This is a genomic window from Paeniglutamicibacter sp. ORCA_105 (assembly GCF_045798545.1).
GTDB lineage: Bacteria > Actinomycetota > Actinomycetes > Actinomycetales > Micrococcaceae > Paeniglutamicibacter > Paeniglutamicibacter sulfureus.
The window spans coordinates 1-57,671 of record NZ_JBIXLM010000018.1 but is presented as its reverse complement, the minus strand read 5'-3'; the positions used below and the strand labels follow the sequence as shown (position 1 = coordinate 57,671).

47 protein-coding genes, 1 tRNA gene, 1 pseudogene and 4 riboswitches (1 of these 53 running past the window's edge) are annotated in these 57,671 nt (G+C 65.5%); of the genes and pseudogenes, 28 read left to right on the top strand and 21 right to left on the bottom strand.

Annotation, left to right across the window (positions count from 1 at the left end; all coding sequences use genetic code 11):
- Nucleotides 1-55, bottom strand: partial view of a phosphoserine transaminase gene (gene serC, locus ACIPUB_RS10770; protein WP_407607372.1) — the 5' portion only. 1,067 nt of this gene lie to the left of the window's left edge; only the first 55 of its 1,122 coding nucleotides appear in the window; its start codon is at nt 53-55; its stop codon lies off the left edge, out of view.
- 197 nt (nt 56-252) lie between these two features.
- Here serC and ACIPUB_RS10765 point away from each other — a divergent pair, with 197 nt between their 5' ends.
- From ACIPUB_RS10765 to ACIPUB_RS10715, 11 genes are all read left to right on the top strand, one after another.
- A complete protein-coding gene (locus ACIPUB_RS10765) occupies nt 253-948 on the top strand; it encodes a metal-dependent transcriptional regulator (protein WP_407607371.1) in 696 nt (231 codons plus the stop codon).
- Between the two features lie 85 nt (nt 949-1,033).
- Nucleotides 1,034-1,214: riboswitch (cyclic di-AMP (ydaO/yuaA leader) on the top strand.
- A gap of 87 nt (nt 1,215-1,301) precedes the next feature.
- Nucleotides 1,302-2,225 (top strand): M23 family metallopeptidase, encoded by a 924-nt coding sequence (locus ACIPUB_RS10760; RefSeq protein WP_407607370.1) that lies wholly within the window; start codon nt 1,302-1,304, stop codon nt 2,223-2,225.
- A gap of 127 nt (nt 2,226-2,352) precedes the next feature.
- Nucleotides 2,353-2,506, top strand: a riboswitch (cyclic di-AMP (ydaO/yuaA leader).
- Between the two features lie 5 nt (nt 2,507-2,511).
- Nucleotides 2,512-3,345 (top strand): C40 family peptidase, encoded by an 834-nt coding sequence (locus ACIPUB_RS10755; protein WP_407607369.1) that lies wholly within the window; start codon nt 2,512-2,514, stop codon nt 3,343-3,345.
- Between the two features lie 119 nt (nt 3,346-3,464).
- A complete protein-coding gene (locus ACIPUB_RS10750; protein WP_407607368.1) occupies nt 3,465-3,620 on the top strand; it encodes a hypothetical protein in 156 nt (51 codons plus the stop codon).
- Between the two features lie 274 nt (nt 3,621-3,894).
- Nucleotides 3,895-4,392 (top strand): HNH endonuclease, encoded by a 498-nt coding sequence (locus ACIPUB_RS10745; protein ID WP_264268526.1) that lies wholly within the window; start codon nt 3,895-3,897, stop codon nt 4,390-4,392.
- Complete coding sequence (locus ACIPUB_RS10740) at nt 4,389-5,057, top strand: molybdenum cofactor guanylyltransferase (protein WP_407607367.1); 669 nt, start codon at nt 4,389-4,391, stop codon at nt 5,055-5,057. The genes ACIPUB_RS10745 and ACIPUB_RS10740 overlap by 4 nt, the downstream gene beginning before the upstream one ends.
- Nucleotides 5,058-5,072: 15 nt before the next feature.
- Nucleotides 5,073-5,351 carry a DUF6457 domain-containing protein gene (locus ACIPUB_RS10735; protein WP_407607366.1) on the top strand — a complete coding sequence of 93 codons (279 nt, stop codon included), beginning with the start codon at nt 5,073-5,075 and terminating at the stop codon, nt 5,349-5,351.
- Between the two features lie 10 nt (nt 5,352-5,361).
- Nucleotides 5,362-6,561, top strand: coding sequence for a molybdopterin molybdotransferase MoeA (locus tag ACIPUB_RS10730; protein ID WP_407607365.1), 1,200 nt, complete (start codon nt 5,362-5,364; stop codon nt 6,559-6,561).
- 63 nt (nt 6,562-6,624) lie between these two features.
- The gene (gene fdhD, locus ACIPUB_RS10725) at nt 6,625-7,458 is read left to right on the top strand and encodes a formate dehydrogenase accessory sulfurtransferase FdhD (RefSeq protein WP_407607364.1); all 834 of its coding nucleotides are present in this window, start codon (nt 6,625-6,627) and stop codon (nt 7,456-7,458) included.
- Nucleotides 7,459-7,530: 72 nt separating this feature from the next.
- Complete coding sequence (locus ACIPUB_RS10720) at nt 7,531-9,852, top strand: FdhF/YdeP family oxidoreductase (RefSeq protein WP_407607363.1); 2,322 nt, start codon at nt 7,531-7,533, stop codon at nt 9,850-9,852.
- Nucleotides 9,853-10,301: 449 nt separating this feature from the next.
- Entirely contained in the window at nt 10,302-12,158 is a 1,857-nt protein-coding gene (locus ACIPUB_RS10715) for an ABC transporter ATP-binding protein (RefSeq protein WP_407607362.1), read from the top strand.
- A 10-nt stretch (nt 12,159-12,168) separates the two neighbouring features.
- Here the strand turns inward: ACIPUB_RS10715 and ACIPUB_RS10710 are convergent, their stop codons facing one another.
- Entirely contained in the window at nt 12,169-12,570 is a 402-nt protein-coding gene (locus tag ACIPUB_RS10710; protein ID WP_407607361.1) for an NUDIX hydrolase, read from the bottom strand.
- 207 nt (nt 12,571-12,777) lie between these two features.
- On the opposite strand from ACIPUB_RS10710, the gene ACIPUB_RS10705 reads away from it, so the two are divergent.
- Nucleotides 12,778-14,007: an ROK family protein gene (locus tag ACIPUB_RS10705; RefSeq protein ID WP_407607360.1), complete on the top strand. Its 1,230-nt coding sequence runs from the start codon at nt 12,778-12,780 to the stop codon at nt 14,005-14,007.
- A gap of 617 nt (nt 14,008-14,624) precedes the next feature.
- On the opposite strand, the gene ACIPUB_RS10700 is transcribed toward ACIPUB_RS10705, so the two are convergent.
- Nucleotides 14,625-14,701, bottom strand: a tRNA-Arg gene (locus ACIPUB_RS10700).
- A 97-nt stretch (nt 14,702-14,798) separates the two neighbouring features.
- The gene (locus tag ACIPUB_RS10695; protein ID WP_407607359.1) at nt 14,799-15,434 is read right to left on the bottom strand and encodes a hypothetical protein; all 636 of its coding nucleotides are present in this window, start codon (nt 15,432-15,434) and stop codon (nt 14,799-14,801) included.
- 73 nt (nt 15,435-15,507) lie between these two features.
- On the opposite strand from ACIPUB_RS10695, the gene pcrA reads away from it, so the two are divergent.
- From pcrA to sucD, 3 genes are all read left to right on the top strand, one after another.
- Nucleotides 15,508-17,913: a DNA helicase PcrA gene (gene pcrA / locus ACIPUB_RS10690; RefSeq protein WP_407607358.1), complete on the top strand. Its 2,406-nt coding sequence runs from the start codon at nt 15,508-15,510 to the stop codon at nt 17,911-17,913.
- A gap of 239 nt (nt 17,914-18,152) precedes the next feature.
- Entirely contained in the window at nt 18,153-19,322 is a 1,170-nt protein-coding gene (sucC, locus tag ACIPUB_RS10685) for an ADP-forming succinate--CoA ligase subunit beta (protein ID WP_407607357.1), read from the top strand.
- A gap of 16 nt (nt 19,323-19,338) precedes the next feature.
- Nucleotides 19,339-20,241 carry a succinate--CoA ligase subunit alpha gene (gene sucD / locus ACIPUB_RS10680; protein ID WP_264268515.1) on the top strand — a complete coding sequence of 301 codons (903 nt, stop codon included), beginning with the start codon at nt 19,339-19,341 and terminating at the stop codon, nt 20,239-20,241.
- A gap of 94 nt (nt 20,242-20,335) precedes the next feature.
- Here the strand turns inward: sucD and ACIPUB_RS10675 are convergent, their stop codons facing one another.
- On the bottom strand, nt 20,336-20,620 hold the full coding sequence (locus ACIPUB_RS10675; RefSeq protein WP_407607356.1) for a hypothetical protein: 285 nt from the start codon (nt 20,618-20,620) through the stop codon (nt 20,336-20,338).
- A gap of 22 nt (nt 20,621-20,642) precedes the next feature.
- Nucleotides 20,643-20,773, bottom strand: a riboswitch (SAM riboswitch).
- A gap of 107 nt (nt 20,774-20,880) precedes the next feature.
- Entirely contained in the window at nt 20,881-21,909 is a 1,029-nt protein-coding gene (locus ACIPUB_RS10670) for an agmatine/peptidylarginine deiminase (protein ID WP_407607355.1), read from the bottom strand.
- 296 nt (nt 21,910-22,205) lie between these two features.
- Between ACIPUB_RS10670 and ACIPUB_RS10665 the strand changes: the two genes are divergently transcribed.
- The 5 genes from ACIPUB_RS10665 (at nt 22,206) to ACIPUB_RS10645 (ending at nt 28,843) form a co-directional block, all read left to right on the top strand.
- Nucleotides 22,206-23,261, top strand: coding sequence for a zinc-dependent alcohol dehydrogenase family protein (locus ACIPUB_RS10665; RefSeq protein WP_407607354.1), 1,056 nt, complete (start codon nt 22,206-22,208; stop codon nt 23,259-23,261).
- Nucleotides 23,262-23,436: 175 nt separating this feature from the next.
- Complete coding sequence (locus tag ACIPUB_RS10660; protein ID WP_407607353.1) at nt 23,437-24,843, top strand: Nramp family divalent metal transporter; 1,407 nt, start codon at nt 23,437-23,439, stop codon at nt 24,841-24,843.
- 37 nt (nt 24,844-24,880) lie between these two features.
- Nucleotides 24,881-25,924 carry an L-idonate 5-dehydrogenase gene (locus ACIPUB_RS10655; protein WP_407607352.1) on the top strand — a complete coding sequence of 348 codons (1,044 nt, stop codon included), beginning with the start codon at nt 24,881-24,883 and terminating at the stop codon, nt 25,922-25,924.
- Nucleotides 25,925-26,102: 178 nt separating this feature from the next.
- A complete protein-coding gene (locus ACIPUB_RS10650; protein ID WP_407607351.1) occupies nt 26,103-26,672 on the top strand; it encodes a hypothetical protein in 570 nt (189 codons plus the stop codon).
- Nucleotides 26,669-28,843, top strand: coding sequence for a bifunctional polysaccharide deacetylase/glycosyltransferase family 2 protein (locus ACIPUB_RS10645; RefSeq protein ID WP_407607350.1), 2,175 nt, complete (start codon nt 26,669-26,671; stop codon nt 28,841-28,843). Before ACIPUB_RS10650 ends, ACIPUB_RS10645 begins: the two co-directional genes overlap by 4 nt.
- Nucleotides 28,844-29,117: 274 nt before the next feature.
- Here ACIPUB_RS10645 and ACIPUB_RS10640 read toward each other — a convergent pair whose 3' ends face one another.
- Nucleotides 29,118-32,450: an SNF2-related protein gene (locus tag ACIPUB_RS10640; protein WP_407607349.1), complete on the bottom strand. Its 3,333-nt coding sequence runs from the start codon at nt 32,448-32,450 to the stop codon at nt 29,118-29,120.
- 104 nt (nt 32,451-32,554) lie between these two features.
- Here ACIPUB_RS10640 and ACIPUB_RS10635 point away from each other — a divergent pair, with 104 nt between their 5' ends.
- Nucleotides 32,555-33,760 (top strand): LOG family protein, encoded by a 1,206-nt coding sequence (locus ACIPUB_RS10635; protein WP_407607348.1) that lies wholly within the window; start codon nt 32,555-32,557, stop codon nt 33,758-33,760.
- Entirely contained in the window at nt 33,757-34,719 is a 963-nt protein-coding gene (locus tag ACIPUB_RS10630) for an ROK family protein (RefSeq protein WP_407607347.1), read from the top strand. Before ACIPUB_RS10635 ends, ACIPUB_RS10630 begins: the two co-directional genes overlap by 4 nt.
- Nucleotides 34,720-34,821: 102 nt before the next feature.
- Here the strand turns inward: ACIPUB_RS10630 and ACIPUB_RS10625 are convergent, their stop codons facing one another.
- The 5 genes from ACIPUB_RS10625 to ACIPUB_RS10605 form a co-directional block, all read right to left on the bottom strand.
- Nucleotides 34,822-36,228 carry a DUF222 domain-containing protein gene (locus ACIPUB_RS10625; protein ID WP_407607346.1) on the bottom strand — a complete coding sequence of 469 codons (1,407 nt, stop codon included), beginning with the start codon at nt 36,226-36,228 and terminating at the stop codon, nt 34,822-34,824.
- A 193-nt stretch (nt 36,229-36,421) separates the two neighbouring features.
- Nucleotides 36,422-37,525: a VIT1/CCC1 transporter family protein gene (locus ACIPUB_RS10620; RefSeq protein ID WP_407607345.1), complete on the bottom strand. Its 1,104-nt coding sequence runs from the start codon at nt 37,523-37,525 to the stop codon at nt 36,422-36,424.
- A 240-nt stretch (nt 37,526-37,765) separates the two neighbouring features.
- Complete coding sequence (locus ACIPUB_RS10615; protein ID WP_407607344.1) at nt 37,766-38,038, bottom strand: hypothetical protein; 273 nt, start codon at nt 38,036-38,038, stop codon at nt 37,766-37,768.
- Nucleotides 38,039-38,056: 18 nt separating this feature from the next.
- Nucleotides 38,057-38,167: riboswitch (SAM riboswitch) on the bottom strand.
- 11 nt (nt 38,168-38,178) lie between these two features.
- Nucleotides 38,179-38,757: a DinB family protein gene (locus ACIPUB_RS10610; protein WP_407607343.1), complete on the bottom strand. Its 579-nt coding sequence runs from the start codon at nt 38,755-38,757 to the stop codon at nt 38,179-38,181.
- A gap of 130 nt (nt 38,758-38,887) precedes the next feature.
- Complete coding sequence (locus tag ACIPUB_RS10605; protein WP_407607342.1) at nt 38,888-40,414, bottom strand: sodium:solute symporter; 1,527 nt, start codon at nt 40,412-40,414, stop codon at nt 38,888-38,890.
- Nucleotides 40,415-40,575: 161 nt separating this feature from the next.
- On the opposite strand from ACIPUB_RS10605, the gene ACIPUB_RS10600 reads away from it, so the two are divergent.
- Nucleotides 40,576-41,151, top strand: coding sequence for a cupin domain-containing protein (locus tag ACIPUB_RS10600; RefSeq protein WP_407607341.1), 576 nt, complete (start codon nt 40,576-40,578; stop codon nt 41,149-41,151).
- On the opposite strand, the gene ACIPUB_RS10595 is transcribed toward ACIPUB_RS10600, so the two are convergent.
- Nucleotides 41,148-42,959, bottom strand: a complete 1,812-nt coding sequence (locus ACIPUB_RS10595) for an amino acid permease (protein WP_407607340.1) — start codon at nt 42,957-42,959, stop codon at nt 41,148-41,150. The genes ACIPUB_RS10600 and ACIPUB_RS10595 overlap by 4 nt on opposite strands.
- Before the next feature lie 335 nt (nt 42,960-43,294).
- Between ACIPUB_RS10595 and ACIPUB_RS10590 the strand changes: the two genes are divergently transcribed.
- The 4 genes from ACIPUB_RS10590 (at nt 43,295) to ACIPUB_RS10575 (ending at nt 47,024) form a co-directional block, all read left to right on the top strand.
- Nucleotides 43,295-43,732: a hypothetical protein gene (locus tag ACIPUB_RS10590; protein ID WP_407607339.1), complete on the top strand. Its 438-nt coding sequence runs from the start codon at nt 43,295-43,297 to the stop codon at nt 43,730-43,732.
- 136 nt (nt 43,733-43,868) lie between these two features.
- On the top strand, nt 43,869-43,994 hold the full coding sequence (locus ACIPUB_RS10585; protein WP_407607338.1) for a hypothetical protein: 126 nt from the start codon (nt 43,869-43,871) through the stop codon (nt 43,992-43,994).
- A 358-nt stretch (nt 43,995-44,352) separates the two neighbouring features.
- The gene (speB, locus tag ACIPUB_RS10580) at nt 44,353-45,345 is read left to right on the top strand and encodes an agmatinase (RefSeq protein WP_407607337.1); all 993 of its coding nucleotides are present in this window, start codon (nt 44,353-44,355) and stop codon (nt 45,343-45,345) included.
- On the top strand, nt 45,342-47,024 hold the full coding sequence (locus ACIPUB_RS10575; protein ID WP_407607336.1) for a thiamine pyrophosphate-binding protein: 1,683 nt from the start codon (nt 45,342-45,344) through the stop codon (nt 47,022-47,024). Before speB ends, ACIPUB_RS10575 begins: the two co-directional genes overlap by 4 nt.
- Nucleotides 47,025-47,053: 29 nt before the next feature.
- On the opposite strand, the gene ACIPUB_RS10570 is transcribed toward ACIPUB_RS10575, so the two are convergent.
- Nucleotides 47,054-47,815: a MerR family transcriptional regulator gene (locus ACIPUB_RS10570; RefSeq protein WP_407607335.1), complete on the bottom strand. Its 762-nt coding sequence runs from the start codon at nt 47,813-47,815 to the stop codon at nt 47,054-47,056.
- 69 nt (nt 47,816-47,884) lie between these two features.
- Entirely contained in the window at nt 47,885-49,999 is a 2,115-nt protein-coding gene (locus ACIPUB_RS10565; protein ID WP_407607334.1) for a heavy metal translocating P-type ATPase, read from the bottom strand.
- A 219-nt stretch (nt 50,000-50,218) separates the two neighbouring features.
- Between ACIPUB_RS10565 and ACIPUB_RS10560 the strand changes: the two genes are divergently transcribed.
- Nucleotides 50,219-50,983, top strand: a complete 765-nt coding sequence (locus ACIPUB_RS10560; RefSeq protein WP_407607333.1) for an NADPH-dependent F420 reductase — start codon at nt 50,219-50,221, stop codon at nt 50,981-50,983.
- Between the two features lie 334 nt (nt 50,984-51,317).
- Here the strand turns inward: ACIPUB_RS10560 and purU are convergent, their stop codons facing one another.
- The 6 genes and pseudogenes from purU to ACIPUB_RS10530 all read right to left on the bottom strand — a co-directional run.
- Nucleotides 51,318-52,184: a formyltetrahydrofolate deformylase gene (purU, locus tag ACIPUB_RS10555; protein ID WP_407607332.1), complete on the bottom strand. Its 867-nt coding sequence runs from the start codon at nt 52,182-52,184 to the stop codon at nt 51,318-51,320.
- 215 nt (nt 52,185-52,399) lie between these two features.
- Nucleotides 52,400-53,017, bottom strand: a complete 618-nt coding sequence (locus ACIPUB_RS10550) for a sarcosine oxidase subunit gamma (protein ID WP_407607331.1) — start codon at nt 53,015-53,017, stop codon at nt 52,400-52,402.
- Nucleotides 53,010-55,922: a sarcosine oxidase subunit alpha family protein gene (locus tag ACIPUB_RS10545; protein WP_407607330.1), complete on the bottom strand. Its 2,913-nt coding sequence runs from the start codon at nt 55,920-55,922 to the stop codon at nt 53,010-53,012. The genes ACIPUB_RS10550 and ACIPUB_RS10545 overlap by 8 nt, the downstream gene beginning before the upstream one ends.
- Nucleotides 55,919-56,227: a sarcosine oxidase subunit delta gene (locus ACIPUB_RS10540; protein WP_149619474.1), complete on the bottom strand. Its 309-nt coding sequence runs from the start codon at nt 56,225-56,227 to the stop codon at nt 55,919-55,921. Before ACIPUB_RS10540 ends, ACIPUB_RS10545 begins: the two co-directional genes overlap by 4 nt.
- Before the next feature lie 17 nt (nt 56,228-56,244).
- A complete protein-coding gene (locus ACIPUB_RS10535) occupies nt 56,245-57,462 on the bottom strand; it encodes a sarcosine oxidase subunit beta family protein (RefSeq protein ID WP_149619475.1) in 1,218 nt (405 codons plus the stop codon).
- 4 nt (nt 57,463-57,466) lie between these two features.
- A pseudogene (locus tag ACIPUB_RS10530) lies at nt 57,467-57,671 on the bottom strand (serine hydroxymethyltransferase); the annotation flags it as partial.

Here is a 57,671-nt window from a genome sequence, read left to right as displayed (position 1 = left end):
CGAATCGTCCGTCCACGGGCAAAAGGTCTTGGGGGATGGTCACGCCGGTGCTCATGTTGCTCCTCATAAGGGGGGTTATCCGCTATGGGCACTTCCGATGCGGCAATCCGATGCGCATTGAGGGTGCCCAGTGGTTCAATAATCGCGCACTGGGCGGCCCATTGTGTAATAGCGAGTCGCCAATGTGAACGCGGGTAGAGTGGATCGCGTAGTGATCTCTTGTAACAATCAACCCCTGCGGGAGCTGCAAACGTGTCAGATTTGATCGATACCACCGAAATGTACCTGCGCACCATCCTGGAACTCCAGGAAGAGGGCATCATTGCCCTGCGCGCGCGCATTGCCGAGCGACTGGGGCACTCCGGACCCACGGTTTCACAGACGGTGGCCCGCATGGAGCGCGATGGACTGGTCGTGGTGACCACCGACCGCCACCTCGAACTGACCTCACATGGCGCAGAAGTTGCAACGGGCGTGATGCGCAAGCACCGTCTGGCCGAACGCCTGCTCGCCGACGTCATTGGCTTGGAGTGGGAGTACGTCCATGAAGAGGCCTGCCGTTGGGAGCACGTGATGAGCGAGCGCGTGGAGCAGCGCCTGTTCAAGTTGCTCGGTTCGCCAGAGTCCTCCCCCTATGGAAATCCGATCCCCGGGCTCGAGACCCTGGGAGGGCCAGAACTGGGCGAAATCTCCATACGTGTCCAAAGTCTCGATTCGGCCCTGGTCGACGGGAATCTGGGCCCGGTCCGCGTCGAGCGACTGGCCGAAACCATCCAGGTGGAACCCGAGCTGCTGGTGCAGCTCGATGAGGGCGGCATCCGCCCAGGCGCCCTAGTTACGCTCGAAAGGGCCGGCGATTACGTCGTCGTTCGGGTGCAGGGGATCGAGGGCGCGCTGGAGCTTCCGACGGAAGTCAGCGCCCACGTGTTTGTCCGCCGCATGGATTGATAACGGAATTGTAACTTTGACATTAATCCCGGTAGTGTTTCACGTTGGGTTGCACCTAGGCAATCTAGTCCCGATCCGGTTCGCATAACCCTACCGGCGGATTGCGGAGCAAGAATTCCCGGTAGGGGCGGAGGACCCATTCAGCCGTTCCTGGTCTTGGACCACGGATCTTGGGGTGAAGCTGAGTCCACTATGTAGGCTCTGCCGAGTTGATCTCATGACTCGAATCCGACAGCTAACTTCGCAGGCGATACATGAGAGGTTGACATTTGACTCAGCAGCACACTTCCGGGCGCCGCCGTGCTTCCGGACCCGTTGATGCTTCGCCTGCTGAAGGTTCACTAGAGCAGATCGTGGACACCGCACTGAGTGGTGAAAGCACTTCCCGACGTTCCGGTCGACGCGCCCTGAGCGCGGTCCCTGATTCCGTCGAGGCCCCTGACAACACGCAGTACACCGGCCGCCGCTTCGTAGCAGGCCTGCGCTATGGCGTATCCCCGGACGCGGACGCAATTGCCGCCACCGAAATTCCCGTCGCCCTGGCTGCGCCGGCAGCACCCGTTGCCGCACCGGCCGAGGTCGACGAACTGGACAATGTCCTGAAGTTCGCCCCCCGGGCCCAGCGCCCCCGCCTTGGCTTCACGCACAAGCTTGCGGCAGTCGCCGCCGTTTCCGGTCTGGCGTTCGCCGCAGCCTCTCCCGCAAAGGAAGCCGAGACGGCAGCCGCGGGATCCGAGCGCGTCGCCCAGTCCGTCGTGGTCGACGTCAAGGCCCCGGTCAACGACGAGGTCAAGATCGAGCGCGCCTCGCTGACCAGCGAGTTCACCGAGGAAGACAAGCTGGCAACGGTCTTGACCGCAGCCGGCGGAGACGTCACCAAGCTGGCTGCCGAAGGAGTCTTGGCCCAGCCGGTGGACAGCATCCGGTTGACCTCGCGCTTCGGCCACCGCAAGAATCCGACCGGTCCGGGGTTCATGAACCACAATGGCCTGGACTACGCAGTTCCCATGGGCACACCGATCAAGGCAAGCGCCGCCGGCACCGTCGTGCAGGCCGCCTGGGCCGGCCACTCGGGCTTCCGTGTGGAGATCGACCACGGCAACGGACTGCACACCAGCTACAACCACAATTCGGCACTGAAGGTTTCAGTGGGCCAGAAGGTCAAGCGCGGCGAAGTCGTCTCCTTGAGTGGCAGCACGGGCAACTCAACCGGCCCCCACCTGCACCTCGAGGTCATCGTCAACGGCAAGTGGGTAAACCCCGAGGCCTGGTTATAACGGCAATTGTCACCGTTCCGTGATCAGAACGTGACTTTTGGATTCGCTTCATATATTCTAAATAAGTGACCAGGGATCATCCCTGTTCACCGCCGCGGGAAGTGCCGAGCACTGCCAGCCCACGGTGTCCGTTCAATTACTCGTTTGGCAGTGGCGGGGGACCCACATTCGGTTTCCACACAGGAAGCCTTGGGGTTAAGTGGTTCGGCCTGGCGGCCGGATTGCCGAGTGACTCCCACTCGAACCCGACAGCTCACCTCGCAGGCATCAGGAGAGGCATTACTACGTGACTACACGTCAAGCATTGGGCCGCCACCGCGCGACCCCGGTTCGGACCAACCCACTCGAATCCATCTCGAAGGCAGTTGCCTCGAACGCTGGTTCGGTTGGACGCCAGGCAGCAGTCATTGCAGCCGCATCAGGCCTCGTGCTCACTTTGGGCGTTCCGGCCCAGGGTGATGTTTCCCGCGAAGCAAGCGCGGTTCCCGTTGAAGGCCTCTCCGCAGAGCGCGTAGCCGTCAAGGCCGTTTCGGTCGCGGCTTCCAAGGCCAAGGACCTGAGCATCGAACGCGCAGCGTTCACCTCCAAGCCGGCACCCGCCCCGGTTGTCGTCGCCGTTTCCAACGAGGTTTCCGAGCGCTCCAACGACACCGCTCCGGTGACCCGTTCCAGCAGCAACTCGGACGCCATGGCGCCGGTGACCCGCTCGAACCGCGACTCCACCCCGAAGGCCCCCGAGGCCCCCAAGGTGAAGAGCGAGTCGATGAACACCGCCAACCTGTCCGGCATCGCGGCAACCGCGGCCAAGTACGTCGGCGTTCCGTATGTATGGGGCGGCAACACCCCCTCGGGCTGGGACTGCTCGGGCTTCGTCAAGTACGTCTACGCACAGCACGGCATCAACATCGCCCGCGGCACCTCGGCTATCCGCGCTTCGGGCCAGTTCGTGCGCACCAGCTCCCCGAAGCCGGGCGACCTCGTGTTCCAGAACGGTGGCGGACACGTCGGCATCTACCTCGGCGGCGGCAAGATGATCGGTGCCCAGAACCCGACTGTCGACACCATTCTTCACGACGTTTCCCGCAACCCGCTCTACGGTTACTACACCCTCAAGGGCTAAGCGCCAAGCGTTCCAAGGCCTCCGTTCGATCCATGTGGATCGAACGGAGGCCTTGCTGGTTAATGCGGACTTTTGCATGGAAGCCTCCCCGGGCTTGGTATGTGGACATTGGCGTGGGTATGCCGTTTTCAAGCACCGACGAGGCCGTGAGCTGGAGTGAAGGCTCACGAACCGACGGCGCGGTGGACGCAGTCGCCCTGCGTGCGGACGGGAAGCAAATCCATGTCTCCAGTTCGGCCGGCATCGAGCATTCGGGCGACGCAGCAGGCATTTGAACCCTCGCCTTGTTCCCGGCCGGTAACGGTGGTGCGCCCGGGGGACGGGAACACCGTGCGGAGCCCTGCCTGCCAGGTGTTCGAGGGGTGTACTGCAGGGAAAATTATGGTGGCAATTTCAACTGGTTTTCCACAAATACACGCAAAACCGCTGTTTCTTGTCTTAGGCTAGGTCACAGGAGCCAAAGCCGAGTGCCGCGTGCGCCACCGTGAGGGACTTCCGTCGTGGACGGGTCCCTCGCGTTGCGCCGGGTCAGGATCTAAGGATGCGCGTATGCGAACCCTAGTACTGAATGCAGGATTTGAACCGCTGGCGGTCATCACCTTCCGCCGGGCACTTCTCCTTGTCCTCACCGGGAAGGCCACCGTCCTTGCCGATGACGACCGTGACCCGATCGTCGGGGTCAACCAGGTGATGCCCCGGCCGACGGTGATCCTGCTGAATCGGTACATCCGACTTCCCTACCGCAACACCGTCAATGTCTCGCGCCGCGGGGTGCTGCGCCGCGACGGGCACCGCTGCGGATACTGCGGACGCAGCGCCAACACGATCGACCACATCGTGCCGCGCAGCCGCGGCGGGGAGGATTCGTGGGAGAATCTAGTAGCGGCATGCCAAGGCTGCAACAGCGCCAAGGGGGACCGGACGCTTGCACAGCTTGGCTGGAAGCTGCGGTTCGCCCCGAGCCGACCGCGTGGCGCCCAGTGGTTCATCACCGAGCTTGAGCGCCCCGCAGAGGCCTGGAGTCCCTTCTTACGGAGTGCAGCATGAAATTCGATGCGATTATTGTGGCCGGTGGCCGTGGATCCCGCCTGGGCGGCGTCAGCAAGCCCCTACTTGAACACGGAGGGGAAACGCTGCTGGAGCATTCCCTGAACGCCGTCCGGGACGCGCAGGCCATCGCCGTGGTCGGCACCCATGCCCTGGCCGAAGCCGTCACCCGGTACATGGATACCGCGCCCGATTTCCAGCGCGTGGTCATCACCCGCGAATACCCCAGCTTTTCCGGTCCAGCGGCAGCGGTCGCCGCCGGACGGGCGGCCCTGGACGACGGTCCCGACGACGAGAGCGCCCAACGCCAGAACCAGGCCTCAGAACTGACCGTGGTGCTGGCTTCGGACTTCCTGGATCCGGGTCCTGTCGTGGACGCCCTGCTGGCGGCCACAGGGAAGCCCGCCGAAGGGGTCGAGGCGTGGGTACCTCAGGATGCCTCGGGCGTGCTGCAGACACTCTCCTGTGCCATCCTCACGTCCTCCTTGCGACAGGCCATCGACCAGGCCACCGAACCCCGCGGAAGTCTCGAAAATGCGTCAATGATGCGTCTGCTTGCTACAGTGCAGATGGAACGCCTGAAGCTCCCGGACGCGGACTTCAGCGACATCGATACGCCCGGGGATGCCGGGCGCCACGGGATAGCGGTGGCCAACGGCCACTGACAAGGAGAACGCACCATGCCTGCAGCCGAGCTCGAGGAATGGGTCAAGGAACTGCTGGCGGCCTTTGACCTCGCCGACACCAGGATCGACATCGACCAGGTTCTTTCGCTTGCAGGGGTGGCCGCGCACACCATTGTCCGTCCGGCGGCACCGCTGACCACCTACCTGGCAGGCTACGCGGCTGGCCTGGCCGTCGGCAGCTCCCGGTCGGGCGAACTGGACGCCATGGACGCGGCCGACGGATTGGCCCGCGCGGTCCTTGCAGCACGCACCGATTCCCCTGACAACGCCTAGCACGGGCGCCATGGAAGACCACCAGTGGGAGGCTGCGCGCGCCGATGCCCATGCGCTGGGCTCCAGGATTGCCGGCATTCGCGAAACCGTTCCCCTTCACCTGGCCGGCGGGCGCATCCTGGCCGCCGATCTGACGGCCGCCTACCCGATGCCGCATTGGGCCACCTCGGCCATGGACGGATACGCCGTCAACGGCACCGGGCCGTGGAAACTGCTCAGGGCGCACGCAGCCAACCCCGCTGCGGCGGACCGCGTGGTGCTCGCCGACGGCGAAGCCAGCGCCGTGGTCACCGGGTCCCTGATTCCCGAGGGCGCCACGGCCATCCTGCGTGTCGAGCACTCGACGCTCCAGGGAAGCCTGCTCTCCAGCGAGCGGACATTGCGCGCTGGGGACGACATCCGGCCCTCCGGCACCGAGGCCTCCGCCGGGGATTTGCTGGCCGCCGCGGGTACGCTGCTGCGGGCCGGTGTGATCGCCACGGCAGCAGTGGCGGGACACGACGAACTCCCGGTCGCTGCCGTCCCGCCCGTGCACCTGGTGTTCACCGGGGATGAGGTCATCACCTCAGGTCACCCGACACCTGGCCAGGTCCGAGACGGTTTTTCCCCGGTGCTGCCCCTGGTCGTAGCGGCCCTCGGCGGCACGGTTGCCAGCAGTACCCGCATCGGAGACACCCTTGCTGCCACCATCGCGGCCATCGACGGTGAAGACGCCAGGGCGGCTGCCCTGGTGGTGACCACCGGCGGCACCGGATTCTCCGACCGCGACTTCGTGCGCGCCGCGGTCAGCGCCATCGGGGGGCGGGAAGCCATCTCCTCCGTGGCCATGCGCCCGGGCCACCCGTCAATGGTCGCGGTGCTTCCCGACAACCGCCTGTTGGTGGCCCTGCCCGGGAACCCGTTGGCCGCGCTGATGGCCGTTGCAACGCTCGTCGACCCGATCCTGCGCGGGGCAAACGGCAGCGCATTGGCCGAACTCCACGCGGCAACCTCGGCCACGGACTTCTCCAAGCTACCGGGCAGGACCCGTCTGATCCCGGCCCGTTGGGTCCCGGCCGTCGGCGGTGCCGGCCCCGATGCACTGGCACCGGCCGAACATGTGGCACCTGCCATGCTGCGCGGACTGGCCGCTGCCGACGCCATCCTGGTGGTGGGTCCCGACGGCGCCACATCCGGCGACCCGGTGCCGTATCTTCGGCTACCTTGGTAGGTGTGCGGTCGCCGCACCGCGCGAGCTGCGGAACGTGGCCAAGGCAAGAAGGGCAATAACGATATGGGACGGAAAATAGCACGCAGGCGCATCGTCCGCGCCACGCTGGATGGTGCGCGGATCGCGCGCGAGGAAAAACTCGCGGTCGAGGAACCCCTGGAAATTCGCTTCAACGGGACGTCCTTCACCACCTCCATGCGCACCCCCGGAGACGACTTCGACATGGTCGCCGGCTTCCTTCTCGCCGAGGGAATCATCAGCCGCACCGAGCACTTGGTCTCCATGCGCTATTGCGCCGGCACCGATGAGGACGGCAACCAGACCTTCAACGTCATCGACGTGCAGGTTGGTTTCGGGGCCCAGGCCCCGGATCTTTCCGCGGCACGGAACGTCGTGACTTCGTCTGCCTGCGGGATCTGCGGCACCAACTCCATCGATGAGGTCTCCAAGAAGTCCTCCTACCCGTTGGACCCAGCCCGGGGCCACCTGGATGTGAAGGTGCTGCTGGGATTGCCCGACACCCTGCGCGGGGCACAAAATCTCTTCAGCGCCACCGGGGGAGTGCACGCGGCGGGGCTGTTCACCACCGACGGCGAGCTGCTGGTCCTGCGCGAGGACGTGGGACGGCACAACGCCGTGGACAAGGTCATCGGGGCCGGGCTGCGAGAACAAAAATTACCGCTTCATGACACCATCCTGCAAGTCTCGGGGCGGGCCTCCTTCGAACTGGTGCAAAAGGCCGCGATGGCAGGGATCCCGGTCCTTTCGGCGGTCAGTGCGCCCTCTTCGCTGGCAGTGGAATTGGCCGATGAAACCGGGTTGACGCTTGCGGCTTTCTCACGGGGTAGTACGGTGAACCTATATACGCATGCCGACCGGGTGAAAACCGGTTCATAGCCCGAATCAGGCACCCGGTTTCCGGCACGCGCGACTACGGTCAACAACACCGCACTTCGACGTGGAGGATACATGCATCGGCCAGCCCCAACGCAGGACATCAACGAGGATGACCTGAAGGTCACCGAGCCAAAACGCAGCGCGGCCGGGGTCAAGGCAGTGATGGTGTCACTGGAACGCGGCTTCTCCGAGGCGGGCGTGAGCCGGACACTGAGCTCGATGCTGCGCATCAACCAGCGCGGCGGGTTCGACTGCCCGGGCTGCGCCTGGCCCGAATCCATCACCGGGGCGCGCAAGCCCGCGGAGTTCTGCGAGAACGGCGCCAAGGCCATCGCCGAGGAAGCCAGCGCCCGCACGGTGACTCCCGAGTGGTGGGCCAAGCACCCCATCAACGTGCTGCGTGAGAAGACCGAGTATTGGCTCGGCTCCCAGGGCCGGATCACCGAGCCGATGATCATCCGCAAGGGCGAAAGCCACTACACGCCGATCACCTGGGCGCAGGCCTTTGCCACCATCGGCGAGCACGTGAACGCGACCACGCCGGAAAAGTGCGTGTTCTACACCTCGGGGCGCACCGCCAACGAGACCGCGTTCATGTACCAGCTGCTGGCCCGCTCGCTGGGCACCAACAACCTGCCCGACTGCTCCAACATGTGCCACGAATCCTCCGGCTCCGCGCTGAACCCCACCATCGGGATCGGCAAGGGCACCGTTTCCCTTGAGGACTTCGAGCACGCCGAGTTGATCTTTGTCATTGGCCAGAACCCCGGCACCAACCACCCCCGGATGCTTTCCGCCCTCGCCGATGCCCGCAAGCGCGGCGCCCACATCGTGGCGGTCAACCCGTTGCCCGAGGCCGGCTTCTTCGGGTTCAAGGACCCGCAGTCGCTCAATGGCATGCTGGGACGCTCCGATGACATCAGCGACCACTTCCTGCAGATCAAGGTCGGCGGGGACCTGGCGCTCTTCCAGGCCTTCGGCCACCTGATCTTCGAGGCCGAGGCCAAGAACCCCGGCACCGTCATCGACAAGGCGTTCATCGACTCGGCCACCGACGGCTACGAAGCGTACAAGGAAGCCCGCTCAACCCTGGACTGGGAAGCCACCGAGGAAGCCACCGGGCTCACCCGCGCCGAGATCACCACCGTGGCCAACCTGCTCATCAAGTCCAAGGCCTCGATCTTCTGCTGGGCGCTGGGCCTGACGCAGCAGCCGCACTCGGTGCCCACGCTGAAGGAAATCATCAACCTCCTGCTGGTGCAGGGGAACTTCGGCAAGCCCGGCGCCGGTGCCTGCCCGGTCCGCGGACACTCCAATGTCCAGGGCGACCGAACCATGGGCATCTGGGAAAAGCCGGGCGAGGCATTGCTGGCCGCCCTGGATGCCGAATTCAACATCGATTCCCCGCGCGCCCACGGCTACGACTCCACCGAGGCCCTGCAAGCCTTCGAGGAAGACGACGTCGACGTCTTTGTCTCCATGGGCGGGAACTTCGCCCTGGCAAACTCGGAAACCGAGGCATTGGAGGCGGGCATGCAGCGCGCCAAGCTCACGGTGCACATCTCCACCAAGCCCAACCGCTCCCACGTGGTGCACGGGCAGACCTCGCTGATCCTGCCGACCCTGGGACGCACCGACCGGGACGACAAGCACCCCGGCGGCGCACAATTCCTCTCGGTGGAGGACTCCATGTCGGTCATCCACTCCACCCAGGGCCGACTCAAGCCGGTCTCCGAGCACCTGCTCGCCGAGCCGGTCATCGTGGCGCGGATGGCCCAGGCCATTCTCGGCGAGGACCACTCGGTCGACTGGAAGGCAATGGCGGAGGACTACGACGTCATCCGCGACCACATCTCCCGCGTGCTGCCGGGCTTCGGGGACTTCAACAAGCGGGTGCGCGGGCGCAACGGCTTCGTGCTGCCCAACCCTCCACGCGACACCAGGTCCTTCGCCACCGACATCGGCAAGGGTAGGTTCACCGTTTCGCCCTTCGAGGCGCTCTACGCACCCGAAGGCCACCTGGTCCTGCAGACCATGCGCAGCCACGACCAGTACAACACCACGTTCTACGGGCTGGACGACCGTTACCGCGGCATCAAGGACGGGCGCCGGGTCATCCTGATCAACCCGCAGGACCTTGCCGAACTCGGTTTGGAGGACAAGTCCTTGGTGGACGTCATTTCCACCTTTGGCGGCACCGAGCGCCGGGCCAACCGCTTCCGGCTTGTCTCCTATCCAACTGCGAAGGGCTGCGCAGCAGCCTACTTCCCGGAAGCCAATGCGCTGGTCCACCGCGACTTGGTGGCACGCGAATCCAACACGCCGGGATTCAAGGCCATCATGGTGCGTTTCGTGCCGCACGAACTGGCGCCGGGCCCGACGCTGGACAGCTAGCCCCGGAAAAGCGCGGCGAGCCGGTAGCTTGCGCAAGCGACACGAAGGTCTCGGTGGGCAAGTCACCGGGACCTTCGTTGCGTGGGCAGCTGCTTCGGTTGATCCCCGCGGCGAGAAACTATGATCCCGAGCCGGGTCAAAGCCGTTCGCACCGCCCCTGCGCACGATTCGTTTCACCCCCCCCGGAGTGGCACTCACCGGAGAACTGCGACCAATTTTGCGCCGCGGGAGCCGGCCGGGGATGGCCTCGAGATCGCCCGCTTTACTCCCGCGGGGCGTGCCTCCATATGCGCCGGCGGCGGATCCGGGAAGAACCCGGGCGCCACGGTGGTTATGTCGGAGGCGGGCACCTGCGTATGCTGGCCCACGATCGACGATCTTTTTAATCCCCGGCGGAGTCATTGGCCGGGTACGGCACGACAACCCGGCTGAATGGCGAGAACAAAAACATGAGCATGGAAACTGCGGCCTGGCATTCATTGTGGCGAATGTCCGGACCGGACAAGGGCAAGGCATATGCGTCCACGACACCGCGGAGGGTGCTGGCCTTTGCCGCGAGCTACAAGAATCGGCTTTTGGTCTTCGTACTGTTCTCTGTGCTGTCGGCCGTCTTGGCAGTGATCACCCCGGTGTTGGCCGGACGCGTGGTTGATGCCATCGTGGCCCAAACCGGGATCCAGGTGGTGTTGAATCTGGCGGGGATCATCGCGATCGTGGCGGTGTTGGACGCCGTCATCTCGCTGGTGGTCCGCTGGTTCTCCTCGAAGCTGGGCGAGGGAATCATCTTCGACCTGCGCACCGCAGTCTTTGACCACGTGCAGAAGATGCCCGTGGCATTCTTTACCCGCACGCGCACCGGCGCCCTGGTCAGTCGCCTGAACAATGACGTGATCGGTGCCCAATCCGCGTTCGCCGGAACCCTCTCGGGCTTGGTCTCGAACACAGTGGCAGTGGTGTTGACTGCAGGTGTCATGTTCTCCACGTCTTGGCAGGTCACTGCGCTGGCGTTGGTGCTGCTGCCGGTCTTCCTGTTTCCCGCACGCCACTTCGGCAAATCCCTGGCCTTGCTGCGCAAGGAATCGGCGGACCTCAACGCTTCCATGGGCACCCAAATGACCGAACGGTTCTCCGCCCCCGGGGCCACGCTGATAAAGCTATTTGGGCGCCCGGCCGACGAATCGGCGCAGTTTGCCACCCGCGCCGGACGCGTGCGGGACATCGGAGTGAAGATGGCCATGCGCCAGTTCTTCTTCGTCTCGATGCTCACCTTGGTGGCTGCCCTGGCCCTGGCCCTGGTGTACGGGCTCGGCGGTGTCTACGCGGTGCGCGGCCAGCTGGCCGCCGGTGACGTGGTGGTGCTGGCATTGCTGCTCACCCGGCTCTACGCGCCGCTGACTGCGCTGGCCAACGCCCGGGTGGAAATCACCAGTGCCCTGGTGAGCTTTGACCGCGTCTTTGAAATCCTTGACCTCAAGCCCCTGATCAGCGACTCACCCAATGCCCGGGTGCTGGATCCAGGCCCGGTGTCGGTGAAGTTTTCCAACGTTTCCTTTGCCTACCCCAGTGCCGAGAAGGTCTCCCTGGCATCCCTGGAAGACGTCGCGGTGCTCGACACCCGGGGCGGGGAAACGGTCCTGCACGACATCGACTTCGAGATCCCCGCCGGGACCACGGTGGCCCTGGTCGGCTCCTCGGGGGCCGGAAAATCAACGATCGCCTCGCTGCTGGCGCGGCTCTACGACGTGGATTCGGGCAGCGTGCAGTTGGCGGGGGTCGATATCCGCGAGCTGAAACTCGGTTCGTTGCGCTCCATTGTTTCCATGGTCACGCAGGACGGGCATCTTTTCCACGAGACGATCGGATCAAACCTGCGCCTGGCAAAGCCGGAGGCCAGCGACGCGGAGCTTTGGCAGGCGCTGCAGCGGGCCCGGTTGGAACCCACCATCGAAGCGCTTCCCGACGGGCTGGACACCGTGGTGGGGGAGCGTGGCTACCGGCTCTCGGGTGGGGAGCGCCAGCGCATGACCATTGCGCGGCTGCTCCTGGCCGCCCCACAGGTGGTCATTCTCGATGAGGCCACCGCCGCGCTGGATTCTTCCAACGAAGCGGCCGTCCAGGCCGCGTTGGCCGAAGCACTGGAAAACCGGACGGCCCTGGTCATCGCGCACCGCCTCTCCACGATCCGCACGGCCGATATGATCCTGGTCATCGAGGATGGACGGATTGCCGAGCGAGGCACCCACACCGAGCTCATGGCCGTGCGAGGCCGTTATGCCGAATTGCACGACACCCAGTTCGCGCAATAGGGCCGGAGTGTCAGCGACCCAGCAAGCCGGGCAGGACCTTTTCGCGAAGTAGGGGCGCGATGTCAGGTCGGGCCATCGCAGTTTCCGGATCCAGCCACATGATTTGGTCGATTTCGGCTTGGATTCTCGGGCTCTCCAGGGTTCGCGCGGCGAACAAATAGGCGTGGATGTCGGTGTCGGCCTCGTTGGCTGCAGGCCCCTTCCACATCCCCATGGCGGTGACTTGGGCGGGACTGAAAACCAGTCCGATTTCCTCCTGTGTTTCTCGCAATACCGCGGACAGCGGACTTTCCCCGAATTCGAGTTTTCCTCCCGGCTGCATGAAGGTAGTGGTCCCCTGCTTGCGCACCAAAAGGATGCGTCCGGAGGCGTCTAGTAGTTGCAAGGCTGCGATGGTAAGAATCTTTGGCACAACTTGAGCTTAACAACCGCTAAAAGCACAGGTGGGGTGATAGCGTGCTTTGTGGACAGGCCTACGGGCGCGTTTTTCCATTTACTCGTGGATACTGGAGACAATTCGCCAGCGCGCCGTGTTCCAGGAACCCCACTAGTCATTGGGGACAAGTGGTTCGGGCATTGCCAATGGGGGATCAAATGTGGATCTACAAATGGAGAATTGATGCAGCGGGGCACCAACTTAGGTCGACTCGGGGATTTTAATCAGGCGGTCATTTTTGAATCGATTCGCCGGGCAGTTGACGGGGTCAGCCGTGTGGAGCTTGCGGGCTCGACCGGGCTTTCCCCACAGACCATTTCAAACGTCGTGCGCCGACTCTTGGATGAAGGCCTGGTCCGCGAGGACCGGACGATTGTTTCGGGCCCGGGCAAACCGCGTACCGTCTTGGAACTTGAATCCAACCGCATGGTGGCCGTAGGTATCCACCTGGATCCCGGCGTAATCACCGTGGTGATACTGAACCTGCGGGGTGAAATCCTGCACTCGCGCCGCCTGGATATCCCCGCCGTCGAGGTTCCGGAAAAGACCATCGAAACCATGGCGACGACCGTGGACGAGATCATTTCCGAATCCGGAGTACCGCGTTCCAACGTGTTGGGCGTGGGTGTCGTTGTTCCCGGTCCCTTGGATCCCGAACGCGGGGTGATGATCGATCCGCCGCTGCTCGACGGTTGGAAAGACGTTGACATGGTCGGACCCTTGCACCGGTTGCTCAAGCTCGATGTCATCATTGAAAAAGACACCATTGCCGCCTCCATCGCGGAACAGTGGAAGGGCAACGACGCCGAGCGCGACAATTTCGTCACGATGTATGTCGGTGCCGGAATCGGTGCAGGGATGGTCCTCAACGGCGAAATCCATCGCGGCATCAGCAACAACGCAGGTGAAATCGGGCACTACTCCACCGGCGTCATTTCCCAGGACTGCAACATTTGCGGCCGCAACGATTGCCTGCATGCCTCATTGTCGTTCAACATGATTGCGCAGCAGGCACGCGAGCGAGGCCTGAACCTCACGGCACCAGATGACGGCAACGCCGAAGAGCGCGCGGCCGGCATGAACGAAATCGTGGCCTTGGCGAAATCCGGCAATGAAGCGGCTGTGGAACTCATCCGGGAATGCATGGGACATGTGGGCCAGGTTGCCGGACAGCTCTGCAACACCCTCGACGTCGGATTGGTGATTTTGGCTGGCCCCTTGTGGGCAGAGGTCGATGAATGGTGCCTCGAAGATGTGCGTGCGATCATCAACGAACGCTTCAGCTCCAAGCACGTGCACGCGATCGAGGTTCGCTCCTCGACATTGGGCCACGAAGTTGGCGCCATTGGCGGGGCCTGCGCGATCATGGACGCGAGCCTCTCGCCAAAGGCCGCGGCACTGTTGCTGCGCTAAGCGGTCGTATATTACGTCAAAGGATCGTTCATTACCTTTTTGAACGATCCTTTGACTTATTACCCATGAGTCAGTTGACAAACTTTCTCTAATGAATTTAGATGACCAATAAGAGTTGGTGGCAACCGAGCTGCCCACCGTTGTTTTCGTGTTGGTCTTGTTTATCCGCGAACACAGTGCGTGGGGGAACGGCAGGTCGGCTGCTGGGGACCCGACTCTTAACGCCGTCGACCGGTGCCGTAGGATGTAATGGGAGTTATCCCACGGATTCACCGGTCGACGGCACTCCCATTTAATCGTCCATCCGGATTTCACGCAGGCGATGCTCGTGAGAAAGTACCCTGTCGCTGCGGCCTATCGCCCCCTTCGCCAATGCGGTGCCGCGGCCGTGGAAATGCCGTTCTTCCCCGCGCCGGCGGGGCATCCTCTGAATGCTCAAAGCACTCTTCGTCCCCTACGCCTTCGAGGCAAATTGACCGGCGTCATTGCCGGGGCGGGCTTGGCGCTCTGGAGACTAGCCCGCCGGCTCCCTTGGTGCTGGCGCAACTGCAGCTGGGCGCGGACGGATTTTGCATAAACGAAACGCGACCTGCATACATGCAGATCGCGTTTCGTTTTGGTGCCCCTGGCCGGAATTGAACCGACGGCCTACTCTTTAGGAGAGAGTCGCTCTATCCAACTGAGCTACAGAGGCTTGAATCGTCAAAAACGATCCGGACCAATTCTAACGGTATTTTGGCGAATCTTGGTTAATGTGGCGCCGCGTGCCGGGGAATCACGCGGTCCTTGGCCTAGAGCAGTCCCCGCTTGGACAGTTCCCACTTCTCCCGGAACGTGCGCACAAAGGCAGCAATGAGCACACCGAACAAGATCGCCGCGGTTGCAAAGAGCAGCATCCACCGCGTGGTGGTCAGCGTTGAGGCCAACGAGACGGCTGCCGGATCCAGCGCGCCGATGAACAAGGCGTCGATGGCCCGGTTCTCCCAAAGGTCGACAACCGCGAAGGCCATCGGGGGCACCCACAGGATCCAGCGGACCGAACCACGGGCGGTGTTGATGTTGACTGCCAGCATGGTGATCAAGGCCAGAAAGAGCGGGAACAGCAACCCTGCGGTCTTATGCACGTAGTTCAGTTGCCCTGCGGCGTCCGCGTCCATGGCCTGGCGCAATGCCTCCACGTGCTCCACGGAATAGCCCCCGATCATTTGGTCGGGCATGGTCAGTCCGTTGGACAGATCTTCCATCTGGTTTAACACTAGTAAGTGGAAGTACCCGAAGAGGAACAGCGTGACGACCAAACCGGCAATCAGGATCAGATTGGCGTTGCCTGCGGCCTTCTCCGGCGTTCGCTGAGTCGAGGGATTGATCGGCGCAGATGCCGCGGCGGGGCGGTTGTACTTCTTCTTTTTCTTCTGTGACTTGGCCATAACCCCAATTATGCCGTCAATCGATCCGCGCCCGCCCAATGCGTGGCTGCTCCGCCGTAGACTAGGGCGCATCATGGATTTCCTTTTCGATGACTTCGTCGCGCCCGCTCCAGCCCCACAATTGCCAGGCACCCAAGAGCTGCTTGCCGGTTTAAATCCCGAGCAGGAGCAGGCGGTCAAGCATGCAGGCTCCCCGTTGCTGATTGTCGCCGGGGCCGGGTCGGGCAAGACCCGGGTGCTGTCACATCGCATTGCCTATCTCCTGGCCACGGGTCGGGCGCGCCCACACGAGATCCTGGCCATTACGTTCACCAACAAGGCTGCGGCCGAAATGCGTGAGCGAATCGCCGCACTGGTGGGCGAAGACGTGGCAAAGAAAATGTGGGTTTCAACCTTCCACTCCTCGTGCGTGCGCATCCTTCGCCGGGAGGCGGCTTCGGTGGGACTGAAGTCCAGCTTCTCCATATATGACTCCGCAGATTCCCTGCGCCTGATCACTATGGTGGCCAAGGGCCTGGAGCTGGATCCGAAGAAGTTCACGCCCAAGTCGATCGCGCACAAGATCTCCGCGTTGAAGAACGAGCTCATCGACGATGAACAATATGCCGCCACGGTCGCAGGCAATGACCCGTTCGCCTCGGCCGTCCTCCAGGTGTACCGCGGCTACACCGAGCGTTTGCGCGCCGCAAACGCCCTGGACTTCGATGACCTGATTGCCCACGTGGTCAACATCTTCCGCGCCTTCCCTGCGGTCGCCGACAATTACCGCCGGCGTTTCCGCCACGTCATGGTCGACGAGTACCAGGACACCAACCACGCACAGTACGCCCTGGTGCGTGAACTGACCGGCCCGGACGGCCCCACTCCCGGCGGCGAACTGACTGTGGTGGGCGACTCGGACCAATCGATCTATGCCTTCCGCGGCGCGGACATCCGCAACATCAACGAGTTCTCCAAGGACTATCCGGACGCCGAAACGATCAAGCTCGAGCAGAACTACCGTTCGACGCAAACGATCCTCTCCGCGGCCAACGAAGTGATCAAGCGCAACCCCGACCGCCCCGAAAAGCGGCTGTGGACCGCAGAGGGCGACGGTGAACTGATCATCGGCTACGTGGGGGAGTCCGAGTCTGACGAGGCCCGCTGGATCGCCGATGAGATCCTGCGCCTGAATGATGAGGAAGGCATCCGCCCCGGGGACGTTGCCGTCTTCTACCGCACCAACGCGCAATCGCGTTCCCTCGAGGAACAGCTGATCCGCGTGGACCTGAAGTACAAGGTCATTGGCGGGACCCGCTTCTACGACCGCAAGGAAGTCAAGGACGCCCTGGCCTACCTGCGGGTGCTAGTGAACCCGGAAGACGACATCAACGTCAGGCGCATCCTCAACGAGCCCAAGCGCGGCATCGGAGACCGGGCCGAATACTCGGTGGCCGCGCTGGCCGAACGCGAACGGATCTCCTTCATGGCGGCGCTGCGCCGTGCCGATGACGCCCCCGGCCTCGGAACCCGCGGGCAAAACATGATCGGCGCCTTCGTGAAGATCATTGACGACCTCTCAGTGGTCGCAGAGGGCTCGGGACCTGCCGAGGCGCTGGAAGCGGTCCTGGAACAGACCGGCTATCTGGAAATGCTGCGTTCATCCAACGACCCACAGGACGAATCCCGCGTTGAGAACCTCGCCGAGCTCGTGGCCGTGGTGCGGGACTTCATGAAGGAGAATCCCGAGGGAACACTCACCGATTTCCTGGAACGCGTGGCGCTGGTAGCCGACGCCGATTCCATCCCCGAGGCACCGAACGATGCCGAGGGCGTGGACATGGCGCACCGAGAGGGAATGGTCACGCTCATGACCTTGCACACGGCCAAGGGGCTTGAATTCCCCGTGGTCTTCCTCACTGGCATGGAACACGGGATCTTCCCGCACCAGCGCTCGCTGACCGACGAGAAGGAATTGGCGGAGGAACGCAGGCTGGCCTATGTAGGGCTCACCCGCGCCCGCCAGCGTCTCTACCTGACCCGGGCCGAATACCGGAGCCTGTGGGGCCAGTCCCAATACAACCCCGCCAGCCAGTTCCTCGAGGAAATCCCCGGGAGTCTCGTGGACTGGAAACGCGAGGGCACCAAGCGGGCAAGCTTTGAGTCCTTCGGCGGGCGCAACAACTTTGCCACCAGCCGCTACGAATCGGGTTCCTATTGGGGCGCAGGGTCCGGCAGCGGTGGCGGAGGCAGGCTTTCCGGTGCCCCGGAGATCCACACGTTGAGCACCGCGCCCGTGGCACGGGCCAAGGGCCGTGTGCAGCCAAACAAGGAAATCATTTCCTTGTCGGTGGGGGACAAGGTGACACACGGGACCTTCGGCCAAGGCGTGGTTCTGGCGCTGGAGGGTGCCGGGGACAAGACAGTGGCGAAGGTTAAATTCGCCGATGCCGAGAAACGCCTATTGCTGCGATACGCCCCGCTAACCAAGGCTGACTAGCCGGTTCCCGGGCATTGTCGACACATCCGTCCGGACCTGCGGTGATGGGGTTGTGGTCGTACTCACGCGCCCGATGGCTCTACCGAATGTAGAACTGTGCCATTGGGCGCTAAGGCGTTAGGCTGAGCAAGGAGCCTGGCCTTATCCCAGGTTGGGCTCTACCCCCTCGATGCATGGAACCGTGCCTACGGAGCCATGCCTTGAGTCAGCATAGACTTCGACAAGAAGGACACAAGCCCGTGGACCTGTATGAATACCAGGCGCGCGATATGTTCGAGTCGCACGGCGTACCCGTGCTGGCCGGCATCGTTGCCTACACTCCTGAAGAAGCCAAGGCCGCAGCCGAGAAAATCGGCGGCGTCGTGGTTGTTAAAGCCCAGGTAAAGGTCGGAGGCCGCGGCAAGGCCGGCGGCGTCAAGGTCGCAAAGACCGCCGACGAGGCATTCGCATACGCAACCGACATTCTCGGCATGGACATCAAGGGCCACACCGTGAACAAGGTCATGATCGCCCAGGGCGCCGACATTGCCGAGGAGTTCTACTTCTCGGTTCTGCTGGACCGCGCGAACCGCAACTACCTGGCCATGTGCTCGGTGGAAGGCGGCATGGAAATCGAGGAGCTCGCCGTCGAGCGTCCCGAGGCCCTGGCCCGCGTTGCAGTCGACCCGGCCGTGGGCATCGACCAGGCCAAGGCCGACGAAATCGTCGCCACCGCCGGTTTTGCACCGGAGCTGGCCGACAAGGTCGCAGCTGCCATCATCAAGCTGTGGGACGTCTTCAAGAAGGAAGACGCCACCCTGGTTGAGGTCAACCCTCTGGTTCGCACCGGCGCCGGCGACATCGTCGCCCTCGACGGCAAGGTCTCCATCGACGAGAACGCCGAGTTCCGTCACCCGCACCACGTCGAGCTTGAGGACAAGGACGCAGCGGATCCGCTCGAGGCCAAGGCCAAGGCAATGGACCTGAACTACGTCAAGCTGGACGGCGAAGTTGGCATCATCGGCAACGGTGCAGGCCTGGTCATGTCGACCCTCGACGTCGTTGCCTACGCAGGCGAAAACCACGGCAACGTGAAGCCCGCCAACTTCCTGGACATCGGCGGTGGAGCCTCCGCAGAGGTCATGGCCGCAGGCCTGGACGTCATCCTGAACGACAAGCAGGTCAAGTCGGTCTTCGTGAACGTCTTCGGTGGCATCACCGCGTGTGACGCCGTTGCCAAGGGCATCGTCGGCGCACTCGCCGAGCTCGGTTCCTCCGCCAACAAGCCGCTGGTCGTGCGCCTCGACGGCAACAACGTCGAAGAGGGCCGCCGCATCCTGGCCGAGGCCAACCACCCGTTGGTCACCCTGGCAGCAACCATGGACGAGGGCGCCGACAAGGCCGCCGAGCTCGCCAACGCAGCGAAGTAAGTAGGGATACGCGAACATGAGCATTTACCTTAACAAGGACTCCAAGGTCATCGTTCAGGGCATCACCGGTGGCGAGGGTACCAAGCACACCGCTCTGATGCTGAAGGCCGGCACCAACGTCGTCGGCGGCGTCAACGCCCGCAAGGCCGGCACCACGGTGCTGCACGGCGACAAGGAAATCAAGGTCTTCGGCGCAGTGGCGGAAGCCATGGCCGAAACCGGCGCAGACGTTTCCATCGTCTTCGTGCCGCCGGCATTCACCAAGGATGCTGTCGTTGAGGCCATCGAGGCAGGCATCGGCCTGGTCGTTGTCATCACCGAGGGCGTTCCGGTTCAGGATTCGGCCGAGTTCTGGGCACTTGCCCAGTCCAAGGTCGACGCCGACGGCAACCAGGTCACCCGCATCATCGGCCCGAACTGCCCCGGCATCATCACCCCGGGCGAGGCACTGGTCGGCATTACGCCGAACAACATCACCCAGAAGGGCCCGATCGGCTTGGTCTCCAAGTCCGGCACCCTGACCTACCAGATGATGTACGAGCTGCGCGACCTGGGCTTCTCCACCGCCATCGGCATCGGCGGCGACCCGGTCATCGGCACCACCCACATCGACGCCCTGGCTGCGTTCGAGGCGGATCCGGAGACCAAGGCCATCGTCATGATCGGCGAAATCGGCGGCGACGCCGAAGAGCGTGCAGCCGATTTCATCAAGGCCAACGTCACCAAGCCGGTCGTCGGCTACGTGGCAGGCTTCACCGCTCCCGAAGGCAAGACCATGGGCCATGCTGGAGCCATCGTCTCCGGCTCGGCCGGTACGGCACAGGCCAAGAAGGAAGCACTTGAGGCTGCCGGCGTGAAGGTCGGCAAGACCCCGTCGGAAACCGCAACGCTGCTGCGCGAAGTTTTCGCCGCCCTCTAAGCCATAGAGCGCACCTTTTCGGTGGCGGTCACCAGGTTGCCTTGGCAGCCCGGTGACCGCCACCGGTGTTTAAGCCGGCTGGAGCCGACTGGAACTAGGCGCGCAGGCGGAAGAACGAGCTGCCGACCAGTTCGTGGGCCCCGGGCAGCAGGAGAACCAGCAGCTCGGGGTTGAACTGGACCTCGGCTGGGCCGCGGCCGACCAATGCGGCCGAGAGCTTGTGCGGGGCCAGTGCCTCGAGCACCCACTCGTCAGGACCCGCGCCAATGTGCAGCAGGTCGGTGTCCGCGTCGAGGTGGAGCCAGGCGGTGATCCAGTCGCCGGTGAAGCGCGGAAGCGGGTTATCGGTGGGGGCGGAAGTCAGGGTGGGGCTGTACATGATGTGCACACGTCCTTGGGGTTCGTTGTCCTTGCCCCTCCGCGCGGGATGCGCGACAGGGCCGCTTCGTCATCCGAACCACCCACCGTGCAACTATGGGGTTGGCGTCTGGTCAGTCGGAGCTTTGCGCAAGGGCAACCAGAACTCGTGAAGCTGTACCAACCCTACGGCGAAGCGGGGACACTTTGCCAGCGCGGGCATGCGGGGAGCAACAAACGGTCATCTGTGACGGGGAGTGACCTTGACTTCCCGAGAGGGGTTCACTTCGCCGTCGGCATCGGCTCCTGCTGGGTGATGCAGTGGATGCCGCCGCCGCGGGCGAAGAGCTCGCGGGCGTCCACGCCCACCACCGTGCGCCCCGGGTAGGCGTCGGCAAGGACAGCCAGGGCCTTTTCGTCGTTGGGGTCGTTGAAGGTGCAGGCCACCACGCCGTCGTTGATGACCAGGTGGTTGATGTAGCTGTAGTCCACGAACCCCTCGTCGTCGCGCAGCGTCGCGGGGGCAGGGACCTCGATGACGGTGAATTCGCGGCCCCGCGCATCGGTGGCGCCATGGAAGGATGCGGCGATTTCCCGGCTGACAGCATAGTCCGGGTGCCCGGGATCCTCCTGCATGTGCACTAGCACGGTGCCGGGGGAGGAGAGCGTCGCGGCGATGTCCACGTGCCCGCGTGTGCCGAACTCCTCGCTGTCGCGGGTCAGTCCGCGCGGGAGCCAGTGCACCTTGGCCGCGCCCAGGGTGCGCGCGAACTCCTCCTCGACCTTGGCCTTGGTGATGCCGGGGTTGCGCCCGGGATCCAGCTGCACGGTCTCGGTGGCCAGCACTGTGCCCTGACCGTCGACGTGGATGCCGCCGCCCTCGTTGACCAGGCTCGAGGCGACGCGGGGAACGCCGGCCCACTCGGCCACCCGCTTGCCGATCAACGCGTCCTTGTCCCAGGCCGCCCAGTCCTGGGCGCCCCAGCCGTTGAACACCCAGTCCACCGCGGCGAGCCCGCCGTGCTCGTCGGTGACGAAGGTCGGCCCGATGTCGCGCATCCAGGCGTCGTTGAGCTCGGCCGTGCGGATCTCGATGCGCTCATCGAGGTAGCGTGCGGCAATTTCCACGTCGGCAGGGTCCATCACCATGACGACCGGGGCGAATCGGGCCACCGCGTGGGCCACGTTGGCCCAGGTCGAGCGGGCCGCGTGGGCCTCGGCCTCGGTGTCGCCCAGCGTGTATCCCTCGTGGGGGAAGGCCATCCAGACGCGCTTCTGGGCCGAGGTCTCGGCGGGCATTGACCAGCTCATGATGCGTGCTCCTGCGGGGGTCGGTGGCGCGCGAGGCACCAGGGCCCGGCAGGGGGCGCATGGGATCGGCGTCACAATAAATGAATGTCGTTCGTTTATTATGGCGTCTGCGCGAATCCTGCGCAAGGGGTGCCCCGTGAAGCGCACCGGGCCCGCCGGCGGCCTTGTTGTAGAAGTTGATCAGCGTGTTCAGTGCTACGGCGGCGACGATCTCGCCGACTTCCTCGTCGGTGGCGCGCGGAGCTCCCGGGCATAGGCTGGAACCATTGCCGGCCCACCACTTTGCGGAGGAACACATGCGCGCCACCCTGATCCACGGACCGCGGGACATCCGCGTCGAGGACTGCCCCGAGCCCACCCTGCTCGCCGACACCGATGCCATCGTGCGCGTCACCGCCGCCTGCGTGTGCGGCTCGGACCTGTGGCCTTACCGCGGGGTTAGCCAAACGCCCAGGCCCCGGCGCATCGGCCACGAATTCATCGGCCGTATTGCCGCGGTCGGCCAAGGGGTTTCAATGCTGGCCGTGGGCGACTTCGTGGTGGCCCCCTGGGCCAACAGCTGCGGTGCCTGCCCTCCGTGCCGAGACGGCGTCCAGGTCGCCTGCGAGCACCGGGCCCACTGGGGCGGGGTAGACGAGGACGGGCTGCCCGTGGACGGCGGGCAAGGCGAGGTGGTGCGGGTGCCCAACGCGGACGGTACGCTCGTCACGGTACCCGGGGTCACGGAGCCCGACGAAGCGCTGTCCAAGTCGCTGTTGGCACTCTCGGACGTCATGGGCACCGGCCACCACGCAGCCCTCGGGGCCCGCGTCGAGCCCGGCCGGAGCGTGGTGGTGGTCGGTGACGGGGCCGTGGGTTTGTGCGGGGTGCTCGCGGCCAGGCGACTGGGTGCCACGCGCATCATTGCCATGTCCCGGCACGCGGACCGTGCGGCACTGGCCAGGGAGTTCGGGGCCACCGACATTGTCGCCGAACGCGGGGCCGAGGCGGCGGCGAAGGTGCGCGAACTGCTCGGGGGAGTGCTGGCGGACTCGGTGCTCGAATGCGTAGGCACCGCCGAATCCATGGACCAGGCCTTGCGCTGCACCCGGCCCGGCGGAGCCCTGGGCTTTGTGGGCGTCCCGCACGGGGATGACCCGCTGCCGATTTCCGTGTTGTTCTCAAAGAACATCTCCGTGGCAGGCGGGGCCGCCAGTACCCGCGCATATCTTCCCGAACTGCTCGCCGACGTGCTGGAAGGGAGCATCAACCCGGGCCTGGTCTTCGACGCGGTCATGGATCTCGAGCAGGCTCCCAAGGCGTACAGGGCAATGGATGAGCGCCGGGCGATCAAGGTGATGCTCGTTCCGTAACCTGGCGGCCGGAGCGGACGTAGATTTGTTTCCGAGGTGGGTGGCTAATATCATACTTATTGGTTCTCTTAGCGATCGTCAAACGAGGTCAACACCCTGGCCGGCACGGGACGCCACGGGGAACCCCCGATGATTTAGGCCTTTCAAGGCCGGTTGCACACCTCAAAGGAGCGGTATGTCTATCACCACCCCCGAGTCGCGCCCGCTGGGCGACGAAACGGTCGACCCGTACGCGTTGGATCCCCGGTCAATCATGGACCCGCCCACCCGCTGGCGGGACAGGTTCAAGTTCCTTGGCCCGGGCATGATCACCTCGGCCGCCGTCGTCGGTTCCGGCGAGCTGCTCACCGCCACCACACTCGGTGCCAAGGCAGGCTTCATGCTGCTCTGGCTGGTACTGGCCTCCACCTTCATCAAGGTATGGGTGCAGATTGAATTGGGCCGCTGGTCCATTTCCACCGGCAAGGTCGCCGTCACCGGCTATGACGAGGTACCGCCCCGGATCGGCAAGCGAGGCTGGATGGCCTGGCTCATCCTGCTGATGTTCGTGCAGTTCCTGACCAGCCAGGCCGGTGTCATCACCGCCTCGGCCTTCGCGTTCTCCTCGCTGCTGCCCATCGGGCCGGACCCGTACTCGTTCCTGTCCATCGGCACCTGGGTGGCCATCCTGGTGGTGATCGCCATCGCGATCCACTTGGGCAACAAGTACGTCGTGGTCGAGGGCATCTCCACGGTGCTGGTCTTCCTGGTGACGATCTTCGCCGTCGTGATGGTCTTCGCCATCCAAGGCACCGAATTCAGCTGGAACGTCGGCGACCTGGCCGACGGCATGCGCTTCCAGATCGCGCTGGGCTCCATCGGCGTGGCCCTGTCGATGTTCGGCCTCACCGGCGTGGGTGCCGGCGAGATCACCGCCTACACCTACTGGTGCGTGGAAAAGGGGTACGCCTCCTGGACCGGTCCCAACGACGGCTCCGAAGCCTGGGTCAAGCGGGCCCGCGGCTGGATCTCCGTGATGAAGCTCGACGCCTGGGTCTCCTGGGTTGTCTACACCGTGTCCACCGCCGCGCTCTACATGCTCGGTGCCGCGGTGCTGCACCCGCAGGGCCTGGAGCCCAAGGGCGACGAGGTCATGACAACGATCTCTTCCATCTTCTCCACCAACGTGGGCCAATGGGGAGCCGTGGTGTTCCTGGTTGGTGCCGGTATCGCGCTGTTCAAGACCATCATCGCCAACGTCCCGTCGCTCGGCCGCCAGGTCGGCAATACCCTCGCTGTGTTCGGGGCCTTCGACTGGAACAACCGCAAACAACGCGACCGCTGGATGCGCGTGATCATGATCGTGCTCCCCATCGTCTGGGGCTTGTTTGGCACCGTCGTCTCCTCGCCGCTGGCCCTGATTGTCCTGGCCGGCATCCTCAACGCCATCTTCCTGATGGGTGTCGCCGCGGCAACCATCTACCTCTCGCATAAGCAGACAGACCCGCGTGTCAAGGACGGCAAGGCCTTTATGGCCATGCTGATCCTCTCCGCGGTCGCCGTGTTCTTCGTCGGCGTCATGGGTCTTGTCAACATGTTCTAGTCCGCCTCACGGCGCAGTATCAAGGAGTACCTCTCACATGCAGGCAGTTGTTGTGCACGGCAAGGACGACCTGCGGGTCGAGGACATCGCGGATCCCGTCTGCGGCGCCGACCAGGTCCTGGTGGCCATGGAATGGGGCGGGATCTGTGGGTCGGACATCGCCTATTGGAAGTCCGGCGCCTCGGGCACCGCGGTGCTCTCGGCCCCGCTGGTCCTGGGCCACGAGGTCTCCGGAACGGTCGCCGAAATCGGTCCGGACGCCGCTGCGGCGCTGGAGGCGCGCGGGATCGGCATCGGCAGCAACGTGACGATGCACCCCGCAACCCTCGTTGGCGAGCACCAGGTGCCCGCCGACACCGTGGACCGCACCAACCTGTGGCCCGAGGTGCGCTACTTCGGCTCGGCGGCATTCGAACCGCACGAGCAGGGCGGCTTCAGCCGCCTCCGCGCGGTGCGCCCCGACCAGCTGCGAGTCGTGCCCGAGGGCGTCTCGCTCAAGGAAGCGGCACTGGCCGAGCCCTTCGCGGTGGCGCTGCATGCGGTGGCCCGCGCCGGAGACATGGCGGGAAAGACGGTGCTGGTCAACGGCGCCGGACCGATCGGCGCGCTGGCGGTTGCGGCGGCCAAGGCGGCCGGAGCCGCCACGGTCATTGCCGCGGACCTCTCGGATGCTGCCCTGGACATTGCCGCGCGGATGGGAGCGGATCAGTGCGTGAACCCCGCGTCCGGCGGAGTCCTGCCGCAGGACGTGGATGTGGCCATCGAGGCCTCCGGAGCCCCTCGTGCGCTGGGCGGCGTGATCGCCGCGGTGCGCCGCGGCGGGGTCATGGTGCAGGTCGGAAACCTGCCCGGCGGGGAAATCTCCGCGGCGCTGGGGAACATCGTGACCCGCGAGATCGACTACCGCGGTTCCTACCGCTTTGTCGATGAGATCTCCGAGGCGCTTGACCTCATGGCCTCCGGCGTGGACGTCTCGCCGTTGATGACCCACGAGGTAATGCTCGCCGAGGCACTGGCCGGATTCGACCTCGCCGCCGACCGCTCCTCGGGTTCCTCCAAGGTCATGATTCGCCTGGGCTAGGGACACGGCTCCGGCTCGAATCCAGTACCTTGCCCGGTGGCCCGCGGCTCCGCCGCACCGCCGGGCTCCGGTGCGCCGGCAGGACATAAGCGCAGGTCAAATATGTGTCCTTGGGCACCGTTTCTTGCAATCGTGATGCTTTTGTGACCTTTGAAGCCGTGTACTACAGTGAATCCCGATGCCTGACCTGACTAAACCCCATGCCCAAGCACCGCCCGCCGCAACGCATGAACCCATTTTTGTCGACCCGTCGGGCAGACGCCGCCAGCAGGTCTTGACGGTCGGAGTCATCACCGTGGGACTCATGTCGATGTACGCCCTGGTGATGCTGTTCGCCTTGCTGGGAGGTTCCACGGTTGCGGCTCCGCCACTGCCCCCGCGGGCCGAAGCAGGCGCAGGAGCGGAAACGGTGGCGCTGCGGGAGCAAACCTCCACGAATCCATCGCCGGCACCGCTGCCCCGAGAGGCATCCGCCGCTCGGGAAACGCCGGGTCCCACCGCACCGCAGCCGAGAACATCCGCGCCGAGCAGCGCAACAGAGACCTCGGCCTCCGCACAGCGAACCGAAAGCGCCGATCCCGACGGTGCGGAAGCGCAGACGAGTGCCGAACCGACGGATCCTGCCCCAAGCACCGCCATCGCGCAGAGCGCCCCCGGAAAGAGCGCAGCAGCCCCGGGTCGAAGTGATACCAAGCCGAGCCGGGCCACCGCCAACCAGGCCAAGCCGACGCACGAGGCCCGGCCATGAGTTCGGGACGCCGCTCCAGGAGCCCCGCACGCAGCGACGGGATCGGGGCGCACTGGGTTCTCCTGTCGGCCGTTATGCTGACGCTGGGCCTGGCGTTGGCCATCCAGGGATACATCAACCACCCGGTGGACAGCGACGCTCCCCCCGGCTCCGCGCGCGCCGCCGGTGCCGGAAACACCCCCGGTGCCGTGCTGGAGGGTGGCCCCATTGTGGATCCACGGGGGGAGGGCGCGCGCACCACCGCACCGTCCGCGGACTCCGTGGCCCTGACGTTCAACAACGGGCCGGACCCGATGTGGACACCCAGGATCCTTGACACCTTGCGCGGGCACGGTGTCCATGCCACCTTCTTCGTGACCGGTTCCGCAGCGGTCAGGCATCCCGATCTCGTTCGTCGCATGGTTGCCGAGGGCCATGAGATCGGCATCCAGACGCTCACGAACAGCGACCTTGCCGCGGTGCCCGATTGGCGTCGCCAGCTTGAGATCCGCGGGGCACAGGAAGTCATCACGGGGATCACCGGGCACTCCCCGACCCTCTTGCGCCCGCCGGCCAGCTACGACAATGCGGCGCTCACCCAGGTCCAGTGGAGCTTCATGGATACCGCCGCGGACGACGGGTACCTCACTGTCCTGAGCAGCCACGACAGCGCCGACAATGTCCGCCCCGGCGCCGAGGTGATCGCCGATCGGCTCACGATGCAGGAAGCGGCCGGGGAAGTCGTCCTGATGCACGACGGCGGCGGAAACAGGTCCCAGACCGTCGCCGCCCTTGATGCGGCCTTGGAAGAGTCGGTCGATTCGGGCCATCGCTTCACCACGGTCGGCGGGTCGATCGGCGTGGACAGCATCCGGCCCGCATCCACCGCCGACACCGTCACGGGCAATGCCTTTGTGTGGGGAATCAGGATCACCGAGGCCGTCGTCGTGGTGATTTCCTGGGCGCTCGTGGCGGCCGGGGTGCTGACGCTGTTGCGGGCCGTTCTGGTGATGGTCGTGGCCGCCCGGCACAAACGCGCCGAGCGGCTGGGCCGCGAGGCCGAGCGCGACCGCGGGTGGTTCGAACTGCCGATGCGCAAGGAGATCCTCGAACCTGCCAGCGTGATCGTTCCCGCGTACAACGAGTCGGCCGGAATCGAAGCGGCAGTGCGGTCCATCGCCGCTTCGCACCACCCGGTGGAGGTCATCGTCGTTGACGACGGGTCGACCGACGGCACCGCCGACATCGTCGAGGCCCTCGGGCTGCCCGGAGTGGTGGTCATCCGCAAGGAGAACGGCGGAAAGCCGTCCGCCTTGAACGCCGGCATTGCGGCGGCCAACCACGAACTGGTGGTGATGGTCGACGGCGACACCGTCTTCGAGCCCGACACCGTCCACCTTCTGCTCCAGCGTTTTGCCGATCCTAAGGTGGGCGCCATCTCCGGCAACACCAAGATTGCCAACCGCGGCGGCATCCTCGGCGCGTGGCAGCACATTGAATACGTTGTCGGGTTCAACCTGGACCGCCGCCTGTTCGACGTCGCCGAATGCATGCCCACGGTCCCCGGCGCGATCGGGGCGTTCCGCCGCGAGGCACTGGACCGGGTGGGCGGCGTCAGCGACGACACCCTGGCCGAGGACACCGACCTCACCATGGCCTTGTCCCGCGACGGCTGGCGCGTCGTATACGAGGACGAGGCACTGGCCTGGACCGAGGCGCCTGCCACCCTCGGCGCCCTGTGGAAGCAGCGGTACCGCTGGTGCTACGGCACCTTGCAGGCCATGTGGAAGCACCGCGGGGCCATGGCCCAGTCGGGACCTGCCGGCAAGCTCGGGCGTCGGGGGATCGGCTACCTGATGGTCTTCCAGGTGCTGCTTCCGTTGTTCGCGCCGGTGGTCGACGTGTTCGCCATCTACGGGCTGGTCTTCCTTGATCCGCTCCGGATCGCCGTGGTCTGGACCCTCTTCCTGCTGATCCAACTGGTCATGGCCGGCTATGCGTTCAGGCTTGACCGAGAGCCGATGCACGCCCTGTGGACGCTCCCGCTGCAGCAGTTCGTCTATCGGCAACTGATGTATCTGGTGGTGATCCAGTCGGTGGTCACCGCGTTCACCGGTGTTCGCCTGCGTTGGCATCGGATGGAGCGCTACGGCAGCCTGCGGGTCCCGCAAGCCGCCCAGGAACGTTCCTAGTCCCGGAAGCCCTGTAGCGCGCAACATTGTGCAGGCCCGGCGGGCGTCGCCACCCCTCGACCAGGTGTGGATGCCCACATTGACGATCCGGCCAGCGGAATCGCGGTAGAAGAACGTGGTGACGCCCCGCTGCCCGATCGAGAGTGGATGCACGATTTCGAGTCCCGTGTGCACCCAGGATGGGGACCAGACGTTCGATCCTCATCCCCCCTCCAGCTGAAACAGGGCCGATGCACCCGGGTCAAGGCATGTGGCCCCGAATCAACGGGAGGGATTAGCGCAGCAGCTCGCGGATGTCGTCCGCGTTGAGCACCTTGCCGAAGCCCGCGCCCTCGTCCATGACCGAGGAGATGAGCTGGCGCTTGGAGTCCTGCAGCGCCACCACCTTTTCCTCGATGGTGTTCTTGGCGACCATCCGGTAGACCATCACGTTGCGGGTCTGCCCGATGCGGTGCGCCCGGTCCACGGCCTGAGACTCGGCGGCGGGGTTCCACCACGGATCCAGCAGGAAGCAGTAGTCGGCCTCGGTGAGGTTCAGCCCGAAGCCGCCCGCCTTCAGCGAGATCAGGAACACCGGGGCGACCCCGGACTTGAACGAGTCGATGACCTCGGCACGCTTGCGCGTGGACCCGTCCAGGTAGGCGTAGGGCACCCCCGCGGCATCCAACCGGTCAGCGGCCTTCTTCAGGAAGGAGGTGAACTGGGAGAAGATCAGCGCGCGGTGGCCCTCGGCCAGCACGTCCTCAAGCTGTTCGAAGAGCACATCGAGCTTGGCGCTGGGCACGTGCGCGTATTCCGGGTCCACCAGCGAGGCGTCCAGCGAGAGCATGCGCAACAGGGTCAGGGACTGGAAGATCGTAAACCGGTTCTTGTCCATGTCATCGACCAGGCGCAGCACCTTCTGGCGTTCGCGCTGCAGGTGCGTGTCGTAGACCCGGCGGTGCTCTTCGCCCAGCTCCACGTGCAGCACCTGTTCCTGCTTCGGCGGAAGGTCGGTGACCACCGCGTCCTTGGTCCTGCGCAACATGAACGGGCGGATCCGGCGGCGCAGGCGCACCAGCGGCTCGGGCAGGCCCTGGCGCTCGATGGGGCGTTGGTAGTTCTCCGCAAAGCGCACGGCCGAGGGGAAGAGCCCGGGGGAGACGATCGCGAAGATCGACCAGAGCTCCATGAGGTTGTTCTCCATGGGCGTGCCGGTGATCGCCAGCTTGAAGCGGGCGGGCATGTCCCTGGCCACGTGGTGTGCCTTGGTGGCCTTGTTCTTCACGAACTGCGCCTCGTCCAGGATCAGCCCGGCCCAGGGGATGTCCGCATACGCGTCGTCGTCCAGGCGCAGCAGCGTGTAAGAGGTGACGACCACGTCGTAGTCCTTGGCCAGCTGTGCCAGCGATGCGGCGGCGCGCGACTCGGTGTCGGTGATCGCCACGACCCGCAGGGACGGGGCGAAGCGCGCCGCCTCGTCCTTCCAGTTGGAGACCACCGAGGTGGGGGCGACCACCAGGAAGGGAGCGCGCACGCCGGCCTGGGCGCTGATGCCCTCGAACGCCGCGGGGTTCTCCCACACCTGGTGCGCGTGCAGGATCAGCGCCAGGGTCTGCAGGGTCTTGCCCAGGCCCATGTCATCGGCCAGCACCCCGCCCAGTCCGTTGCGCCACAGCGTGGCCAGCCAACCGAAGCCCTCCACCTGGTAGGGGCGCAGAGTCGCATTCAGCGTCGGGGGCAGGTCGGCCACCTCGATGGTCTTCAGGTTCACCAGCGAGTTCAGCGCGCCCACCCACGCGTCGGGTCCCTCGATGCGGGAGGCCAGGTCCTCCAGCTCCTCCCACATGGAGAACTGGTAGGGGGTCAGCGAGATGTCCGCTTCCTTGTCCTTCATGTCCCGCAGCCCGCCGGCCTCGGAGACCAGGGCGCGCAGCTTGTCAAAGAGCGGATCGGCCAGGGAGAAGTAGCTGCGGTCCGGCATCAACAGCTTGGTGTGTCCCTGGATCAGGGCACGCAGGATGTCGGCAAAGGGGATCTGCCGATCGCCGATTGAGATCAGCAGGCCCAGGTCGAACCAGTCGCGGCGGTCCGATTCCACCGTGGTGATAACCAGCTCGGGGGCCTCGGTGAGTTCGTGGAATTCCGGGCGGGTGCCGGCCTCCGAGAGCACCAGGTCCTGGACCTCGGCCAGCTCCGGCAGCACGCGGCGCACGAAGTCGATGACCTCCAGGCCCTGGAAGTGCCGAGGCCCGAGCACCGAGGACTCGAAGGCGGGGTGCCGGTTCAGGATCTCCAGCACCGCCGATTCCAGGGCGGACTCCACCAAGGTGTCGCGGTCTGCGGCATCCACGACCATGCCGTTGTAGTCGAAGACCCAGTCCACGTCGACGGTTTCCCGCGAGCCGTAGCGGATCTTGGCCACCAGCTTGGGCGGCAGCACCGGGGGCAGCTCGACGGAGGCGTCGGGGCTGGTCACGCGCAACTTGCGGGCCAGCCGCGGGTAGACGCGGGAGAAGAACTCCTCGGTTTCCGCCGCCGGCACGTTCAGGGTCTCGGGGTGGTGCAGCATGGCCCGCTCGCTATGGCTCAGCCCGCCGGGGACCTGGCCCAGGAAGATCTCGCTCTGGTCCTCGTTGGCAACGTACACGCCGTGGCTGCCGATGGAACCGGCGGCGGTGTGCGCATCGAGGATGAAGCCGTGCCCGCCCAGGGACACCGTGGGGGCCAGCGCCAGGCCGTCCTCGGCCGCGCGGGTGCCCAGTGCCACCTGGGCCGGTGAAGCCAGCAGGATCCTGGTGTACGTCCGGGTTCCCACCAGCGCCACGCCCAGGGACCTGGCCTCGGCCAGCAGTTCCCAGAGCAGTGCCGAGGAATACTCGTCGAGGTACAGCCAGTCGTTGTCCTCGCCGAAGTAGAGTTCGCCCTTGGCTCGGTAGAGCGGCACGAACTGGCAGAACCAGCGGTGCTGTTCGATATCCAGGTTCAACCCGAAGGTCTTGAAGCTGATGGTGTTCCAGCGCAGGTTCGACCGCGCCCAGCGGTCGGACCCGGAACGCACCACCGGGCGCACGCCCAGGCGCCAGCGCCGGGAGGCGACCTTCAGCTGCCCCACCCCGGAACCCGGGGCCCACTGCTGGTGTGCCGAAAGCGTGGTGTCCTGCAGCTCGAACTGCAGGCCCATCTGCAGCACCGGGTGCTTGGAGTTGGGTCCGCCCAGGGACTTGGCGGCTGCCGGGGCCGGGGCAAGTAGTTGCTGCAGGGACTGCTGCCACGCCGGGACCGCGACGGCGGTGTTGCGGTACACCACGTCCTTGGCCCGCAGGTGCATGGAGTTGGAGTAAATGAGCACGGCGGCCACGTGGCGGCACTTGGGCGCATCGCCGCAGTTGCAGGTGGCGTCGTCGATGACGCGCTCGCCCTTTTTCATTGCCAGCGTGATGCCCACGCCGCAAGCGGGTTCGCCGTCCTCGGACACCGTCCCGGACAGGTTCTGCTGATCCGGATCCCACAGGAACTCGCTCAGAGCGGCGTCGGTGGCCAGCACCTTGCCGCGTGTGAAGGAGACACCGCCAACGACACGCAGGATTTCACGCGCATCGACCATGGGAAAAGCAGATTCGGTCATCCTCCTATCGTTTCACGTCTGGCACCCCAGCACGAACCGCGACCGGGCGGAAGTGGACGACCAATGCGCGCCCTAGCCGCGAAATTCGCCTAGTCTTTGATGTCATGGACAGCACTCCGGCCTTGCACCCGCTCCCGCGCGTCATCGAGATTGCGTCGCTGGCCGATTTCGACAGGCACGCAGCGGCCGCACTGGCCCTCACCGACAAACGCCTGGCTGCTTCCATGCACGGCTGGCACGTGCAATCCGTAGACCTGCGTGCCCGGGGCGCGATGCTGGAAAAACTGCGGGCCGCCGGTTCGGTGTTCATGGGGTGCGAGATCGAGGGCAAGATTGAGCGCCGCTTGCGCGGGGGAGGGGCGCTGGTTTTCCCCGAGATCCCGGGCCTGCCTTTCGATCCCTATCGCGGGGAACTGTACTCCGGAGGCGAACTCTATGCGGGGTTGGAGGCCGGGTCCTACGAAACGGTCCCGGATGCGCGGATCTACGCCTGGCTCTCGCACCGCTACGGGGCCGGGGCGCACGACGCGCTGAACGCGGCCCTTTCCTCCACGCTGCACGACCACGCCATCGGCTCGCGGCTGGAATCGCAGATCCGCGACGGGGCACTGGCCCATGCTCCGCTGGTCGGCGTCATGGGAGGTCATGCGCAACAGCGCGGCAGCGACGGTTACGCGACGGCGGCCCGGCTAGGCTACGCGCTCTCCGGCGCGGGGTTCATCGTGGCCACCGGCGGCGGGCCCGGAGCCATGGAGGCAGCGAACCTGGGCGCCTACCTGGGCGCGGGCAGCACCGAGAACCTTGCCGAGGCGCTGGAAATGCTGGCGGTCGAGCCCGGGTTCGCCTCGTCGGTGACCCGCTGGGCGCGTGCCGCCGCACGCGTGCGCGAACGCTGGCCCGTGGGCCTGTCGAACCTGGGGATCCCGACTTGGTTCTACGGCCACGAGCCACCGAACATGTTCGCCACCCACATTGCCAAGTACTTTGCCAATGCCACCCGTGAGGCGGTGCTGCTGGAAAAATGCTCCGGAGGGATCGTGTTCATGCCCGGGGCCGCCGGGACCGTGCAGGAAATCTTCCAGGACGCCTGCGAGAACTTTTACGGGGCGGCCGGCAGCATCAGCCCGATGGTGCTGGTGGGAGTCGATTATTGGACCCAGACGCTGCCGGCCTACCCGTTGCTGGTGGACCTCGCCCGCGGTCGGGCCATGGAGGACATGGTCTTCCTGGTCGATGAGCCGTCCGAGGCAGTGCGCATTTTGGTGGAGCTCGACGACGGTTCGATTTCCGGCGTACGGGGACTGGCATGAATTCCGCGGCAGCTGCCATCGGCATCGACATCGGTGGCACCAAGATTGCCGCGGGTCTGGTCGACGGCCAAGGCCGAGTTTCACGGCGGACCCGCCATGCGACCGTCGGGCATGACCCCGACGCGGTGCTGGACACCGTGGCTTCCCTGGTCGCAGAGCTTGGCGCGGGGCACCCGCAGGCCGCGGTCGGCGTGGGGGCGGCAGGTTGGATGGATCCGGCCGGCGGCACCGTGCTGTTCTCCCCACACCTGGCCTGGCGCAGCGAGCCGTTGCGCGCGAAGCTCGAGGCTGCCACCGGAAGGCCAGTGCTGCTGAGCAATGATGCGGACGCCGCCGGCTGGGCCGAGTACCGTTTTGGTGCTGCCCGCGGGCAGGACCATGTGGTGTGCCTGACCCTCGGCACGGGAATCGGTGGGTCGATCGTCATCGACGGGAAGCTGCAACGCGGCAGGTTCGGGGTGGCTGCAGAATTCGGGCACCAAACGATTGTGCCTGGCGGTCAACGTTGCGCCTGCGGGAACCGGGGATGCTGGGAACAATACGCGTCGGGCAATGCGCTGGCCCGCGAGGGGCGCAGCCTCATGGCAGTGCACTCGCCGGTGGCCCATGCGCTGCGAGATGCCGCAAACAACGATCCCCACCTGGTGACCGGGGAGCTTGTCACTTCGCTCGCCGCTGCCGGTGATCCGGCATGCCGCGAATTGCTCATCGAAGCCGGCCAATGGCTGGGCCGGGGAATTGCTAACCTGGCCGCCGTATTGGACCCGGGAATCTTCGTTATTGGTGGCGGGCTGGGCACCGCGGTTCCGTTGCTGGTGGAAACCGCAGAGGCGACTTATCGCGAAAATCTCAGCGGGCGCGGATACCGGCCCTTTGCACAGGTGGCCCGTGCGGAGCTAGGCCCGGATGCCGGACTGGTGGGTGCCGCGGACTTGGCCCGCACCGCGCTCGCCGACTGATTCATGGCCTCGTGCAGACCTGGGCTCATGGGTTTGCCGGGGATGCGTGGCTGCATCCCCGGTGGCGTAGGGTGTGGATTTCCCGCCCGTGGCGGCGGGCGGCTAAATCCGCTGGGGTGGTCGGCGCATGCCGGTGCCGGGCCGCGGTGACGGAGCCGTGGAGGTGTAGCTGTGGCCGCTGGGGGTGGTGATCTTGAAGGAATGGCGACCCCGTCCGGGCAGTGGCTCCTCGTGCCAGCCGGGCGCTTCCTTGGTCCGGTTGCATGTTCGACAGCGACCAGAACCATTGATCTCGGTGGTCTTTCCGTTGCGGCGAACCTGCACGACGTGGTCGAGTTCCTCGATGCGGCCGTTGCAGTGAGGGGTGCGGCAGCGTTGGTCGCGGAGGGTGATGAAGCGCTTGAGGTTTCCGGAGAAGCTGCGGGCCGTCGAGTCCATCGCGACCAGTTTGCCGGTGTCCGGGACTGCATAGAGGCGCCGGTACCAGGTGTTCAGTGGGTGCTCCGGGTCGCCGGCCACCAGTGACCGGGCCCTGGTGGCGCTGATGTATCCGTGGCCCGGGATCAGTGCCGGTTCATCACTGACGCCGGTGAGGCTTTCCGGGTCCATCAGCAGCAACAGCTCCACCGGCCTGGAGCCGGTGGCCTTGGTGTCGGTGATCGCCTCGAAGACCGTGTCTGCCGCGACCTGGGCGTTGGTGCGGGCGTCCCCGGGCTCCCGGGGGCGTTCCATTTCGCGGGTGAGGACCTGCAGGATGGGAACGCCCTGGTCCAGTGGGAAGTCGCCGACGATCCGCACGGTGTTTTCGTTCACCTGGTAGCCGCTGACATACCGCTTCTCAGTGGCGTCTTCTTCCTCCTGTTCGGCGGTTTCAGGTTCAAGGACGAGGGCCCAGTAGTTGACCAGCTCACGCAGCGACGCAGTCCCGGCCTCGAAGCAGGTGTGGGTGTCCTCCCACAGCAGCTCGTCGATCATTCTCCGGTTTTCGATCTTGAGGTTCCGGGTGCCGCTGATAACCACGTGCGCCTGGTCCCAGGTCATGATGCCGCGGCGCAGCCCCTGGTGGCAGTGTGGCAGGTCTTCGGCAAGTAGCCGGAAGTCGTTGGTGCGTTTGGTTCCGCTTTTCGGGGACAAATGCAGCATCAGGGCAACGTCTCCGCTGGAGCCCCAAGAAGGGTTCTTCTCCCTGACCCCGGCGCGCTGTCGATCAGCGACCAAGGAGTCCTGGTAGGCGACGCTGTGGTCGGCCTGCTTCGCCGTGGCGGCGCATTTCAAGGTTTCCAGTGCGCCGACGGCGGTCACCGCCTCATGGGTTCCTGTCAGTACCGGCGCTCCGTTCACCGCGGCGGCCAGGGACAGGATCCCGTCGGTGCCGGTGCGGGCCAAGTGTTCGGCAACCAGTGCGTCCATGTCCGCCCCGTCGTTCAGTAGCGCATCGTAGCCCAGGTCCCTGACGGCACCACCGGCGGTGCCGTCAGAAGGGGTACCGCTCGATGACGTCGTTGCCATACTTCAATTTTAGAACCAGTCACCGATAATTGGAATATATTTACATGAATATGAGAAAATATGTTCTAGTAACATCGTGGACGCCTACGTTCCCGGCGAGTGCCATCCCGTTCGTGCACAGCGAGGAAAGCATGCCGCCGAATCCCCGATCCCTCGAAGTGCGGCACGTGCCGGTGTCCCTGCAGTGGTGCCGCTAAGCCACGGAGCTGCCGAAGAGCAGGCCGAGGACGTAGGTGACCGCTGCGGCGCCCAGGCCGATCGCCAGCTGGCGCAGTCCGCGCTTGGCCGGGGATGCGCCGGAAAGCAAGCCGACCACGCCGCCGGTGGCCAGCAGGGCGATGCCCACCAGCACGGCGGAGAGCAGGATCGCGGGGGTGCCGCCCATGCCGAAAATGAACGGCAGGATCGGGATGACCGCCCCGGAGGCAAAGAAGCAGAAGGACGCGGAAGCCGCACCCATGGCGGAGCCGATTTCCTCGTGTTCCCGGCTATCGGCGGCAACCGTGAGCTCGGACCGGAGCGACGTGGAGGGGTTGCAATCGCAGGAGTAGATGCCCATGCGTTCGGCGGCCCGGTGCGCTGCGTCCTCGTCACTCATGCCGCGGGCCTTGTAGACCAATACCAGCTCGTTGGCATCCAGATCGAGGTCCGGCGCCGCGGCCAGCGTCACCTCCGTGGGCTTGGAAGCCGAGAGCAGCTCGCGCTGGGAACGCACCGAGACGTATTCGCCCGCGGCCATCGACAGGGCGCCGGCCAGCAGCCCGGCAATGCCGGAGAAGAGCACGAAGGACGTTGCCACGCCCGTGGCGCCGATGCCCATGACCAGGGCCAGGTTGGACACCAGGCCGTCGTTGGCGCCGAAGACCGCCGCCCGGAAGTTGCCCGAAAGCCGGTTGCGGCCGCGGGTGGCCAGACCGCGCACGACCTCCTCGTGGACGAGTTCGTCGGCGGCCATCTGGCGGCTGGCATCGGTGTCTGCGGCATAGGGGGAGTTGCCCTCGGCGCGCTGGGCCAGGGCCAGGACGAAGACCGAGCCGAAGTGCCGGGCCAGGAAGCGGAGCATGGTGCGCCGGATCGAGGGCCGGGTACGCTTGTCGGCGTTCTCGCCCAGCAGCGAACGCCAGTGTTCCTCGTGTCGGGTTTCGGCGGCTGCCAGTCCCAGCAGGACTGCGCGTTCCTCACCCTGGCGCTTGTTGGCCAGTTCGCGGTAGACCGCGCCCTCGGCGATTTCGTCGGCCAGGTACTGGCGCCAGCGCTTGATCTGGGCGTGAGTGGGGGTCGGCGCTTGTTGCGTCATGCTCTCATCCTCATGTGGGCGTTCACGGCCTCGGGAGGCCATGCGATGGGGAGGCCCAGCAGGATTTCTTTTTGGGTACGTTGAGCCTCGGGCCACCAATGTGTGGACCGAAGGTCTCGTTCGCCCGGGCCGGGCTGGATTGCCCGTGGCCCCGGGTGGATTGCCGGGTTACAACGCTGTAACCAGTATGTCGACGCACCGCTGTCCCGCCGTGCCGGCGGGTCTGGGAACTACTCCCCTTCAACCCACGAGTGTAGCCGTTGGCAGGACAAGTGAAAATTCGTTGAGACTAAAAAACAACGCTTGTCCGCCGGGCTTTCCGGCCCGGGGGATGCACACCGACAGCTCCCTCGCGAGGGCGTCGAAGCGCGGCGAGCCGACGGCATTGGCCAGGGCCGCGGCCAGTGCAGGTGCGTCGGCAACGTGGTAGCTGTGCCAGGAACCCGACAGGCGCAGCTCGACAACTGAGCGGTGGACATCGAGCAGGGGCAGAACGGGGATGGAAGGTGCCATGTGGGGGCGAAAGCCTTTCGTCAGCTCTTGCCGGGACCAAGTGGTCCGCGGCCGCTTCTTCATCCGAACCACCCATGAACCTGGGGTTGGTGCGCGGCCAGTCGGAGCTTGGCGCCGCATCTCGTGAAGCTGGAACCACTTTACCGCGATTCGGAGGCCCGCAGGATATTTGCGTGCAATTGCGTCCAGGCAGCGGGGTCGTAGGGAGGAATGTTGGTGTTGTCCCGGCGCATCCCGGTGGAACCGTCGATGAGCTCCCGCACGATGTCGGCATGGCCCGCATGGCGTGCGGTCTCCACGTTCATGTGCAGCAGCAGGCGCCCGAGCGTGGTGTCGCGTTTCTCCGGCACCCACCAGGAAACCGTGGCCGGTGCATCCAGGGGGAGGGCTGCGATGTTGTGGTTTGCTGCGGCGATGGCGCGGCGGTAAAAATCGAGGATCTCGGAGCAGGGGATATCGGCGGGCACCCACATGTCGGCGCTGACTTCCGGATCGGCCATCAGCGCGTCGTGGCGTTCATCGTCGACCGTGAACCCGAGGCATTCGACAAAGTAGCCGTACTCGACGGTGGCCAGATGCTGGATCAGGCCCAGGAGGTTGGTGCCCGTCCCGACCATGGGGCGGGTCATTTCCTGCTCGCTGAGGCCCTCGACCTTCCAGAGCATGGCTTCGCGCGTGCTGTCCAGGTACGTGGTGAGGTGGTCCTTGAGATTATCCATGCGGCCCAGCCTAGGAGTGCCGGGGCGTGGCTGGGAAGGGGGGAGTATCGGCAAAAAGGGAACCCGTCGCCGCGATTGGTGCGCGAGGACGGGCTCCCTCACCCTGGATTTTCCGGGGCGGGTTCCGCTGCTAACGGCCGGCGACCTCGTTGAGTTCCGCGCCTTCGGCTTCCGCCTGGCCGGCGACCCGGGCGTTCCAGCGGGTGATGACCGCCGCGGAGGTGGGTCGCGTGATCAGGGAGACCACGACGAAGGTCAGTGCCGAGGCGATCAATCCGAAGTAGATTGGCTCGTTGGCGTAGATGCCGTCGAAGCGCTGTTCGGCCTTGATTTCCAGGACGATCATGGTGCCCAAGGTGACGATGGTTCCGGCGGCCATGGAGGCGGCGGCCCCCAGCCCGTTCCCGCGCTTCCAGACCAGCCCGCCGATGATGGCCACCAGCAGGCCGCCCACGAGGATGTCGTAGGCAATGGTCAGTGCCGCGACCACGTCGGAGACCATGATGGCCAGCACGATCGAGACAATGCCCAGCAGCAGCACCCAGATGCGGTTGGCGCGCACATCGTGCTCCGGGTTTTCGTTGGTGTTCACCTTCACGTTCCTGCCGAACCAGCTGGCCACGAACGGGGTGACGTCGGTGCGGGCCACGGTTGCGGCGGCAATCAGCGCGCCGGAGGCGGTGGACATCATGGCTGCGACCGCGGCCGCCAGTACCAGTCCGCCGATGGCGACGGGCAGCAGCTGCGTGGCGACCTCCGCGTAGACCACGTCCTTGTTGGTGTCAGCGCCAATGATCTCCGGCAAGGCGACCTTGGCGGCCATGCCGATGATGGCGCCGGCTGCCCCGTAGAGCACGCAGTAGATGCCGGCGGTGGTTCCGCCCCAGCGGGCCACCTTCGGCGTCTTGGCGGTGAACACGCGCTGCCAGATGTCCTGGCCGATGAGCAGGCCCAGGGTGTAGACCACGAAGTAGGTGATGATCGTCTGGACGCCGATGCCGGTGAAGCTGAAGAACTCCGTCCCGACGCGTTCGCGGATCCCGGACATGCCGCCGGCGGCGTTCAGCGCGAAGGGCAGCATCAGGAAGAAGATGCCCACGGTCTTGATGACGAACTGGACCTGGTCGGCCAGGGTGATCGACCACATGCCGCCAATGGTGGAGTAGACGACCACGATGACCCCGCCGATGGCGATGGCCATCCAGCGTTCCCAGCCGAAGAGGACCACGAAGATCGTCGCATAGGCGCTGGTGGAGGTGGCGCAGAGCATCAGCGTGTAGGCGAGCATGACGATGCCCGAGGTGTTCGTCGCGGACTTGCTGCCGTAGCGCAGGGTGAGCATCTGCGAGACGGTGAAGATCTTCAGGCGCTGCAGGGTGGGGGCGAAGAGCAGCGAGAGCAGGATGACGCCGGCGCCGATGGCCACGACAAGCCACATGCCGGAGATCCCGAACTTGTAGCCCAGGCCGACGCCGCCGACGGTGGAGGCCCCGCCCAGGACCACGGCCGCCATCGTGCCGGTGTACAGGAACGGGCCGAGCCGCCTGCCGGCCACGAGGTAGTCGCTGCTGTTCTTGGTGCGCGATTTTCCCCACCAGCCGAAGATGAGCATGGCCGCCAAATAGGCGGCAACGATCGTGCCATTGATGAATTCCATGGGGGAGCCTTTGCTGGGAATGAAACCTGGGTGCAACTCTGGGATGCCTGGGGGTAAACTTTTGTTGTTCTACAGGCTAATGTGAGGTGTCGCACACGTCAATTGCACCTAAGCTGTATGAACGCAATATTTCCCTCGAGCCCACCTGGAGACCCGCGCCGATGAAAGCCCTGCCCGTTGAGCCCAGCAGTGCTGCCCTCGCCATCGGCTCGCGGATCCGGGCGGCGCGTCATGCCCAGCGCCTGACCATTGACCAGATCGCCGAATCCACGGGCTTGACCAAGGGTTTTCTCTCCCGGGTGGAGCGCGATTTGACCAGCCCCTCGGTGGCATCGCTGGTGACCCTGTGCCAGGTGCTGTCCCTGGAAGTCGGGGACCTTTTCACCCAACCGGATACCCACGTGGTCAGGCTTGCCGAAGCCCCGCGCATCTCACTGGGCGGCGAAGGCATTGTCGAAAGGCTGGTGACGGCGCGTTCGGAGCGGCGCCTGCAGGTGATTCGCGCCGTCATTGCCCCGCACGGCGAGGGCGAAAAAGAGCTCTACTCGGTGGATTGCGAGGTGGAGGTACTCCACGTCCTCTCCGGGCGCTTCGTGTTGATTTTCGCCAACGAGCGGTTTGACCTCGACGCGGGGGACACCGTGACCTTCCCGGGGCGCGAGCCGCACAGCTGGAAGAACCCGACGGGCGAGGAAGCCATCGTCACCTGGACGCTGGTCCCCGCCGCATCGCGCTAACCCACGTGCACCCATGGCCGCTTGCCGATTGCCGGCTCGGCCTCGCGCAGCACTTCGCGCGTCAGCGGTGCGATCTCGCCCTGGCCAAGGAACAGGAAGCGCAACAGGTTGTGCACCGGGTTGCCTTCGGTCCAGCGGAAGTAGATGTGCGGCATCACGCCGGTTTGGTCGCGGATTTCCAGGCAGATCGCGGCAATGGCGGTGGGCACGGAAGGCGCCTCCGCCTGCAGGATCTTGTAGCCGTGCCGGGTGGTCCCCGAAACCACGATGTCCTGGGCGAAGTCCGAGAAATCCGAGACCCTGATCTCGATGAAGACCACCGGCGCATCCACGGGCAGATGGCTGGCCATCCTTGCGTGGGCAAGCTTGTGCCGGTAGCGGGCAGCTGAGAGGCGGACCGGCTCGTGGGCGATGATCCGCACCATCGAATCCCGGCTGGAGGTCTCGATGATCTTCAGGGCCTCCTCATCGAGGGTCACCGACGTGGCCCGCAGTTCCGTGGAGCGCCGGAAACGCGAAACCATGGAGACGACGATGATCCCGGCGATGAAGAACCCGGCTATCCGGATGCCGTCGGGCCGCTCGACGACATTGGCGCCGGTGGTGTAGATGAAGATGGCCGAAATGATCCCGAAGCCAATGGCCCGCCACCGCTGGCCCTTGCGCTTGGCGGAAATGGTGACTGCCACCGCTGCCGAGGCCATGAGCACCAGCACGCCGGTGGCGTAGGCGGCACCCTGGGCGTCGACACTTGCCTCGAACAAGATGGTGATGACCACGGCAATGCCGATGAGTACCAACACCAGAGGCCGGACGGCCCGTGCCCACTCCGGGGCCATGCCAAAGCGGGGCAGGTAGCGGGGAATGAGGTTCAACATCCCCGCCAGGGCCGAGGCGCCGGCAAACCACAGGATCAGGATGGTGGACAGGTCGTAGACGCTGCCGAAGCCGTCGCCGAGCATCGAGTGGGCCAGGAACGACAGGGCGCGGCCATTGGCCTGGCCGCCGGGCTGGAATTCCGGGGCGGGTATCAGCAGGGTGGTGACGATCGAGGAGGAAACCAGGAACACGCTCATGGTCAGTGCCGCCGTAAGCAGGAGCTTCTTGGCCCCGGCGATGCGTCCGAGCGGGTTGGCCTCGGTGTCCCCGGGAGCCTTCCGGATCTGGGGCATCACGGCCACACCGGTTTCAAAGCCGGACAGGCCCAGGGCCAACTTGGGGAAGACGAGCAGGGCAATGGCAATCATCATCCAAGGGTCCGAATGCGAGGCCGTCAGGTTCAGCCACCAATGGTCCACGGGGGCGGGGTCGCGAACCAGCGACGCCACTGCGACGGCAATGACGACGAGGTTGAGCAGCAGGTAGGCGGCGACCAGGCCAACGGCCAGCCAGATGACCTCGTGGAAGCCGCGCAGGAACAGTGCCCCCAGCAGCAGGATGAGGACCAGCGTAATAATGACTTGCTGCCCGTGGAATGCATCGGGGGTGAAGGGGTTTTCGATGATGTGCGCCGTGGCATCGGCCGAGGACAGCGTAATGGTGATCATGAAGTCCGTGGCCGCAAAGCCCAGCAGCACCAGGACGAATAGTTTGCCCTTCCAATGGGGCAGCAGGCGCTCGAGCATGGAGATCGAACCCTGCCCGTGCGGGGATTCGTTGGCCACGCGCCGATAGACCGGCAGCGCCGCACCCAGAGTGACTGCCACGAGCAAGAGCGTGGCCAGCGGGGCCAAGGCGCCGGCCGCCAGTGCGGCAATGGCGGGTTGGTAGCCAAGCGTTGAAAAGTAGTCCAGGCCGGAGAGGCACATAACCTGCCACCATCGGTGTCCAGTCGGCTTGGAGCCGACGGGATCCGCATGGTCCTGACCTATTTCGGTGTCACGGAGCCACCTTGAAAAGCGTTTTGGACGGGTCTTGGTTCGCACGGGCGAAACCAGTCCGGCAGACGCGGGGGTTTTCTTCACGAGAAGGAACGCTACTCTTGCCTAACGAACCTGGATATAGCTGGTGACAACTTGGTTGGTGACGTGCGCGACAGTACGCCGCTTTGACATTCAGCCGCCGAAAAGCAACCATTTTGTAGCGGCATACATAAGGGAAGTCGTTTCCTGCGTTGCACCCGCCTGCTTAAAGGACTTTGTTTGTGAGTACCCTGCCCGAAGACACATCCTTGGTTCCTTGGCGACCCAAGCGGCTCTGGGCACCGTGGTGGCTTGCGATGATCCTGGGCGGGACTACGGGGGTCACACTGACACTGCTCCGGACCTCCAGGACGTTTGTCATTCCCGGCGCGATAGCCCTGGCCATGATCATCATTTTTATCAGCGTCGCCACGATCTTGCGTCGGCAATTCCATTCCGAGGCCCTCGAGCCACCGATGTCGCTTTCCTATCTTTTGTGGATGGTGTTGTTGATTTTCCTTGTGGGTCCCGTCCAGCTGGTGTTGCTGCCCGCGAATCCACAGGAAGTGATCGTCAAGGCACTGGCATTGTCCGTGGGCATATCCATTTGCATGTATGCGGCGGACCGCGCCTTGTTCTCTTCGTTTGCGAAGCGGCAGCGTCCCAGGCAGGACGCTTGACCGGTGGCTTTCAGTGATGGAAAAGCACGGCTTTCCATCACTGAAAGTGCTTCTTGTCATGCCCGACGAAAAGCCCCCCGCCCGCCGACCTTGATCACGCGCGGCGCTCGCCGAGATCGACGGAGTCTCCGGCGCCATGGTGAACTCCACCGAGGCGCCCCGAGGTTTCATGCTCGCTGTGGTGCTGATCGTTTCGACCATCCTGGCACTTCTGTACGTTCTTGATGCGCGAACGGGCCAGGCCGCGTCCCACCCCGTCTAATCCGGCCAAGTTCGACGAACTGATCCACACCCGATTGCGCTGTGCTGGCAGTTGCCGATTCGGTGCTGCGTAGGCACCGGAAGTAACAAACGGCTGCCGGGTGTGTCCATATTGCACGATTCGCCAAGGGTGGACGGAGTCATGTCAGGGCCGTGCTGGGCGTTGGCGGGGGCAGGGCCCATGCGGGGAACGTGGCGGCACTGCGTGCCATGCTCGCCCAGGAAATCTGATCCCCGAGCCGAGGCCGGTGCCTTGACTGTTGCCCACACCACAAATAGCATACAGGGCAACGGTTGTTTCATATTGAGCAACAAGGCATGTTCGGCGCTCGGTGCCGGAAACCCTGAGGGAGAAGAACGTGGAAGAACTCCGCATTGAAGAAAACGGAAACATCGGGCCCATCGACGCCTCAAAGATTCCGCGTTTTGCCGGACTGGGCACCTATGCCCGGCTCCCGCGCATCGACCAGGTGCCGGCCGCCGATATCAAGGTCGTGGGTGTTCCGTTCGACGCAGGAGTTTCCTATCGGCCAGGTGCACGTTTCGGGTCCACGCACATCCGCGAATCCTCCCGCCTGCTGCGTCCCTACAACCCGGCCCTGGATGTCTCGCCCTTCGCGCTGACCCAGGTGGCCGACGCCGGGGACATGGCGGTAAACCCGTTCAACATCAACGAGGCCATCGAGACCATCCAGCAAAACGCCTTGGACCTCACTGCCGACGGCTCCACCCTAGTGACCCTCGGCGGGGACCACACCATCGCGCTGCCGCTCTTGCGCGCTGCCGCCGAACGCGCGGGTGCGCCGGTGGCGATGCTGCACTTCGATGCGCACCTTGACACCTGGGACACCTATTTCGGTGCCGAGTACACCCACGGCACCCCCTTCCGCCGCGCAGTGGAGGAGGGCATCCTCGACACCGAGGCCATCTCCCACGTGGGAACCCGTGGCCCGCTTTACGGCAAGAAAGACCTTGAGGACGACAAGCGCTTCGGCTTCGGCATTGTCACCAGCTCGGATGTCTACTACCAGGGCGTGAACGAGATCGTGCACAAGCTGCGCGACCGCATCGGCGACCGCCCGCTCTACATCTCCGTGGACATCGACGTGCTGGACCCGGCCCACGCCCCGGGCACCGGAACCCCCGAGGCCGGCGGCATCACCAGCCGCGAGCTGCTCGAGATCATCCGGGGGCTGCGCGGCATGAACATCGTCGGCGCCGACATCGTCGAAGTCGCCCCCGCCTATGACCATGCCGAGATGACGGGCGTCGCCGCTTCCCACGTGGCCTACGACCTGGTCTCGCTGATCGCGGACAAGCGCGCCAACGACAAAAAAGCGGCCCAGGCATGAGTCCGGACCACATCGCCGAAGTGGGCACGCGCAACGGCGGGGACCTGGTGATCGAAACCCTCGAGGCGCTCGGTGCCCACACGGTCTTCGGCATCCCCGGCCAGCATGCGCTGGGCCTTTTCGATGCACTCTCGCGCTCGAAGCTGCATTTCGTCTCCTCCCGCGTGGAAAACAACTCAGCCTTCGCCGCCGACGGCTATGCCCGCGCCACCGGCGAGGTCGGCGTACTCTTCCTCTCCACCGGGCCCGGGGCCCTGACCTCGCTGGCCGGTCTGCAGGAGGCCTACGCCACCAGTGTGCCGATGGTGGTGGTGGCCAGCCAGATTCCGCTGGACGGGCTTGGCGCACGCCGCAAGGGCATGCTGCACCAGCTCGATGACCAGAAGGCCTCCGCGGCGAATGTCACCAAGTCCCAGCGCACCGTCCACCACGCCTCGGGCATCCCCTCGGCCATCCAGGACGCGTGGGCCGATGCGATCACCGTGCCGCAGGGCCCGGTCTGGGTTGAAGTCCCGCAGGACGTCTTGCTCGCCCCGGTGCTGGTGCCGCCGGTCATCGACGCGCTGGCCGAGGCCTACGAGCATCCGCCGCGCGTCGAACTCATCGACGAGGCGGTCCGCTGGCTGGCCAAGGCCAGCCGCCCGGTGATCGTGGCCGGCGGCGGGGTGCGCCGTGCCGGGGCCAAGGACGCGCTGCTTGCGGTGGCCCAGTCCCTGGGCGCACCGGTGGTGTGCTCGCCCGGCGGCAACGGGGCCTTTCCGTGGAACCATCCGCTGTCGCTGCAGTCCTGGGTGGAGGACCGGCACGTCACCGAGGTCCTGGAAGACGCCGACGTGCTGATCGTGGTGGGCTCCGCCCTGGGCGAGGTCACCAGCAACTACTTCACCCTGGAACCGCGCGGGCACCTGATCCAGATCGATGCCGAGCCGCGCGTGCTCGAATCCAACCGTCCCGCCCTCGGCATCCGCGCCGATGCCAAGGCGGCGCTGGAATACCTGGGCGAGGCGCTGGGCCGGTTCGAGGGCGGGACCGGGGCCGACTGGCACGGCCAGGGACCCGAAAAGGTCGTTGCCGACACCCTGGCCAAGGTCATGGCACGGCTTGATGCCCAGGACCTGGCCAAGGAGCGCACGTTCATGGCCGACATCCGCGCCGCGGTGCCCGATGACATGCAGACCTTCTGGGACATGACCATTTCCGCCTACTGGGGCTGGAGCTGCTGGGACTCCAAGGCCGGGGAATTCCACTCCGCCCAGGGTGCCGGCGGCTTGGGCTTCGGCTTCCCTTCGGCCATCGGCGGGGCGCTGGGGCTGCAGGTAGCGGGCAAGACGCCGGCCCAGGCGCGCGTGCTGGCGGTCTCCGGCGACGGCTCGGCCATGTACTCGATTGCCGAGCTGGCCACCGCCAAGCAGCACCAGGCTCCCGTGACCTGGCTGATCGTCGACGACGGTGGCTACGGGATCCTGCGCGAATACATGGAAGGGGCCTTCGGGAAGGCCACCGCCACCGAGCTGGCCCGCCCGGACTTCGTGGCGTTGGCCGAATCCTTCGGGATCCCGGCCCGCCTGGTGGACCCGGAAAACGTGCGCGAGGCGCTCGAGGAATCCTTTGCCGCCGACGGCCCCAACGTGGTGGTGGTGCAGACGCTGCTGAAGATGTTCGCGCCAACTCACCTGTAGAAGGCGGGATGCCTGCACACTCCTTGCGGCTACGGCAGTGTCTTGATGTAGATCGCGAGGGCGTCGCGCACGAAGGACGCGCCCTCGATGCCGCCGTAGTTCGCGGCGAAGCGCTCGTCGGCCACATACATCTCCGCCAGGCCCATGACGTACCCCTTGGTGTCGCCGCCCGGCTCCGCCGCCGGGGTTCCCGGGATGCCGGTGAGCCACTGGACGTGGCGCCGGGCCAGGTCCTGGGCCTGCGGGGAGTCCGGGGTGATTCCGGCATCCCGGGCCGCGGCGATCCAGTCATTGCCCAGGTCCTTCATCCGGAGCTTCCAGTCCTCCTGCCCGTCCTTGCCCAGCCCGCGCCACCAGGCGTCGGAGCGAGCATAGGCTTCCTTGCCCCAGCGCTGCTCCACCTCGTCCTGGTGCACCGTATGGTCAAATCCGTCGAACATGTTTTTTGCCATGAGCTTCCCTCTTCCTTGCAGTGAATCGATGGTGTGTTGCACTGCCGCAATCCGTCGTGCGAGGCGGTCTTGTTCGGCGCGCAGGAGGGCCAGGTGCGTTTCCAGCGCCGCGGCCTCGTCCGCCTCGGCCTCGATGACCTGGTGGATCTGCGGCAAACCGAGTCCCAGCTCGCGCAGCAGCAGCACGCGCTGCAGCCGGATCAGAGCCGCCTCGTCGTAGTACCGGTAGCCGTTGTGTCCGATGCGGCTGGGCGGCAGCAGGCCGATGTCGTCGTAGTGGCGCAGCGTGCGGCTGGTGGTGCCGGCGAGCCTGGCGACCTGTTGTATCGACCGTTCCATGGAATCAACGGTAAATCTTGACGCAACGTCAATGTCAAGAGGGTGCGCGGGTCGCCGGGGCCGTGCCGGCTACTTCCTGCGGTCCCCATCGAGGCCGGCACCGGGGCGCAGGTCCAGGCGGCGCAGCAGCTGCGCATTCAACGCCACCACGACGGTGGAAACCGACATCAGCACCGCACCGACGGACATCGGCAGGACGAAGCCGATGCCGGCCAGCGCCCCGGCGGCCAGGGGAACGGATACCAGGTTGTAGCCGGCCGCCCACCACAGGTTCTGCTTCATCTTGCGGTAGCTGGCCTGCGACAGCTCGAGGACGGAGAGCACCGAGCGCGGGTCGTCACTGGCCAGGATGACCCCGGCCGAGGCAATGGCCACATCGGTGCCGGCCCCGATGGCGATGCCGACATCGGCCTGGGCCAGCGCCGGTGCGTCATTGACTCCGTCCCCGACCATGGCGACCTTCTGCCCCTCCGCCTGCAGCCCGGCGACCTTGGCGGCCTTGTGCTCCGGGCGCACCCCGGCAAAGACCCTGTCGATGCCCAGCTCCCGACCCACCGATTCTGCCACCGCCGAGGCGTCCCCGGTGATCATGACGACTTTGATGCCCCGGGCGTGGAGCGCCTCAACGGCGGCGCGGGATTCGGGACGGATTTCATCCGCCAGGGCCAGTGCCCCGATGACGCTACCGTCGGCGATCACGTGCAGGATGGTTGCCCCGCGCGCCTTCCAACTCTCGCTGGCCGGCAGCGGCTCAAGGGCATGGGTGGCCAAAAGGTGCGGGCCGCCGACCCCGATGTCGGTGCCGTCGACGGAAGCCCGGACACCCTCGGCCGGCGAGGAGCGGAAGCCGGTGGCGGGGGAGAGAGACAGTGAGCGTTCGCCCGCGGCCCGCGTGATCGCCTGGGCCAGCGGGTGCTCGCTGTCGGATTCGGCGGCCGCAGCGAGGGCCAGGACCTGGTCCTCGGAGTGGCCCGGTACCGCTGCGATCTCGGTGAGAACGGGTTCGCCGACGGTCAGGGTGCCGGTCTTGTCGAAGAGCACCGAGGTTACCTGGCGCATGCCCTCCAGGGCGAGCCGGTCCTTGATGAGCACCCCGCCCTTGGCGGCGCGTTCGGTGGCGATGGAAACCACGAGCGGGATCGCCAGTCCCAGGGCGTGGGGGCAGGCGATGACCAGCACCGTGACGGTCCGGATGACCGCGGCGTCCGGGTCCCCGAGCAGCGACCAGACGGTGGCGGTGATGAGGGCCGCGCCCAAGGCGAACCAGAACAGCCAGCCGGCGGCAGTGTCGGCGATGCGCTGGGCGCGCGAACTGGAGGCCTGCGCCTCGGTGACCAGGCGCTGGATGCCCGCCAGGGTCGTGTCGGCCCCGATCGCGGTGACCTGCACGCGGACGGCGGTGTCGGTGGAGACGGTACCTGCCACCACATGCTGACCGGGGCCGCGGGACACCGTGCGGGACTCGCCGGTGATCATCGACTCGTCCATCTCGGCGGTTCCGTCGGTGATTTCCCCGTCGGCCGGGATGCGTCCGCCGGGGCGCACGATGACGACATCGCCCAGTTCCAGGGAGCCGGGGGCTACCTGTTGGACTTCACCGCCGACGATGCGTTCGGCGGTGTCGGGCAACAGCGCGGCCAGCGAATCCAGGGCCGAGGTGGTCTGGGCCAGGGACCGCATCTCGATCCAGTGGCCCAGCAGCATGATGACGATCAGCAAGGCGAGTTCCCACCAGAAGTCCAGTCCGTGGTCCAGAAGGCCGAGGCTCGCACCCCAAGAGGACAGGAAGGCGACCGTGATGCCCAGGGAGATCAGCAGCATCATCCCCGGCTTGCGGGCCTTGAGCTCGTCCTTGGCGCCGGAGAGGAACGGCCGCCCGCCCCAGAGGTACATCACCGTACCAAGGACCGGGGAGACCCACGGGATCCACGCGGTCCGGGGCAAGGTGACGCCAATGAGCATGGTGAACATGGCGTTGAAGGCCAGAACCGGGATCGAGAGAGCCAGCATGGCCCAGAAAAGCTTCCGGAAGACTGCCACATGGTCTCCGTGGCCGCCGTGGTTTCCGTGCCCGTTCCCGGCTGGGGAAGCGTGCTCCATGGCGTGCTCCATGCCGGAGTGGTCGTGGTTCGAATGCGGTCCTGGTTCCACCGGGGCCGCCGCTGGGTGCTGGTGTGCATTCATGCCCATAACATATACCCCATGGGGGTATATGTCAACGATCCGCGAACAGTTCCCATGGGCGTCATTCTGGCGCCGTCAGCGTGGGACACAGTTAGTCAGGGCCGCTAGGGTTCCGTGAGGCGCCGGCAACCAGCGCACTCGCAGACCACGCGAAACTGGGTACCGACCAGGGAATTTTGGCGCGGAGGAAGAAGTTCGACCTAGGGGGACGGTTGCCAAGTGAAGTGCTGGCACCCGGACGACTGGACTTTATCGAAAGGAAGAGCAATGCCAACGCTTGGAATCATCGGAAGCGGAAACATCGGATCGGCAATCGCTCGATTGGCCGTTGCATCGAATATGAACGTGGTCATTGCGAATTCCCGTGGCGTCGAATCACTTCAAGAACTCATTGCCGAACTCGGACCGCTGGCCGCCGCCGGCACAGTTGAAGAAGCGGCCAATGCCGGAGACGCAATCGCGCTTTCCATTCCGCTCACCGCAGTCAAGGATCTGCCAACCGGATTACTGCGGGGCAAGATTGTCCTGGACACCAGCAACTACTACCCCTTCCGCGATGGCCGCATCGCGGGGCTCGACACGGGAGCGATGACCACAAGTGAGTTGGTGGCGGGGTGGCTGGATGGAGCACGCTATGTCAAGGCCTTCGGCAACATCCTTGCGCACCATATTCCCCTTCTTTCCCGCCCCGGTGATGCCCCTGATCGATCCGTGCTTCCCATCGCGTCCAATGACGCCCAGGCCAAAAGCCAAGCGGCGGCAATCATTGAACGACTGGGGTTCGACACCCTGGATGCGGGTACGCTCGCAGAGACTTGGAAATTTGAACCCGAGTCCGCAGGATACACGCGCATATATCTCGCGGACCCAGGCACGCCCGATGACCAGCTGCAGTCCTCGACTCCAGGACCGGCGCCAGCGGAACAGGTCAAGGCCGCACTGGCTTCCGCGACTCGTGTGAACGTCGCCGAACGAGCCTTCTAAGAAGCACTGCATTCCCTTCCTAGGGGCACACGAGCGACGCTTCGCGGGCGTTTCCTTCGGGTCGCCCACGGCCCCGGTTTTCAGGAAATGATCACTAGTGAAAATTCGAAAATCGTGATGAGGCGACGACTGCCTTGATTATTGGATGGGCTTTATCGCCCTTTCATCCGGCGTTGTCTCCGGCGCGAGAAGGTTCCTGGGATCGAAGGAAGCACGCGGGGAACCGGGGAAGCCCGGAGCAAGAGCGCGATCCAGTCATTCCATTAAACGGCTTCGGGCCGGCGGGGAACCCCAAAAGGATCCCGCCGGCCCGCGGCCCAACGTGCGGCGCGTTTTAGCGCAGCACCACGGTGCGGTTGCCGTAGAGGAACACGCGTCCCTCGGCGTGCCACTTCACCGCGTTGGACAGCGCCTTGCATTCGGTGTCGCGACCGGCGGCCACCAGGTCCGCGGGGGAGTAGGTGTGGTCGACGTCCTGGACCTGCTGGGAGATGATCGGTCCCTCGTCGAGCTCGGCATTGACGTAGTGGGCGGTGGCGCCCACGGTCTTCACGCCGCGGTCCCAGGCCTGGTGGTAGGGCTTGGCGCCCTTGAAGGACGGCAGGAACGAGTGGTGGATGTTGATGGTCTTGCCGGTGAGCTTGCGGCTGAGCTCGTCACTGAGTACCTGCATGTAGCGCGCCAGCACCACCAGCTCCACGTCGAACTCGTCAATGAGGTCGAGCAGCTTCGCCTCGGCGGCCGGCTTGGTCGCCGGGGTCACGGGGACGTGGAAGAAGGGGATGTTGTGCCACTCGGCCAGCGACTGGTGGTCGGTGTGGTTGGAGACCACGGCGACAACGTCGATGGGCAGCTCGCCCAGGCGGGCCCGGTGCAGCAGGTCGTTAAGGCAGTGGTCGAACTTGGAGACCATGATCAGCACGCGCTTCTTGGTGCCCTTGGGCGCCAGCGTCCAGGTGATGCCGTATTCGTCGGCCAGGGAGGCGAAGCCGGCGCGCATGGACTCGGTCAGGCCCGGGGCGTCGGCCCCGGCAAAATCGACGCGCATGAAGAACTGCCCGGCACGGCGGTCCCCGAAATGCTTGAGCTCGACGATGTCGCGGCCCTGGGCAAGCAGGAACCCGGTCACCGCATGGACGATGCCGGGGCGCTCCGCGCAGGCGACGGTGAGGATGTGTTCGACTTCAGTTGGTGTATCCACGTTCGGCACTCCGATACATGCGCGGCCGCCGGGGCCGCGCGAAGGGTGGTCTGTTTACTTTGCTGCTGGTGTTCCGCTGGCAATCTTAGATGCGGGTTGCCCGCATTCCCGATTTCGTGCCGTGATGTTGCGTCCACGAGCGCGGCGGGCGACCCCGCCCCCCTGGGGAGGGAAGCAGGATCGCCCGCGGTCGCAACGAGTTTGGCAGCGTGCGCCTAGTCGATGGGGGCGGAAGCGAATTCCGTCATGGCATCGAGCAGCCAGCGCGCCGTGTAGTCGGCAAAGGACGCCCGCGGCAGCAACCGGAAGGTGTCCTCGGCACTCTTCCACAGCAGCACCGGAACCGGCCCGAGCACTGTGGTGATCGCGGTTCCCGCGCCGAAGCTGCGCGGGTGCAGGTCCGCCGGGCAGCCCTTCTCCAGCACTTCTCGGGCACTGGGTCCCGAGAGCTCGATGACGGTGCGGTTGGCCGAGAGGTCGACCACCTGGCCCGGGGCCTGTCCCAGTGCCTGGACCAGGTCGCCGAGCAACTCGGTGCCCTCCGGTGCAACCAGCAGGAACTCGTCCGGGCCGCTCCAGAGCACGGCTGTCCCGTCAGCGGTCCCGGCGACCTGTCCCACCGAGTCCGGCAGGCCGACGCCGGTTGCCGCGGCCAGGGCGGCGTGGGCTTCGGTTCCCGGCTCGGCCCGCAGGCCGAGCTGGGTGGTGAACGCGATCTCGCGCAGCGACACGCCGCGTTCACCCTGCACCGAGCCCTGCTCGAGCGCGGATGCCAGGTGCGCCAACGGACTGGTGCGCAATACGGAAATATCAGTCAAAACCTGCTCAGCCATCTCGACGGCTCCCTTCGGAATCAAAAAGTACGGTTTCGCCCACGACGACATCCACGAGCTTGCCGTCGACGAAGGCCGACAGCTCCTCGCCGATGCGCGCCCGGCCGTTGGAAATCATTGCCATGCCGAAGCTGCGGCCCAGTGCCGGGGAGAGGTAGCTGGAGGTGACGAACCCCTGCATCGGCACCGGCGACACCGACTGGGTCAGTTCGGTGCCCTTGTTCACCAGCTGGGTGCCTTCGGGCAACCGGAGGCTCTTGTCCGCCGGCAGCACGGTGACCAGCTGCTTGCGGTCCTCGCGCTTGTTGTCCACGCGGTCGAAGGAACGCTTGCCCACAAAGTCCTTGACCTTGGAGACGACCCATTCCATCGAGGCGTCCTGCGGGGTCACCGTGCCGTCGGTGTCCTGCCCGACGATGATGAATCCCTTTTCTGCGCGCAGCACGTGCATGGTCTCGGTGCCGTAGGGGGTGATGTTGAATTCCTCCCCGGCTTCCGCCACGTCTTCCCAGACCTTCAGGCCGTACCAGGACGGCACGTTGATCTCGTAGGCGAGTTCGCCGGAGAAGGAGATGCGGCAGACCCGGGCCTCGATGCCGGAGGCCAGCGTGGTTTCCTTGAAGGCCATGAACGGGAAGGACTCGTTGTCCAGGTCCAGTTCGGGGGCGACCTTGGCCAGCACCGCGCGGGACTTGGGCCCCACGACAGCGACGGTCGAGTACTGCTCGGTGACCGAGGTGCAGGTGACGTCCAGTTCCGGCCATTCGGTCTGCAGCCATTCCTCCAGCCAGTCCAGCACGCCGGCGGCGCCGCCGGTGGTGGTGGTCATGAAGAACCTGTCCTCGTCCAGGCGCAGCGTCACCCCGTCGTCGAAGATCATGCCGTCGGCCTTGCACATCAGGCCGTAGCGGGCCAGACCGGGCTTGAGCTTCTTGAACGCGTTGGTGTACATGCGGTTCAGGAACTCGCCGGCGTCCTTGCCGCGGATCTCGATCTTGCCCAGGGTGGACGCGTCCATGAAGCCGACCGAGTCGCGCACGGCCTTGGACTCGCGGTAGACCGCGGTGTCCATGTCCTCGCCTTCCAGCGGGTAGTACCAGGGTCGCTTCCACTGCCCGACGTCCTCGAAGAGCGCGCCGCGGGCCACATGCCACGGGTGGATGGAAGTCAGGCGGGCCGGGTCGAAGAGCTCCCCGCGCTCGCGCCCGGCCAGCGCCGCAAAGGCCACCGGGGTGTAGGGGGCGCGGAAGGCGGTGGTGCCGATGCCCGCCACGTCGTTGATGTCCAGGGCGGCGGCGATCACGCCGATGGCGTTGACCCCGGAAGTCTTGCCCTGGTCGTTCGCCGTGGAGATGGAGGTGTAGCGCTTCACGTGCTCCACCGAGCGCATGCCCGCGCCGACCGAACGCAGCACGTCGGCCACGGTCTGGTCGCGCTGGAAGTCCACGAAGTGGCTCTTGTAGTCGGCACCCTCGCCTGCCAGCGAGGGAACCAGCCACAGGGCGCGCGAAACGCCCGGGGTCTCCACCGGTGCGCTGGGCACCGATGGGGTGGTGCTGAATCCTGCGGCGGTCGCCGCGTCGGCTCCGGCGCGGGCGCCCTCGGCCAGCGCGGAGGCCAGCTCGAGGCGCCCGTTCATGGCACCTGCGGTCTGCTGGTTGGCCACCGGGTGCTGTGGGACGAAGGCGGAGAGCGCCTCGCTCCAGCCCAGTCGGCGTTCGCGCTGGGAGTGTAGGTGCACCACCGGGTTCCAGCCGCCGGAGACGGCCAGGACCTCGGCGTTGATGGTCTCGGTGTCCCCGACCAGTGCGCCGGCGGCATCGATGCCGCTGATGGTGACCGAGGACAGCGAGCCGTCGGGACCTGCCGCGGTGTCGGCAACCACGGAGCCGACGATGACCCGGATGCCGCGCGCAGAGACCTCGGTGGCGCGGATCGAGGGCTCCTCGCGGGCGTCGACGACAGCGGCGACCGTGGTGCCGGAGGCCAACAGGTCCTCGACCAGCGCATAGGCGGAGTCGTTGGTGGTGGCCACGACGATGTCGTTGCCCACCTGCACGCCGTAGCGGTTTAGGTAGGAGCGGGCCGCGGCCGCCAGCATGATGCCCGGGCGGTCGTTGTTCTCGAACACCAGCGGGCGTTCGTGGGCGCCGGTGGCCAGCACGACCTGCTTGGCACGGATGTGCCAGATGCGCTCGCGGGACACTCCCGCACCCTGTTCCCCGGCCAAGTGGTCGGTGCGGCGCTGGACGGCCACGAAGTAGTTGGCGTCGTAGCTGCCGAACGCGGTGCTGCGGGAGAGGTAGGTGAACTCGGGCGCATCGGCCAGGACCGCGCGGGTCTCGGCGATCCATGCGGCGGCGGGCTTGCCGTCGATGGTCTCGGTGGAGGCCGAGAGCAGCGAGCCTCCGGCCTCGGGCTGTTCGTCGATGAGGATGGTGCGGGCGCCGGACTTGGCCGCCTCGCGGGCCGCCGCCAGTCCGGCGGGGCCGGCGCCGACGATGAGCACGTCGGTGTGCACGTGCTTGCGGTCGTAGATGGCCTCGTCGGCGCGCGGGTCCAGCTGGCCCAGGCCCTGCAGCAGCGTGACGTCCATGCCGTCGGTGAGTTCCACCGTGGTGGCCGGGAGCATCGATTCATTCACGTGTCCGGCCCAGCGGGCGGCGACCTTGATCAGTGCGTTGGATTCCTCGACGCCGGCTGAGACGATGCCGCGCGGGCGCTTGAGGTAGAGCGAGTCGCCGCAGGCGCGGATTCCGGCTCCGAGCATGGCCGAGGCCACGGTGTCCCCGGCGAACCCGGTGAACGACTTGCCGTCAACGGTGAAGGAGAGTTCGCGGGTGCGGTCGATGCGGGCCGAGACGGCTGCTTCCGCGCCGAGTCGGTGCGAAGAAGTGGTGCTCACTTGGTTCCTCCCTGTGCCGGGGCGTTGGTGGTCTTGATCGGCTGCGGCTCGCCGGGCTTGTAGACGGCCTTGAATTCATAGGTCACGGTGTCGCGCACCGCGTTGAACCAGCGGCGGCAGCCGGCGGAGTGGACCCAGCGTTCGGCGAAGAGCCCCTTGGGGTTCTGGCGGTAGAACAGGTACTTGGCCCACTCGTTGTCGTTCAGGGCCGAGGGGTCCTCGGGGTAGGCCACGTGGGCCTCGCCGCCGTAGCCGTATTCGGTCTCGTTTCGGGGCCCACACCAGGGGCATTCGATGAGCATCATTTTGTGTGGATCCCTTTCTAGTGGGCCACGGCTGCGGCGCCGTGTTCGTCGATGAGGTGGCCGGTCTCGAAGCGCTCGATGGAGAAGCCCGCGTTGAGCTCGTGCGCCTCGTCGTTGGCGATGGTGTGGGCGAAGGTGTACCCGGCGCCCGGGGTGCCCTTGAAGCCGCCGGTTCCCCAGCCGCAGTTCACGTAGAGCTGGTCGATCGGGGTCTTGGAGACGATCGGGGAGGCGTCCATGGTGGTGTCCACGATGCCGCCCCAGGTGCGCAGCACGTGTGCCCGGCCGAAGATCGGGAAGAGCTCGACGGCGGCTGCCATCTGCTCCTCGATCACGTGGAAGGCGCCGCGCTGGCCGTAGCCGTTGTAGGAGTCGATGCCCGCGCCCATGACCAGTTCGCCCTTGTGGGCCTGGGAGACGTAGACGTGCACGTGGTTGGACATGACGACCGTCGGGTGGACCGGTTCGTGCAGTTCGGAGACCAGTGCCTGCAGCGGGTGGGACTGGATGGGCAGTTCGAAGCCGGCCTGTTCGGCCAGCACCGAGGAGTGCCCGGCGCCGCAGAGGGCGACCTTGCCGGCGTTGATGGTGCCGCGGGACGTCTTGACGCCGGTGACCCGGTTGCCGTCCTTGATGAAGCCGGTGACTTCGCAGTTCTGGATGATGTCCACGCCCATTTCGTCGCACTTGCGGGCGAAGGCCCAGGCGACGTGGTCGTGCTTGGCGATGCCCGCACGCGGCTGGTAGGTCGCGCCCATGACCGGGTAGCGGATGTCGTCCCCGATGTTGATGATCGGGCACAGTTCCTTGACCTGCTCGGGGGTGATCCATTCGGCGTCCACGCCGTTGAGCTGGTTGGCCCCGACCCGGCGCATGGACTCGCGCACGTCGCCCAGGGTGTGGGCGAGGTTCATGACCCCACGCTGGGAGAAGAGGAAGTCGTATTCGAGTTCCTCGGGCAGCTGCTCCCAGAGCTTGAGGGACTTTTCGTAGATGCCGGCGGATTCGTCCCAGAGGTAGTTGGAGCGAATGATCGTGGTGTTGCGGGCCATGTTGCCGCCGGCCAGCCAGCCGCGTTCCAGGACGGCGATGTTTGTCATGCCGTGGTTCTTGGCCAGGTAGTAGGCGGTGGCCAGGCCGTGCCCGCCCCCGCCGACGATGACTGCGTCGTAGGAGGACTTGGGTTCCGGATTGCGCCAGAGGAATTCCGGGTGCTCGGGGAGGATGTCGGCCATGGTCTTATGCTCCAATCGGGGCGAGGTTCGGGTACAGCGGGTGGGCGTTGGCCAGGGCGTGCACGCGGTCCTTCAGGGCCGCGAGCGTGGCCTCGTTGTTCTCCTGGGTGCCGGCGATGAGGGTCTCGGCGATGATGTCCGCGACCTCCACGAACGCGGCCTCGGAGAAGCCGCGGGTGGCCAGGGCCGGGGTGCCGATGCGCAAACCG

What these genes read in the sequence shown, in the direction of transcription:
- ACIPUB_RS10750 (WP_407607368.1), top strand. Translation starts at nt 3,465, where the DNA reads ATGCCGTTTTCAAGCACCGACGAGGCCGTGAGCTGGAGTGAAGGCTCA.
- ACIPUB_RS10745 (WP_264268526.1), top strand. Translation starts at nt 3,895, where the DNA reads ATGCGAACCCTAGTACTGAATGCAGGATTTGAACCGCTGGCGGTCATC.
- ACIPUB_RS10740 (WP_407607367.1), top strand. Translation starts at nt 4,389, where the DNA reads ATGAAATTCGATGCGATTATTGTGGCCGGTGGCCGTGGATCCCGCCTG.
- ACIPUB_RS10735 (WP_407607366.1), top strand. Translation starts at nt 5,073, where the DNA reads ATGCCTGCAGCCGAGCTCGAGGAATGGGTCAAGGAACTGCTGGCGGCC.
- ACIPUB_RS10730 (WP_407607365.1), top strand. Translation starts at nt 5,362, where the DNA reads ATGGAAGACCACCAGTGGGAGGCTGCGCGCGCCGATGCCCATGCGCTG.
- fdhD (WP_407607364.1), top strand. Translation starts at nt 6,625, where the DNA reads ATGGGACGGAAAATAGCACGCAGGCGCATCGTCCGCGCCACGCTGGAT.
- ACIPUB_RS10720 (WP_407607363.1), top strand. Translation starts at nt 7,531, where the DNA reads ATGCATCGGCCAGCCCCAACGCAGGACATCAACGAGGATGACCTGAAG.
- ACIPUB_RS10715 (WP_407607362.1), top strand. Translation starts at nt 10,302, where the DNA reads ATGAGCATGGAAACTGCGGCCTGGCATTCATTGTGGCGAATGTCCGGA.
- ACIPUB_RS10705 (WP_407607360.1), top strand. Translation starts at nt 12,778, where the DNA reads ATGCAGCGGGGCACCAACTTAGGTCGACTCGGGGATTTTAATCAGGCG.
- ACIPUB_RS10695 (WP_407607359.1), bottom strand. Translation starts at nt 15,434, where the DNA reads ATGGCCAAGTCACAGAAGAAAAAGAAGAAGTACAACCGCCCCGCCGCG.
- pcrA (WP_407607358.1), top strand. Translation starts at nt 15,508, where the DNA reads ATGGATTTCCTTTTCGATGACTTCGTCGCGCCCGCTCCAGCCCCACAA.
- sucD (WP_264268515.1), top strand. Translation starts at nt 19,339, where the DNA reads ATGAGCATTTACCTTAACAAGGACTCCAAGGTCATCGTTCAGGGCATC.
- ACIPUB_RS10675 (WP_407607356.1), bottom strand. Translation starts at nt 20,620, where the DNA reads ATGTACAGCCCCACCCTGACTTCCGCCCCCACCGATAACCCGCTTCCG.
- ACIPUB_RS10670 (WP_407607355.1), bottom strand. Translation starts at nt 21,909, where the DNA reads ATGAGCTGGTCAATGCCCGCCGAGACCTCGGCCCAGAAGCGCGTCTGG.
- ACIPUB_RS10665 (WP_407607354.1), top strand. Translation starts at nt 22,206, where the DNA reads ATGCGCGCCACCCTGATCCACGGACCGCGGGACATCCGCGTCGAGGAC.
- ACIPUB_RS10660 (WP_407607353.1), top strand. Translation starts at nt 23,437, where the DNA reads ATGTCTATCACCACCCCCGAGTCGCGCCCGCTGGGCGACGAAACGGTC.
- ACIPUB_RS10655 (WP_407607352.1), top strand. Translation starts at nt 24,881, where the DNA reads ATGCAGGCAGTTGTTGTGCACGGCAAGGACGACCTGCGGGTCGAGGAC.
- ACIPUB_RS10650 (WP_407607351.1), top strand. Translation starts at nt 26,103, where the DNA reads ATGCCTGACCTGACTAAACCCCATGCCCAAGCACCGCCCGCCGCAACG.
- ACIPUB_RS10645 (WP_407607350.1), top strand. Translation starts at nt 26,669, where the DNA reads ATGAGTTCGGGACGCCGCTCCAGGAGCCCCGCACGCAGCGACGGGATC.
- ACIPUB_RS10640 (WP_407607349.1), bottom strand. Translation starts at nt 32,450, where the DNA reads ATGACCGAATCTGCTTTTCCCATGGTCGATGCGCGTGAAATCCTGCGT.
- ACIPUB_RS10635 (WP_407607348.1), top strand. Translation starts at nt 32,555, where the DNA reads ATGGACAGCACTCCGGCCTTGCACCCGCTCCCGCGCGTCATCGAGATT.
- ACIPUB_RS10630 (WP_407607347.1), top strand. Translation starts at nt 33,757, where the DNA reads ATGAATTCCGCGGCAGCTGCCATCGGCATCGACATCGGTGGCACCAAG.
- ACIPUB_RS10625 (WP_407607346.1), bottom strand. Translation starts at nt 36,228, where the DNA reads ATGGCAACGACGTCATCGAGCGGTACCCCTTCTGACGGCACCGCCGGT.
- ACIPUB_RS10620 (WP_407607345.1), bottom strand. Translation starts at nt 37,525, where the DNA reads ATGACGCAACAAGCGCCGACCCCCACTCACGCCCAGATCAAGCGCTGG.
- ACIPUB_RS10615 (WP_407607344.1), bottom strand. Translation starts at nt 38,038, where the DNA reads ATGGCACCTTCCATCCCCGTTCTGCCCCTGCTCGATGTCCACCGCTCA.
- ACIPUB_RS10610 (WP_407607343.1), bottom strand. Translation starts at nt 38,757, where the DNA reads ATGGATAATCTCAAGGACCACCTCACCACGTACCTGGACAGCACGCGC.
- ACIPUB_RS10605 (WP_407607342.1), bottom strand. Translation starts at nt 40,414, where the DNA reads ATGGAATTCATCAATGGCACGATCGTTGCCGCCTATTTGGCGGCCATG.
- ACIPUB_RS10600 (WP_407607341.1), top strand. Translation starts at nt 40,576, where the DNA reads ATGAAAGCCCTGCCCGTTGAGCCCAGCAGTGCTGCCCTCGCCATCGGC.
- ACIPUB_RS10595 (WP_407607340.1), bottom strand. Translation starts at nt 42,959, where the DNA reads ATGTGCCTCTCCGGCCTGGACTACTTTTCAACGCTTGGCTACCAACCC.
- ACIPUB_RS10585 (WP_407607338.1), top strand. Translation starts at nt 43,869, where the DNA reads ATGGTGAACTCCACCGAGGCGCCCCGAGGTTTCATGCTCGCTGTGGTG.
- ACIPUB_RS10575 (WP_407607336.1), top strand. Translation starts at nt 45,342, where the DNA reads ATGAGTCCGGACCACATCGCCGAAGTGGGCACGCGCAACGGCGGGGAC.
- ACIPUB_RS10570 (WP_407607335.1), bottom strand. Translation starts at nt 47,815, where the DNA reads ATGGAACGGTCGATACAACAGGTCGCCAGGCTCGCCGGCACCACCAGC.
- ACIPUB_RS10565 (WP_407607334.1), bottom strand. Translation starts at nt 49,999, where the DNA reads ATGAATGCACACCAGCACCCAGCGGCGGCCCCGGTGGAACCAGGACCG.
- ACIPUB_RS10550 (WP_407607331.1), bottom strand. Translation starts at nt 53,017, where the DNA reads ATGGCTGAGCAGGTTTTGACTGATATTTCCGTATTGCGCACCAGTCCG.
- ACIPUB_RS10540 (WP_149619474.1), bottom strand. Translation starts at nt 56,227, where the DNA reads ATGATGCTCATCGAATGCCCCTGGTGTGGGCCCCGAAACGAGACCGAA.
- ACIPUB_RS10535 (WP_149619475.1), bottom strand. Translation starts at nt 57,462, where the DNA reads ATGGCCGACATCCTCCCCGAGCACCCGGAATTCCTCTGGCGCAATCCG.